This is a genomic window from Acinetobacter sp. YH12254 (assembly GCF_013417415.1).
In the GTDB taxonomy this organism is placed as follows: Bacteria; Pseudomonadota; Gammaproteobacteria; order Pseudomonadales; family Moraxellaceae; genus Acinetobacter; species Acinetobacter pseudolwoffii.
Genome location: NZ_VPEB01000007.1, coordinates 115344 through 173014, shown reverse-complemented (window position 1 = coordinate 173014; position 57671 = coordinate 115344). Strand labels below are relative to the sequence as shown.

Annotated in this window: 59 protein-coding genes, 2 tRNA genes and 1 pseudogene (1 of these 62 only partly in view); 29 read left to right on the top strand and 33 right to left on the bottom strand. The window is 42.8% G+C overall.

All coding sequences use genetic code 11. The annotated features are described in order from the left end of the window. Both FTV29_RS07525 and FTV29_RS07520 read right to left on the bottom strand, forming a co-directional pair. Nucleotides 1–262: the 5' end (the start) of a LysR family transcriptional regulator gene (locus tag FTV29_RS07525; RefSeq protein ID WP_005097509.1), read on the bottom strand. It extends 656 nt beyond the left edge of the window; the window shows 262 of its 918 coding nt (coding positions 1–262); its start codon is at nucleotides 260–262; its stop codon lies beyond the left edge, outside the window. Nucleotides 263–747: 485 nt separating this feature from the next. Next, nucleotides 748–823, bottom strand: a tRNA-Arg gene (locus FTV29_RS07520). A 178-nt stretch (nucleotides 824–1001) separates the two neighbouring features. On the opposite strand from FTV29_RS07520, the gene FTV29_RS07515 reads away from it, so the two are divergent. The 7 genes from FTV29_RS07515 (at nucleotide 1002) to FTV29_RS07485 (ending at nucleotide 7096) form a co-directional block, all read left to right on the top strand. Beyond that, a complete protein-coding gene (locus FTV29_RS07515; RefSeq protein WP_100357432.1) occupies nucleotides 1002–1937 on the top strand; it encodes an ABC transporter ATP-binding protein in 936 nt (311 codons plus the stop codon). After that, nucleotides 1934–2707: an ABC transporter permease gene (locus FTV29_RS07510; protein WP_005097525.1), complete on the top strand. Its 774-nt coding sequence runs from the start codon at nucleotides 1934–1936 to the stop codon at nucleotides 2705–2707. The genes FTV29_RS07515 and FTV29_RS07510 overlap by 4 nt, the downstream gene beginning before the upstream one ends. After that, on the top strand, nucleotides 2707–3522 hold the full coding sequence (queF, locus tag FTV29_RS07505) for an NADPH-dependent 7-cyano-7-deazaguanine reductase QueF (protein WP_180001202.1): 816 nt from the start codon (nucleotides 2707–2709) through the stop codon (nucleotides 3520–3522). Before FTV29_RS07510 ends, queF begins: the two co-directional genes overlap by 1 nt. Before the next feature lie 18 nt (nucleotides 3523–3540). Next, entirely contained in the window at nucleotides 3541–4194 is a 654-nt protein-coding gene (locus FTV29_RS07500) for a hypothetical protein (protein ID WP_074383325.1), read from the top strand. 294 nt (nucleotides 4195–4488) lie between these two features. Further along, nucleotides 4489–5490, top strand: coding sequence for a lytic murein transglycosylase B (gene mltB, locus FTV29_RS07495; protein WP_180075284.1), 1002 nt, complete (start codon nucleotides 4489–4491; stop codon nucleotides 5488–5490). A gap of 290 nt (nucleotides 5491–5780) precedes the next feature. After that, nucleotides 5781–6395, top strand: a complete 615-nt coding sequence (locus tag FTV29_RS07490) for a septal ring lytic transglycosylase RlpA family protein (RefSeq protein WP_005097531.1) — start codon at nucleotides 5781–5783, stop codon at nucleotides 6393–6395. 245 nt (nucleotides 6396–6640) lie between these two features. Then, entirely contained in the window at nucleotides 6641–7096 is a 456-nt protein-coding gene (locus FTV29_RS07485; RefSeq protein ID WP_005097532.1) for a DUF962 domain-containing protein, read from the top strand. Nucleotides 7097–7114: 18 nt separating this feature from the next. On the opposite strand, the gene FTV29_RS15290 is transcribed toward FTV29_RS07485, so the two are convergent. From FTV29_RS15290 to rpsB, 4 genes are all read right to left on the bottom strand, one after another. After that, nucleotides 7115–7258: a DUF3465 domain-containing protein gene (locus tag FTV29_RS15290; protein ID WP_347929744.1), complete on the bottom strand. Its 144-nt coding sequence runs from the start codon at nucleotides 7256–7258 to the stop codon at nucleotides 7115–7117. Beyond that, the gene (locus tag FTV29_RS15285) at nucleotides 7224–7364 is read right to left on the bottom strand and encodes a DUF3465 domain-containing protein (RefSeq protein WP_347929327.1); all 141 of its coding nucleotides are present in this window, start codon (nucleotides 7362–7364) and stop codon (nucleotides 7224–7226) included. Before FTV29_RS15285 ends, FTV29_RS15290 begins: the two co-directional genes overlap by 35 nt. 410 nt (nucleotides 7365–7774) lie before the next feature. Further along, entirely contained in the window at nucleotides 7775–8650 is an 876-nt protein-coding gene (gene tsf, locus FTV29_RS07475; protein ID WP_005097533.1) for a translation elongation factor Ts, read from the bottom strand. A 142-nt stretch (nucleotides 8651–8792) separates the two neighbouring features. Beyond that, nucleotides 8793–9539, bottom strand: a complete 747-nt coding sequence (gene rpsB / locus FTV29_RS07470) for a 30S ribosomal protein S2 (RefSeq protein WP_005097534.1) — start codon at nucleotides 9537–9539, stop codon at nucleotides 8793–8795. 471 nt (nucleotides 9540–10010) lie between these two features. On the opposite strand from rpsB, the gene map reads away from it, so the two are divergent. The 3 genes from map to FTV29_RS07455 all read left to right on the top strand — a co-directional run bounded on the left by map (nucleotide 10011) and on the right by FTV29_RS07455 (nucleotide 13126). After that, nucleotides 10011–10838 (top strand): type I methionyl aminopeptidase, encoded by an 828-nt coding sequence (gene map, locus FTV29_RS07465; protein ID WP_005097535.1) that lies wholly within the window; start codon nucleotides 10011–10013, stop codon nucleotides 10836–10838. Nucleotides 10839–11090: 252 nt separating this feature from the next. Then, nucleotides 11091–12326, top strand: coding sequence for a pyridoxal phosphate-dependent aminotransferase (locus tag FTV29_RS07460; protein ID WP_159516067.1), 1236 nt, complete (start codon nucleotides 11091–11093; stop codon nucleotides 12324–12326). A 362-nt stretch (nucleotides 12327–12688) separates the two neighbouring features. Continuing rightward, nucleotides 12689–13126, top strand: a complete 438-nt coding sequence (locus FTV29_RS07455) for a PaaI family thioesterase (RefSeq protein ID WP_005170148.1) — start codon at nucleotides 12689–12691, stop codon at nucleotides 13124–13126. 35 nt (nucleotides 13127–13161) lie between these two features. Here the strand turns inward: FTV29_RS07455 and FTV29_RS07450 are convergent, their stop codons facing one another. Then, complete coding sequence (locus FTV29_RS07450) at nucleotides 13162–13617, bottom strand: hypothetical protein (protein WP_180075283.1); 456 nt, start codon at nucleotides 13615–13617, stop codon at nucleotides 13162–13164. Nucleotides 13618–13853: 236 nt separating this feature from the next. Here FTV29_RS07450 and FTV29_RS07445 point away from each other — a divergent pair. Next, a tRNA-Asn gene (locus FTV29_RS07445) sits at nucleotides 13854–13929 on the top strand. Nucleotides 13930–14019: 90 nt separating this feature from the next. Here the strand turns inward: FTV29_RS07445 and FTV29_RS07440 are convergent. From FTV29_RS07440 to FTV29_RS07385, 12 genes are all read right to left on the bottom strand, one after another. Next, complete coding sequence (locus FTV29_RS07440) at nucleotides 14020–14853, bottom strand: DUF4198 domain-containing protein (RefSeq protein WP_100534825.1); 834 nt, start codon at nucleotides 14851–14853, stop codon at nucleotides 14020–14022. Between the two features lie 136 nt (nucleotides 14854–14989). After that, a complete protein-coding gene (locus FTV29_RS07435) occupies nucleotides 14990–15643 on the bottom strand; it encodes a tRNA-(ms[2]io[6]A)-hydroxylase (RefSeq protein WP_159138194.1) in 654 nt (217 codons plus the stop codon). Nucleotides 15644–15656: 13 nt separating this feature from the next. After that, the gene (gene pdxJ, locus FTV29_RS07430) at nucleotides 15657–16382 is read right to left on the bottom strand and encodes a pyridoxine 5'-phosphate synthase (RefSeq protein ID WP_159516068.1); all 726 of its coding nucleotides are present in this window, start codon (nucleotides 16380–16382) and stop codon (nucleotides 15657–15659) included. A gap of 13 nt (nucleotides 16383–16395) precedes the next feature. Beyond that, nucleotides 16396–17106: a DNA repair protein RecO gene (locus FTV29_RS07425; protein WP_074383331.1), complete on the bottom strand. Its 711-nt coding sequence runs from the start codon at nucleotides 17104–17106 to the stop codon at nucleotides 16396–16398. 11 nt (nucleotides 17107–17117) lie between these two features. Continuing rightward, entirely contained in the window at nucleotides 17118–17312 is a 195-nt protein-coding gene (locus FTV29_RS07420) for an NF038104 family lipoprotein (RefSeq protein WP_005097547.1), read from the bottom strand. 37 nt (nucleotides 17313–17349) lie between these two features. Then, complete coding sequence (gene era, locus FTV29_RS07415; RefSeq protein WP_005097549.1) at nucleotides 17350–18378, bottom strand: GTPase Era; 1029 nt, start codon at nucleotides 18376–18378, stop codon at nucleotides 17350–17352. Continuing rightward, nucleotides 18378–19076 carry a ribonuclease III gene (rnc, locus tag FTV29_RS07410; protein ID WP_159138197.1) on the bottom strand — a complete coding sequence of 233 codons (699 nt, stop codon included), beginning with the start codon at nucleotides 19074–19076 and terminating at the stop codon, nucleotides 18378–18380. Before rnc ends, era begins: the two co-directional genes overlap by 1 nt. After that, on the bottom strand, nucleotides 19048–19419 hold the full coding sequence (locus FTV29_RS07405) for a DUF4845 domain-containing protein (RefSeq protein ID WP_100329039.1): 372 nt from the start codon (nucleotides 19417–19419) through the stop codon (nucleotides 19048–19050). The genes rnc and FTV29_RS07405 overlap by 29 nt, the downstream gene beginning before the upstream one ends. 24 nt (nucleotides 19420–19443) lie before the next feature. Continuing rightward, entirely contained in the window at nucleotides 19444–20271 is an 828-nt protein-coding gene (gene lepB, locus FTV29_RS07400; protein WP_005097555.1) for a signal peptidase I, read from the bottom strand. A gap of 20 nt (nucleotides 20272–20291) precedes the next feature. After that, nucleotides 20292–22109: a translation elongation factor 4 gene (gene lepA, locus FTV29_RS07395; RefSeq protein ID WP_005097556.1), complete on the bottom strand. Its 1818-nt coding sequence runs from the start codon at nucleotides 22107–22109 to the stop codon at nucleotides 20292–20294. A 249-nt stretch (nucleotides 22110–22358) separates the two neighbouring features. After that, nucleotides 22359–22814, bottom strand: a complete 456-nt coding sequence (locus FTV29_RS07390) for a thioesterase family protein (RefSeq protein ID WP_100355707.1) — start codon at nucleotides 22812–22814, stop codon at nucleotides 22359–22361. Nucleotides 22815–22941: 127 nt separating this feature from the next. Then, nucleotides 22942–24324: a Do family serine endopeptidase gene (locus FTV29_RS07385; protein WP_005097559.1), complete on the bottom strand. Its 1383-nt coding sequence runs from the start codon at nucleotides 24322–24324 to the stop codon at nucleotides 22942–22944. A gap of 236 nt (nucleotides 24325–24560) precedes the next feature. Between FTV29_RS07385 and nadB the strand changes: the two genes are divergently transcribed. Then, a complete protein-coding gene (gene nadB / locus FTV29_RS07380; RefSeq protein WP_180075282.1) occupies nucleotides 24561–26189 on the top strand; it encodes an L-aspartate oxidase in 1629 nt (542 codons plus the stop codon). A 108-nt stretch (nucleotides 26190–26297) separates the two neighbouring features. Here the strand turns inward: nadB and FTV29_RS07375 are convergent, their stop codons facing one another. The 4 genes from FTV29_RS07375 to pabC all read right to left on the bottom strand — a co-directional run bounded on the left by FTV29_RS07375 (nucleotide 26298) and on the right by pabC (nucleotide 29285). After that, nucleotides 26298–26714, bottom strand: a complete 417-nt coding sequence (locus FTV29_RS07375; protein ID WP_005097561.1) for a PaaI family thioesterase — start codon at nucleotides 26712–26714, stop codon at nucleotides 26298–26300. 84 nt (nucleotides 26715–26798) lie between these two features. Next, entirely contained in the window at nucleotides 26799–27410 is a 612-nt protein-coding gene (gene tmk / locus FTV29_RS07370; RefSeq protein WP_005170111.1) for a dTMP kinase, read from the bottom strand. 2 nt (nucleotides 27411–27412) lie between these two features. Continuing rightward, the gene (gene mltG / locus FTV29_RS07365; protein ID WP_159138200.1) at nucleotides 27413–28471 is read right to left on the bottom strand and encodes an endolytic transglycosylase MltG; all 1059 of its coding nucleotides are present in this window, start codon (nucleotides 28469–28471) and stop codon (nucleotides 27413–27415) included. Nucleotide 28472: 1 nt separating this feature from the next. Then, entirely contained in the window at nucleotides 28473–29285 is an 813-nt protein-coding gene (pabC, locus tag FTV29_RS07360; RefSeq protein WP_005097565.1) for an aminodeoxychorismate lyase, read from the bottom strand. A gap of 159 nt (nucleotides 29286–29444) precedes the next feature. Between pabC and FTV29_RS07355 the strand changes: the two genes are divergently transcribed. From FTV29_RS07355 to FTV29_RS07320, 8 genes are all read left to right on the top strand, one after another. Then, complete coding sequence (locus FTV29_RS07355; protein WP_159138201.1) at nucleotides 29445–30452, top strand: sulfate ABC transporter substrate-binding protein; 1008 nt, start codon at nucleotides 29445–29447, stop codon at nucleotides 30450–30452. Between the two features lie 178 nt (nucleotides 30453–30630). After that, a complete protein-coding gene (locus FTV29_RS07350) occupies nucleotides 30631–31644 on the top strand; it encodes a sulfate ABC transporter substrate-binding protein (protein WP_180075281.1) in 1014 nt (337 codons plus the stop codon). A 29-nt stretch (nucleotides 31645–31673) separates the two neighbouring features. Then, on the top strand, nucleotides 31674–32279 hold the full coding sequence (locus FTV29_RS07345) for an alpha/beta hydrolase (protein WP_100534828.1): 606 nt from the start codon (nucleotides 31674–31676) through the stop codon (nucleotides 32277–32279). A gap of 87 nt (nucleotides 32280–32366) precedes the next feature. Then, a complete protein-coding gene (gene cysT / locus FTV29_RS07340; RefSeq protein ID WP_180075280.1) occupies nucleotides 32367–33200 on the top strand; it encodes a sulfate ABC transporter permease subunit CysT in 834 nt (277 codons plus the stop codon). Beyond that, nucleotides 33197–34090, top strand: coding sequence for a sulfate ABC transporter permease subunit CysW (gene cysW / locus FTV29_RS07335; RefSeq protein WP_100329042.1), 894 nt, complete (start codon nucleotides 33197–33199; stop codon nucleotides 34088–34090). The genes cysT and cysW overlap by 4 nt, the downstream gene beginning before the upstream one ends. 11 nt (nucleotides 34091–34101) lie before the next feature. Continuing rightward, the gene (locus FTV29_RS07330; protein WP_005097572.1) at nucleotides 34102–35163 is read left to right on the top strand and encodes a sulfate/molybdate ABC transporter ATP-binding protein; all 1062 of its coding nucleotides are present in this window, start codon (nucleotides 34102–34104) and stop codon (nucleotides 35161–35163) included. Nucleotides 35164–35217: 54 nt separating this feature from the next. Continuing rightward, nucleotides 35218–36141: a CysB family HTH-type transcriptional regulator gene (locus tag FTV29_RS07325; RefSeq protein WP_074383339.1), complete on the top strand. Its 924-nt coding sequence runs from the start codon at nucleotides 35218–35220 to the stop codon at nucleotides 36139–36141. A gap of 114 nt (nucleotides 36142–36255) precedes the next feature. Then, the gene (locus FTV29_RS07320) at nucleotides 36256–37458 is read left to right on the top strand and encodes an OmpP1/FadL family transporter (protein ID WP_218946053.1); all 1203 of its coding nucleotides are present in this window, start codon (nucleotides 36256–36258) and stop codon (nucleotides 37456–37458) included. Nucleotides 37459–37521: 63 nt separating this feature from the next. Here the strand turns inward: FTV29_RS07320 and carO are convergent, their stop codons facing one another. Beyond that, nucleotides 37522–38253, bottom strand: coding sequence for an ornithine uptake porin CarO (gene carO, locus FTV29_RS07315; RefSeq protein ID WP_180075279.1), 732 nt, complete (start codon nucleotides 38251–38253; stop codon nucleotides 37522–37524). Nucleotides 38254–38571: 318 nt separating this feature from the next. Between carO and dapD the strand changes: the two genes are divergently transcribed. From dapD to FTV29_RS07290, 5 genes are all read left to right on the top strand, one after another. Next, the gene (gene dapD / locus FTV29_RS07310; RefSeq protein ID WP_005097576.1) at nucleotides 38572–39393 is read left to right on the top strand and encodes a 2,3,4,5-tetrahydropyridine-2,6-dicarboxylate N-succinyltransferase; all 822 of its coding nucleotides are present in this window, start codon (nucleotides 38572–38574) and stop codon (nucleotides 39391–39393) included. 131 nt (nucleotides 39394–39524) lie between these two features. After that, entirely contained in the window at nucleotides 39525–40235 is a 711-nt protein-coding gene (gene queE, locus FTV29_RS07305; protein ID WP_005170091.1) for a 7-carboxy-7-deazaguanine synthase QueE, read from the top strand. 35 nt (nucleotides 40236–40270) lie between these two features. Continuing rightward, entirely contained in the window at nucleotides 40271–40939 is a 669-nt protein-coding gene (queC, locus tag FTV29_RS07300; protein WP_005170088.1) for a 7-cyano-7-deazaguanine synthase QueC, read from the top strand. A gap of 16 nt (nucleotides 40940–40955) precedes the next feature. Then, nucleotides 40956–41369, top strand: a complete 414-nt coding sequence (locus tag FTV29_RS07295) for a hypothetical protein (RefSeq protein WP_005170085.1) — start codon at nucleotides 40956–40958, stop codon at nucleotides 41367–41369. Between the two features lie 80 nt (nucleotides 41370–41449). After that, nucleotides 41450–41908, top strand: coding sequence for a peroxiredoxin (locus tag FTV29_RS07290; protein ID WP_005170083.1), 459 nt, complete (start codon nucleotides 41450–41452; stop codon nucleotides 41906–41908). A gap of 166 nt (nucleotides 41909–42074) precedes the next feature. Here the strand turns inward: FTV29_RS07290 and FTV29_RS07285 are convergent, their stop codons facing one another. Next, entirely contained in the window at nucleotides 42075–42638 is a 564-nt protein-coding gene (locus tag FTV29_RS07285) for a YceI family protein (RefSeq protein WP_180075278.1), read from the bottom strand. A gap of 453 nt (nucleotides 42639–43091) precedes the next feature. Further along, a complete protein-coding gene (locus tag FTV29_RS07280; RefSeq protein ID WP_159138204.1) occupies nucleotides 43092–43697 on the bottom strand; it encodes a LysE/ArgO family amino acid transporter in 606 nt (201 codons plus the stop codon). A 103-nt stretch (nucleotides 43698–43800) separates the two neighbouring features. Between FTV29_RS07280 and FTV29_RS07275 the strand changes: the two genes are divergently transcribed. Next, a complete protein-coding gene (locus FTV29_RS07275; RefSeq protein WP_100329049.1) occupies nucleotides 43801–44706 on the top strand; it encodes a LysR family transcriptional regulator ArgP in 906 nt (301 codons plus the stop codon). Nucleotides 44707–44711: 5 nt separating this feature from the next. Here FTV29_RS07275 and FTV29_RS07270 read toward each other — a convergent pair whose 3' ends face one another. Further along, nucleotides 44712–45281, bottom strand: coding sequence for a nicotinate-nicotinamide nucleotide adenylyltransferase (locus tag FTV29_RS07270; RefSeq protein WP_005097586.1), 570 nt, complete (start codon nucleotides 45279–45281; stop codon nucleotides 44712–44714). A gap of 101 nt (nucleotides 45282–45382) precedes the next feature. Between FTV29_RS07270 and FTV29_RS07265 the strand changes: the two genes are divergently transcribed. Next, nucleotides 45383–46183, top strand: coding sequence for an enoyl-CoA hydratase-related protein (locus tag FTV29_RS07265; protein ID WP_180075277.1), 801 nt, complete (start codon nucleotides 45383–45385; stop codon nucleotides 46181–46183). Between the two features lie 73 nt (nucleotides 46184–46256). Then, nucleotides 46257–47060 (top strand): nitroreductase family protein, encoded by an 804-nt coding sequence (locus FTV29_RS07260; protein WP_180075276.1) that lies wholly within the window; start codon nucleotides 46257–46259, stop codon nucleotides 47058–47060. A gap of 226 nt (nucleotides 47061–47286) precedes the next feature. On the opposite strand, the gene FTV29_RS07255 is transcribed toward FTV29_RS07260, so the two are convergent. From FTV29_RS07255 to FTV29_RS07245, 3 genes are all read right to left on the bottom strand, one after another. Beyond that, a complete protein-coding gene (locus tag FTV29_RS07255; protein ID WP_100357452.1) occupies nucleotides 47287–48756 on the bottom strand; it encodes a carotenoid oxygenase family protein in 1470 nt (489 codons plus the stop codon). Nucleotides 48757–48896: 140 nt separating this feature from the next. Then, on the bottom strand, nucleotides 48897–49214 hold the full coding sequence (locus tag FTV29_RS07250; RefSeq protein WP_005097590.1) for a hypothetical protein: 318 nt from the start codon (nucleotides 49212–49214) through the stop codon (nucleotides 48897–48899). Between the two features lie 29 nt (nucleotides 49215–49243). Beyond that, nucleotides 49244–50119 carry a LysR substrate-binding domain-containing protein gene (locus tag FTV29_RS07245; RefSeq protein WP_100329052.1) on the bottom strand — a complete coding sequence of 292 codons (876 nt, stop codon included), beginning with the start codon at nucleotides 50117–50119 and terminating at the stop codon, nucleotides 49244–49246. Nucleotides 50120–50290: 171 nt separating this feature from the next. Between FTV29_RS07245 and FTV29_RS07240 the strand changes: the two are divergent. Further along, nucleotides 50291–51989, top strand: a pseudogene (locus tag FTV29_RS07240) (FAD-dependent monooxygenase). A 209-nt stretch (nucleotides 51990–52198) separates the two neighbouring features. Here FTV29_RS07240 and FTV29_RS15125 read toward each other — a convergent pair. From FTV29_RS15125 to purL, 3 genes are all read right to left on the bottom strand, one after another. Continuing rightward, on the bottom strand, nucleotides 52199–52324 hold the full coding sequence (locus FTV29_RS15125; RefSeq protein WP_252146096.1) for a KGW motif small protein: 126 nt from the start codon (nucleotides 52322–52324) through the stop codon (nucleotides 52199–52201). Nucleotides 52325–52676: 352 nt separating this feature from the next. Beyond that, complete coding sequence (locus FTV29_RS07235) at nucleotides 52677–53123, bottom strand: hypothetical protein (protein ID WP_051064989.1); 447 nt, start codon at nucleotides 53121–53123, stop codon at nucleotides 52677–52679. Between the two features lie 526 nt (nucleotides 53124–53649). Further along, entirely contained in the window at nucleotides 53650–57483 is a 3834-nt protein-coding gene (gene purL, locus FTV29_RS07230) for a phosphoribosylformylglycinamidine synthase (protein WP_100329055.1), read from the bottom strand. Nucleotides 57484–57671 lie beyond the last annotated feature (188 nt).

Here is a 57671-nt window from a genome sequence, read left to right as displayed (position 1 = left end):
GCACAATACGTGTGATATCACTTTGCGCTATCTGTACTTGTGGTAGCACATCATCAGCCAGTTTCAACAAACGTAAACCTACATTAGAAAAACTCACAGGGCGACTACGGCGATTGACCACTTCAACCCCGAACCATTGATCGAGTTCGCGCAATTGGTGAGACAAAGCTGAAGGTGTTAAACAGAGATCTCCTGCTGCTGCAACCAGTGATCCATGTTCTCTTAGCGCTGTCAGTGTTTTTAAATGTCGTAGTTCTATCATATGGCTTACCCAAAAAAATACAGAAACCAGCTACTCAAGCTTGGTGAATAGCATAATCTATTTCAGAATAATCACTTCAATATTTTCACGTTTAAATTATTTTAATGAATTTTACTCAACAAATAATCTGTTCAAAAATGGGTTTATTAAAACATTTGAGTTATTTCATCCTCAAGATATTCAAGAGTCGTACTCTGCATTGCAATCAGCTCTCGTATTCAAAATATTCAAAGCCGTTGTGAATTAGCGTATCAAATCAAAATATAGAATCAGAATAAGTAAAAGAAAATGAGCATGTCATTTGTTTGTCTGAAAACTTTTAAGATTATTTTTGAGCAGTATCGAATAAAGTGAAAAGACAGAGTTTGAGATTCGATTTAAGCAATGCAATCTATATGGTGGCACTGAATAAAAAGTTTTATGAAAAGCGATCTGGTATAAAGATTTAATTTAAAGAGATTTTTATGTTGTAAGAAATAAGAAAATGGTGCGCTCAGCGGGACTCGAACCCACGCCACAGGCTTCGGAGACCTGTACTCTATCCAGTTGAGCTATGAGCGCGCGATGCACATCATAACAAAAAAAATCATAAGGTAAAGCAACTATCTATAACTTCGTCATTTTATGCTTAGACTTTATACAATGTTCCAAAACAGCAACACAGAATTCCATGTGAATCACTTGGCTTATTTTCCAAGATCACTCACAATATCTCAACTTTTCACCATTTGAGATATTCATGACTGATGCACTGATCTTAAGAGATGTGTCAAAGACCTATCGCAATGGCTTTCAGGCATTAAAAGGAATCAACTTAAATGTACCAGAAGGTGAGTTTTATGCACTTCTGGGGCCAAATGGCGCCGGAAAATCCACCACCATCGGTATTATCAGTTCATTAACAAAAAAAACCGCCGGCATAGTCGAAATTTTCGGTCACAACCTGGATACCCACCCCTCCCAAGCCAAACAGTGTTTAGGTGTGGTTCCTCAGGAATTTAACTTCGCCCAGTTTGAAAAAACTTTCGACATTCTGGTGACGCAAGCCGGCTATTACGGTATTCCTAAAAAAATTGCACAGCAACGGGCTGAACTCTATCTGACCAAGCTGGGCCTATGGGAAAAACGTGCAACGCAGGCGCGTATGCTGTCGGGCGGTATGAAACGTCGCTTGATGATTGCACGTGCCATGATGCATGAACCGAAACTTTTGATTCTGGATGAGCCAACTGCGGGTGTCGACATCGAATTACGTCGTTCAATGTGGGAGTTTTTGAACGAGATGAATGAGCAAGGGACATCCATCATTCTCACCACCCACTATTTAGAAGAAGCCGAAATGCTGTGTCGCCGCATTGCGATTATCGATCGTGGTGTGATTAAAGAAGACACCAGCATGAAGAGCTTCCTAAGTCAGCTGAATGAAGAATCCTTTATTTTTGATCTTGCAGCACCGATTGAACCTTTGCATCTGGAGATTATCGGGGTACGTTTTAATTTAATCGACCCGATGACCTTAGAAATTACCATGGACAAGGCACATAGCATGAATGATCTGTTCCAGCTATTGGAATCACAGAATATTCAGGTACGCAGTATGCGTAACAAATCCAATCGTCTGGAAGAGCTTTTTGTCAAAATGGTCGAAAAAAATCTGGATGGAGCTGCGCAATGAACATTAATCAACTCAGCGTAGCTTTATATACCATTGTATATAAAGAAGTCCGCCGTTTTATGCGGATCTGGCCGCAAACCTTGTTACCACCTGCCATCACCATGAGCTTGTATTTCGTGATTTTCGGCAATCTGATCGGTTCGCGGATTGGAGACATGGGCGGCTATAGCTATATGGAGTTCATTGTGCCCGGTCTGATCATGATGGCCGTGATTACCAACAGCTATGCCAACGTCTCTTCCAGTTTTTTCAGTTCAAAATTTCAAAAGAGTATTGAAGAGCTGGTCATGAGTCCGGTACCGATGCATGCCATTCTTTGGGGACATGTGCTGGGCGGTGTGATTCGTGGAGTACTGGTGGCGATTATTGTTAGTGCCGTGAGTTTGTTTTTTGCAGATCTATACATTACCAACTGGTTTGTGACGATTTATACCGTATTGATTACCTCCCTGCTGTTTTCTTTGGGTGGTTTTATCAATGCCGTCTATGCCAAATCTTTTGATGATATTTCGATTATCCCGACCTTTGTTTTAACGCCACTGACTTATTTAGGCGGTGTGTTTTATGCAATTTCTGCCTTAAGTCCATTCTGGCAAAATTTATCTTTGATCAACCCTGTGGTGTATATGGTCAATGCCTTCCGCTATGGCATTTTAGGACATAGCGATGTCAATGTAACTGTTTCACTTGCAGTGGTCACCTTATGTTGCGGCCTGCTCTATGCATTGGCCTATCATTTACTCTCCCGTGGTTCAGGAATGCGTGAATAATGAGTGTAGAACAATCTCTCCTTGGTAAAGACACCAATTACCCGACAGAATATCAGCCTGATGTTCTGTTTCCAATTTCGCGCGCGCCTGCCCGTGAACAATACGCACATGTTGAAGCGATTCAGCAAGGCACCGACTGGTGGCATGTTTTTGAAATTTCCTGGTTAAATTCAGCCGGTGTGCCGCAAGTCGCAATTGGACGGATCAGCCTGCCTGCTTCTTCGCCGAATCTGATTGAATCCAAATCACTCAAGCTCTACTTTAATAGTTTGAATTTTGCCAAATTTGAATCTCAAGCTGACTTTATCGCCACGGTGGAAAAAGATTTATCTGCTGCGGCTGGCGCAGAGATTACGTTAGATTTATTTCAGGTTGATGACTTGGAAGTTGCCAAGCCTGAAGGCATCTGCATTGATGAACTAATTCCGGAACGTCTGGAAAATCATCCTGATGCGAGTCTTTTGGCTCTGGATGCGAACCATACCGAAGAAGTTGAAATCCAGCTGTATTCACATTTATTAAGAAGTAACTGCCCAGTCACTGGACAACCGGATTGGGGTACAGTATTTATACGCTATCAGGGCAAAAAACCTTGTTATAAGAGTATTTTGGCTTATATTATTTCTTATCGTCAGCATAACGGTTTTCACGAACAATGCGTGGAGCAGATGTTTGCCGATCTCTGGCAACAACTGAAACCGGAAAAGCTGATGGTCTACGCAACCTATACACGCCGCGGTGGATTGGATATTAACCCTTGCCGTGTATCGGATTTAACATGGATGCCTCGCCCTATTCGATTAGCGCGACAATAAAAACATTGAGGTTTAACAATGCCATTTTTTGGTTTTATTCCTTCTGCAGAGCTTTTAAATACAATTCAGACTGCACAACAAAATAAAAATTCAAATGAGCCGCTTTACCCACTTCGTGATAAAACCGCATTGATGATTAATGATGAAATTATTGATGCGATTCTCACGGAACTGGTGCGTCGTTTTCCTGCAAGTGATAAGCGCGATACTGCGGAAAAACTGGCGGGCTATATCAAGTCAACTGTGGCGGTATTGCTGAAACAGTTATTGAGCAAAGCGCCGAATGATGTGGTGAAGCAATCTATTGCTTTCTCTGAACGTAGTCTGTTTAAAGACCCTGAAGGACAAATCCGTATTGGTGAGTCGCTGGATGCCAATCTGGTGACCAATTTAAAACATCATTATGCGGAACTAAGAGCCGGTCAGAGTATCGACAAACAAATGTTTAGCAACCTGTATAAGCAGTTTGGTGAAGCGACGGTACGTCACTTTATGGTCGATTTTAATAAAACCTTAGATCTCGGCATGATCAAACGCAAGGCAGCAGATATTGGTGCTTCTGCTGTGATTAAGGCCATCAATATGGCTGCAGATAAAATCATTCTCAATCTGAACAAGGATGAGCTTCGCGCCATGGCTGAATATCATGACACCTTGTTCTATACAGAATAGGTCTGCATAGAATCATCTAAGAGTGATTTTTTGAAATTAGCCTGACTTCGGTCAGGCTTTTTTATGTTCAATGAAATAGCTTGTTACAGATAAGCAGCTCCACAAGGCAAACTGACGCAAAAACAACCAGTCTTTCACTATTTTTGTATATGCATCTAGGTCTCTTAATCATCCGAATGTTATCTTTAATCTGGTTTTTACAGCCTCATGATTGAAAAAATTTCTCAATCTTTTTCATGGCATGATTCAAATAACATTGCCCGCAACTTATCAAAAATTGGAAATCGTACCAAGATGTTGAAATCGAATTTTTATAAAAAATTTAAACAGCTTTCAATCGCATTGACCGCATTAGGTCTCAGCAGTTTCAGTCTGGCCAACGATTTCCAATCTCATCCCTCTTATGCCAGTTTTAAACAGACTGCCATGCAAAATTATGGGCTGAGTGCCCAGCAAGTCGATTCAGCCATGAACGGGGCGCGTAACCTGCCCAATATCATCAATATTATGAATCGTCCAGGTGAAAGCAAGCCTTGGTATTCTTATAAAACCAACTTTCTGGCTGAGTCGACCATTCAACGCGGTGTGCGCTTTAAACAGCAATATGCGGAAACGCTGAATCGCGCTGAACAGCAGTTTGGTGTACCACAGTCAATCATTCTCGGGATTTTAGGGGTAGAAACCGGCTTTGGTACCAATAAGGGTTCTTTTGTCACCCGTGATGCGCTGGCCACCTTAGGTTTTGGTTATGAGCGTCGTGCCCAGTATTTTCAAGATGAACTGGCGGCATTAATTGCCTGGTCTTATAAAGATGGCGTTTCAGCTTCTTCTATCGTCGGCTCTTATGCAGGTGCGGTCGGTTATCCACAATTCATGCCAAGTAATATTCCAAAATTCGGCGTGGACTACGATGGTAACGGACATATTGACCTGCGTAATTCAGCAGTAGATGCGATTGGCTCGATTGCCAACTATTTAGCCCAGCATGGCTGGCAGCGTAATCAACCGATTGCTTTTCCGGCCCGTTATAGTGGCTCGAACCCGGATGCGGTAATTGCCAAAGATCTGACTCAACCTAGCCCATATGGTGTGTTAAAAACACAAGGGATTAGCCCAATGAATCCTATTGTTCAAATTGACGATCTAGACTTGGTCAATGTAATTCAATTACAAGAAAATTATGGGCATATTTACTATATTACTTATCCAAATTTTCAAGTGATTACTACTTATAATCGCAGCCGAATGTATGCCACTGCATTGTGGTTATTAGGTACAGAAATTACTAGCCGTTAACATGAGAATTTAATACAAATTATTAAAGTCAACATTTTTATGAGTGATTATGAGCAAATATTGATCAATTTTAATATTGTGTTACAATATTGATCATATTTTAATCACTCATTGTTTATTTTAAGTTCTTTTTTAAACTATTTTAATTAAATACTAGACAGGATATTGCAGGCATGAATATTATCCATTTCGTTAAATGTAGTTGCATAAGTTAAATATCAGGCGTGTTTACATGGTTTTTCAGTTACTTATGAACAAATCCATGCGATATGCTGTTAGGAGTTGATTCGATGCATTCTTCAATTTTGAAGTATTTTATGGCTATTGCCACGATAGTCACACTGACGCAATCGCAGGCAGATATGGTTCCGTCATCTTCGTTTAATCACGAAAATGACAATTCGCGCCTTGCAACGCGTGTATTAAATAAAGAAGCTCAAAGCTTCAATTCAAATTTCACCAATTTGAACAGCCTTTCAATCACTGAGCGTTCTGGCGATAAAGTTCGCCGTGAAACCATTGCAGCGAAAATTGAAATTCCTGCAGAAGAGCCTTCAGTGATTGAAAAACTGAATACCGTGGCTTCTAATACTGTACGCAAGTTCAGTCAGACAGGTACAGCCTCTTGGTATGGTCGCCAGTTCCACGGCCGTAAAACTGCAAGCGGTGAAACCTTTGACATGAATGCAATGACTGCTGCTCATCGTAGCCTGCCATTGAACTGTTATATTCGTGTGACCAATAGAAATAATGGTAAAAGCGTAGTGGTTAAAGTCAATGACCGCGGCCCATTCCATGGTAACCGTGTCGTCGATTTATCTTATGGCGCAGCGAAGAAACTCGGCATTACCAATGCCGGTGTTGGCAATGTCAGTATTGAGCGTGTCGCTGGTCCAAATTCTTAAGATTTAACTTGCAATACATTTAACCAAAAGCCACAGTAATGTGGCTTTTTTATTAACTTCAAGTTATAGAAAAATGACAATCAATCTATAGTTCCTCTTATCTCCGGCTACCTGTCCATTACAGCTTGAATGTTGCAAATTCGCCAAATAAAATTCACGTTCTGGCACGATTAACTTTTGACCAAACCTAGATTCTGCTTTATATTTTCAGGCAAGCACAACGTATTCATGGAATGGAGCGAATAATGAAAACAATATCTGAATGGCTGGATGAATATAGTGACAGTCATCAAAACAAAACCAATAAGCTGATTCACTGGGTCTGCGTACCGACTATCTATTTTTCGATTATTGGCATTATTGCGCACTTTAGTGCTTTACTGACCGCCCTTCTGCTAGCTCTGGCTTTTATTTTCTATGCCCGACTAGATATTGTTTTGGCAGTTGCAATGGCTGCTTTAACATTGATCATGGCCTGGTTAATCTGGATTCTGCCAGTCGGTGCCGGTTTTTATGTTGGCCTATTTGTTTTTGCCTGGATTGGTCAGTTTTATGGCCACAAAGTGGAAGGCAAAAAGCCATCTTTCTTTAAAGACCTTCAATTCCTTCTTATTGGCCCGATTTGGTGCATGGATGCTTATTTAGCTAAAGTAGCACCTTCCTGGAAAAGTCGCCAGATACGAGACATGAAGAGCATTTAGCAGCATTCTTCATTTTTTCTAATGAGAAGAACCTTCTTGATAGGTTCTTCCTTGATGTTTTAACCGGCCATACACATGTTTTCGGGCACAATCATGATGCATCCAGTGCGCCACATCCCCCTTCTCGCTATTTATATTCACTATAAAATTCGACAATATCATCTTTTTGAATCGAACCAATGCCGGGTGCGGAATCGATATTATATGTCACCAATACAATTTGATCATTCAAGCATGAACTCTTAATAGCGTGATCCTTTATGATCATCACCTAACGTTGCAATCATTGTTCGATAAGATCGAACCCCAATAGCACCCTGATGATGTTGAAAAGCAGTCTAAATTTTATTGAGATCATCTTGAGACATAGCTTCAAAATGAGTGTCGGTGTGGCGACTTGGCTGACTTTGTGTTAAGGAGCTCCACTCAAACTGGTTTTGCTAGGTATCAACACAGATATACAGCAATCAATAAGCAATCATCGCCCCAATACCCATGTCGGTTTTATATGCGCTATTAATGATTTTCAATTCTTTAAATTTCGTTGATTTTATCACGCGTACTTTCTAAGCAAACTCGCATTTTCCAAGAAAAACTACCGCTTTCGACTTATTGTATTTTTATGCAGATATAAAAAAAGCCCCACAAAGTGGAGCTTCTTTATAATTCGTTACCGAATTATTGAGCAGCAGCCTGAGCAGCAGCAACTTCTTCTGCGAAACTCATTTCAGCTTTCTTCTCGATACCTTCACCAACTTCGAAACGAACGAATTCAGCTACAGTAGTACCTGTTGCTTTAAGAACGTCAGCAACTTTCTTGTCGTTGTCGATTACGTACATTTGACGCTCAAGAACAACTTCGTTCAAGTATTTCTCAACAGAACCCACAACCATCTTCTCAACGATGTTTGCTGGCTTGCCAGATTCAAGTGCTTTCGCTTCAGCAATTTCTTTCTCTTTCGCGATAAGCTCAGCAGAAACGCCTTCAGCATTTACAGCGACTGGGTTGAACGCAGCAACGTGCATTGCCAAGCCTTTACCAGTTGCTTCATCACCAGTATAAGAAACAACAACACCGATACGAAGACCGTGTTTGTAAACTGCAAGGTTAGCACCTTCAACAATTTTCGCACGACGTACTTGGATGTTTTCACCGATTTTTTGAACAAGAGCGATACGCGCTTCTTCTACAGTTGCACCATCTTCTAGTTTCAATTCAGCGATTTGAGCAGGATCAGTTACGTTTGCAGCAAGTGCAGCAGCCGCAACTTTCGCAGAGAAACCAGCAAAGTTTTCATCTTTTGCAACGAAGTCAGTCTGGCAGTTTACTTCTAAAAGAAGTGCTTTGTTGCCTTCTTGAGCAATCGTGATCGCGCCATCAGCAGCGATGTTACCCGCTTTTTTAGCAGCTTTCGCTTGACCAGATTTACGTAGGTTATCGATCGCTAATTCAACGTCGCCGCCCGCCTCTGTCAAAGCTTTTTTACATTCCATCATTGCAAGACCAGTACGATCGCGCAATTCTTTAACCATGCTTGCTGTAACTGCAGTCATGTTTATCTCCTAAATTCGGTAGAAAATGAATTCTTTTTAGAACAGAAACGGCCCAGAGGAGTTCTCATGGGCCGCCTGCATACATAACGCTTACTTTGCCACCATCACATGTCGCAAAAATGACAAGCTTGCGTCAAACGCATTAAGCCTCAGAAGCTGGAGCTTCTTCTGCTTTAGCTTGTGCATTCGCTTGTGATTGAGCATATTCTTTACCAGCAAGAATCGCATCAGCCATAGCAGAAGCATACAGTGTTACTGCACGGATCGCATCATCGTTACCCGGAATAACGTAATCTACGTTGTCTGGGTTAGAGTTTGTATCAACGATACCGATTACAGGAATACCAAGGTTCTTTGCTTCTTTGATTGCAATTGCTTCGTGATCAACGTCGATTACGAATAATGCGTCAGGTAAACCACCCATGTTTTTCACGCCGCCAAGACCGCGTTCAAGTTTTTCCATCTCACGAGTACGTTCTAAAGCTTCACGTTTAGTTAGCTTAAGGAAAGTACCGTCTTGAGATTGAGTTTGAAGGTCTTTTAGACGGTTGATAGATTGGCGAAGTGTTTTCCAGTTCGTCAACATACCACCTAACCAGCGGTGATCAACATATGGTTGACCAGCACGTTGCGCTTGTTCACGGATGATTGCAGAAGCTGCGCGCTTAGTACCAACAAACAAAACTTTGTTCTTTTTGCTCGCCAAGTTGTTAGCAAAGTTCAAAGCATCATTTAACGCAGGAACAGTGTGCTCAAGGTTGATGATGTGAATTTTGTTACGCGCACCAAAGATGTAATCGCGCATTTTTGGGTTCCAAAAACGTGTTTGGTGACCAAAGTGTGCGCCTGCTTGTAGAAGGTCGCGCATGCCTACGTTGTAATCTGCCATTTTCTTTACCTTAAAGTTTGGGTTAGGCCTCCATATACCCGCATTCTCCACCCAAGGGATTGCTGTCATTTTATCAGTGGTTGCGACAGAGGACATTTTTTAGCGATACAAGGCATGAATAGTGAGATTTAACATTCTAAATAAACTATTCATAACGCAGTAGCGTCAAAAAACGTCCCTATCCCGAAGGGTTGTAGCTAAAATCCCCTCATACTTCGTTATGAAGCTCGATAAGGGAATACCATTACCATCGTTTCATGCCTCGCATGACGAAATTTTAGCTGACAACGCAACTCACATATAAAGTGACAACAATCCCTAGAAGCACCCAGAGTAATGTGTCGATATATGTGCGGATTTTTTGCCCCATCGCACAAAGCCCGTGAAATTTATTCACGAAAAAGCATTTGATAAAATGGGCGGCTATTTATACCATAGTCACACACAAATTTCCAAAAGTTTTTAGAGATCATGAACAACACTTACCAAGCGCCACGTCGACTTATCAAAACCCCTGACGAAATTGAAAAAATGCGTGTGGCAGGGCGACTGGCGGCAGAAGTATTGGATATGATCAAACCGCATATTGTTCCAGGTGTTACTACGCTAGAACTTGATACGATTTGTCATGACTATATTGTTAACCAACAACAAGCCATTCCAGCCTGCTTAGGTTATGGTGCAGCACCAGGTCGGCCTGCTTTCCAGCATGTGATTTGCACTTCTGTGAATCATGTGGTGTGTCACGGCATTCCATCGGATAGCAAAAAGTTGAAAAAAGGTGACATTCTGAATATCGATGTCACTGTGATTAAAGATGGCTATCATGGAGATACCAACATGATGTACATCGTCGGTGGTGAAACGTCTATTCTTGCTAACCGTCTATGTAAAGTAGCGCAAGAAGCCATGTACCGGGGTATTGAAACTGTAAAACCAGGGTCAACCATTGGCGATATTGGCCACGTGATTCAAAAATATGTCGAATCTGAACGTTTTGGTGTGGTACGTGAATATTGTGGTCATGGAATTGGCACGACTTTCCATGACGAACCGCAAGTATTGCATTACGGCCAGCCAGATACCGGGATGATTTTAGAAGAAGGCATGACTTTTACCATTGAGCCTATGGTGAATGGTGGCGACTGGAAAACCAAATTACTGGGTGATAAATGGACGGTGGTCACCAAAGACCATTCATTGTCAGCACAATATGAACATACCCTGCTCGTCACTAAAACAGGGGTTGAAATCTTAACCGCGCGTCCGGATGAAGATCTGTCACGCTTTAATAAATAAGTACCAAGACAACACCACAAAATGGTCACTATAAAGTGGCCATTTTTAGTTTATATTGACTGGCTTATGGGGGTTTACTGGATAACTCAAGCCTTTTAACTGTTGTCCCTTGGCATCGGAGTTCAAGATAAAGCTCTGCAAGTACACCATTTTTTCCTCAAAGTTTTCCAAATTCTTTTGCCCCATGCCTCGCATTTTAAGCTAAGATAATGTGCTTTTTATTTTTTAATCCCTATAAGAAGGAATACTGCCGTGGACGTACGTCTCTCTGATCGTGTAAATGCCATCAAACCGTCCCCAACGCTTGCTGTGACCAACAAAGCTGCTGAATTAAAAGCTGCAGGTCATAATGTTATTGGTTTGGGCGCAGGTGAGCCAGATTTTGATACACCGCAACACATCAAAGATGCAGCAATTGCAGCGATTAACAACGGTTTCACCAAATACACCGCTGTTGACGGTACGCCAGGTCTTAAAAAAGCCATTATTGCTAAATTGAAACGTGACAATAACCTAGACTACGCAGCAAACCAGATTCTGGTTTCTTGTGGTGGTAAACAATCATTCTTTAACCTGTCTTTGGCTTTGTTGAACAAAGGTGATGAAGTTATCATTCCTGCACCTTTCTGGGTCAGCTACCCGGATATGGTGATCATCGCTGAAGGCGTACCTGTGATTGTGAAATGTGGTGAAGAACAGCGTTTCAAAATCACACCTGAACAACTAGAAGCTGCGATCACTGACAAAACACGTTTAGTGGTATTGAACAGTCCCTCTAACCCGACTGGCATGATCTACACCAAAGAAGAACTTCTTGCTTTGGCTGAGGTACTGCGTAAATACCCTGAAGTATTCATCGCGTCTGATGACATGTATGAACCGATTCGTTGGGAAGATGAGTTCTATAACATCGCCACTGTTGCACCAGACCTGTATGACCGCACAATCGTGTTAAACGGTGTATCTAAAGCCTATGCAATGACTGGCTGGCGTATTGGCTATGCAGCGGGCCCTGCTAAACTGATCGGTGCGATGAAAAAAATCCAGTCACAATCCACTTCAAATCCAACTTCAATTTCACAAGTTGCTGCCGAAGCTGCATTGAATGGTCCTCAAGATGTTCTTGAGCCAATGATTGAAGCATTCAAACGTCGTCATGACCTGGTTGTGAAAGGCTTGAATGACATCAATGGTATTTCTTGCTTACCTGCGGATGGTGCATTCTATGCATACGCAAACATCAAGCCGTTGATTCGTGCCAAAGGTTTGAAATCTTGCACAGAATTCTCTGCTTGGTTACTGGAAGAAACTGGCGTTGCCGTTGTTCCTGGCGATGCATTCGGTCTGGGCGGTTTCATGCGTATTTCTTATGCAACTGCAGATGAAGTGTTGGTTGATGCACTTGCGCGCATCAAGAAAGCTGCTGATTCAATCGAAGGCGTTGACGCCGCAATTGCTTCAATCGAAGCTGAAAAAGCTGCACAATAATCAATTCGCTTGATTTAAAAACCCGCGTTGATCGCGGGTTTTTTTATGCCATTCCAAGCTGCTTTTGATAACGTATTTTAAGCAGATCAAACAAATGATCGCAGCCAAAGTGTATGCCACACATAGCATTGATCGAAATTCCTGAATATCTAAAGTATCTCTATTTCCGGTAGAAATAGCACTCTCCTGCTATCTGCAATAGCATTTAAAAAATAAATATTTTAACCACAATAACTTTTAACCCTCCAAGATAACAATTACCTTCGGCAACATCTCATTAAAAAATATGTCACTTGCTATTATTGATGTTTCACTTTTAAATAAAATCGAAACAGCTAAAGAATAATCACAGGAAAAGCAGAATGAATCCAAAAGAAATGAACGGTTTGGCCTTATTACAAGCGATGCGAGATGGGAAAATTCCCGCTCCAAGCATTAGCGAAACCATGTCGATGCAACCTGCCGTTATCCAAAGCGGATACGTAGAATTTAAAGTCAAAGCCGATCACCGGCATTTAAATCCGCTTGGTGGCGTGCATGGTGGTTTTGCAGCAACTGTTTTAGACACGGTGACAGGCTGTGCGATTCATACTTTACTCGAAGCAGGGGTCGGTTATGGCACGATTGATCTGAATGTTAAAATGTGCCGACCGATTCCTCAAGACCAGCAGCTTAAAGCGACCGGACAATCAATTAACCTCAGTAAAAATCTGGGTATTGCTGAAGGTCGGATTCTGGATGAAGAAGGCCGTTTATATGCCCATGCCACTGCGACCTGTATGATTATTCGCCCTGAATAACCAGGAGAACCTATGGCCAGCATTCAATCGATGACCTAAGCAATATTGCCCTTCGTCTGTCCGGCTTGAACACAGGTGATCTGTGGTCGGCTTAAGCCCTGAAACTCAAAATAATGCTTGGACACATTGGCCAGCTCTACATCTTGTATTTGCGCTGTCGATGCCTGCCAAGCTTTGGATTGATTGGTACCGGTCAAAAGATTACCTGAAATGGCATAGATATATAATTCTTTGCTTTGCTCTTTCAGATAATCGGCATTCAAAAACACTTCAAAGCTAAATTGACGTTCAGTTTCTACCAACCATTTTTCTGCAAACCATAATTGCAGCAAATCACCTAGATACAAGGGCTGTTGCGCCAAGGGCCATAGCTTGATATGAGCATCTGTAACAGGAATATAATACTGTGCTGGATCTGCAATAATCTGCAGATAGTTTTCTTGATAATAAGTGAGTTGAGAGAAAATTTGAGGGATGCTGAGCGTATTCATTCGCTGTCTCCGGTTTAGCCATTTTTGTGCTGGCAAGTAGGTTTAAATCCACACTGTTTGACCATTTGGTCAAACGACTTTATGGTTTTAATCTAGCAAGTGAAATTTATTCTGACAAGTATTTTTCGTAAAATTTATGCAATTGTCTAAATTAAAAACAGACAGGCTGAATTTGTTATAAATATGACAGTTTTTGCTTGACCCCTGTCAAAATCCCTCTATAATCGCTTTCAGATTCTCCAATAGCTCAGTCGGTAGAGCGACGGACTGTTAATCCGCAGGTCCCTGGTTCGAGCCCAGGTTGGAGAGCCAAATACTAAAAAGCCCACTCATAACGAAGTGGGCTTTTTTTCGTTTAATATTTTATAAAACAAGCCTGAATGATTTCAGGCTCGTTTTGGCTTAATCCATTACATTAAAAGCCAAGGTATATTTATAACGCTTTAAATCATTCTTTTTTATTTCGAAAGGCTGCTGATAATCAATTTTCATTAAGTACTGGCCTTTTTCCTGCATATTAAAGTTGAGTAACCCTTGCGCATCTGTTGTGAGCGCTTTATAGATTTTTTTATCACGACTAAAATCTGTCGTTTGTGCCAAAATCTCAACGTTTAAATTCGCAACTCCTTTTTTATCATCCAGTACTTTCAATTGAATCGCTTGAGATTTTTTAAATGCATTTGGATGCGTGATAAATTGAACATCAAAGCCAGCATGGATATGCTGAATGACCTGATTCGACGTCACACGCCGTGAGACAAAGGTTTCAATAATATCGATAGTCTGCACAGTTTTCTGTGGCATGTTTTTCTTCAGCGCTTGCTGATAAATCACATTTTGATTGGCGGCTTGATTGGCTTTTGGAACAGCACTTAGAACCATTTTCCATTTTTGAGCAACCTGTGCATACTTTAGGCTATTCCCCTGTTTCTCGCCACGAATCCGATAGGTACCCTCTTGTTTATTTTCCAGACTATAACTACTTAGGGTTTGTGTTTTGGTCCATGCATCATCTGCAAGATAAATCTTTTGGCCTGTAGGCGTATGATAATGAAACTTAAAGTTTTTAATCGCCACTTCCGAGGCAAATGGATTGTCATAAAAGCCAGATACAATCGCAGTGTGATTGTTAAAAGTTTGATAACTTAGTGGGGCAACATAAGGATAGTGTGCAAAGGCTGTACTGCTGATCACTCCAAAGATCAAAAAAGGCATGACTTTTACCAGCTTATTCATTATTTCATCATCGTTATTAAGAAATCTGCTGTATTTTATGGATTAAGTCTGTAGATGTAAATAATTCTCATTTATATATTTGCTCTGGATATAAAAAATCCCCCATGAACGGAGGATTTTTAAATGTTCACTGCAATTAAGCCGCTTGAGCCGGAACACCGCTATGGAAACGGAAAGTGTCATCTGGTGTCAGAATCAGCTGCTTTTCAACGTTACGAATATGATCAATCCGGCTTTGAATATCCTCTTGCGGATTTTTCAATTTTGCCGTGGTCGCCACATCCATCGCCAAAGCCAGATAGTCCTCAAAGTGACGAGATTCAGACTTAAGCAAGTAACGGTAATAACGTGCCAACTCATCATCCACACGCGAAGCCAGCGCGTAGAAACGCTCACAAGAGCGTGCTTCCACAAAAGCACCAATCACCAAGACATCAATCAAGGCTTCAGGTTCAAAAGTCCGGATTTCTTTGCGCAAGCCACCGGCATAACGCCCTGCACTCAAATTCTGCCAGGCCTGACCGCGCTTGTTCATCAGTTCAAGCACTTGTTCATAATGCAGCATTTCTTCACGCACTAACTGCGCAAGCTTCACCTGTAAATCGACAAAGTAACTATAGCGAAACATCAGGTTCATGGCCGTGCTGGCTGCTTTTTTCTCACAATTAGCATGATCTTGCATCAAGATTTCAAGATTTTCGACTGCCACATTCAGCCATGCCTTGGGCGTTTCACACCCCAGGAAAGCAATCACCGGCTGCATCAGTTCATCATAATTAATATTTGACATAACGATTCTGATCTTAACGTGCTGACTTAATCACAGCTTTCATTTGCTGAACAGCTTGTGCCAGACCTACAAATACAGCATCTGCAATTAATGAGTGGCCAATATTAAGTTCATGAATTTGTGGAATCGCCGCAATTGGCGTTACATTATCGAGGTTTAAACCATGACCGGCATTCACTACCAGACCTTTCGATGCGGCATATTCAGCGCCTTTAATAATGCGCTCAAGCTCAGTCTGCTGGGCTTCAGGCGTTTCTGCATCGGCATAAGCCCCAGTATGAATCTCGATGGTCGGTGCACCACAAGCAACTGCTGCATCAATTTGGGCAAAGTCGGCATCAATAAACAAAGACACATCACAACCAATCGCCGCCAGTTCTTGCGTAGCTGCTTTGACTGATTCGAAATGGGTCACCACATCCAGACCACCTTCAGTGGTGACTTCCTGACGTTTTTCAGGGACAAAACAGACATGATGCGGTTTAATTTCCTTGGCAAAAGCGACCATCTCATCTGTTACCGCCAGCTCGAGGTTCATACGGGTTTTCAGTGCAGGACGCATACGACGAACATCTTCATCCTGAATGTGACGACGGTCTTCACGCAAGTGCAAGGTAATGCCCTCTGCCCCGGCCTGCTCACAGATCAATGCAGCATTGACTGGGTCTGGGTACGTTGTACCACGTGCTTGTCTTAATGTTGCGACATGGTCAATATTGACACCAAGTAATGCAGCCATAATCTTTTCCTAACTACGTTTGAGATTGAGAGTTTTGAATCCAGAGTTGCCGACTTTTTAATGGCCGATCACCCAATAAGGCCGTGATCACCTGTCGATACAGTTTCGTCAACAATTGTAACTGTTCCGGATTAAAATCCCCACCATTTTCATGATCTAGCATACTTAAAATCTGCTGACCTGACATGGTAGAGCGTAATGCTTTGGCCGATGGCATAAAACCGGCATTGAGCTGAAAATAATAGTGTTGTAACGGATCGATTTGTACCTGATGAGCATCTAGGGAAAAATCCAGACCATAACCGAGTTCTTCCAGCAAGATATGTTCAAATTGCCGCAAAATCTGTTTTAAGTATAAATTGGGATTAGATTGTTCTGATAATTGCTGCAATGCAGTTAATGTCTCTGCATATTTGGCAAAGGTTTGCGGCATTTCCACTTCTAGGGGGCACAAACGCAACAGGACTTCATTCAGATAAAAGCCTGAAAAAAAGGCATCGCCAAAAAAGAAAATCGGCTGATTGACAATTTCCAGTTTGGTAAAGTTTTTGAGTTCTGATTTTCCGGTGGCTTGCAAACTGATGGGCTGATATTGCGGCGGCGGTGTTTGCCGGAGAATGCCATCCATACGACCGTATTCCTGGGTAAATAAATGCACAATATGGCTGCGCTCACGGTACTTACGATGATGAATCAGATAACCATGCAGTACTTCGTTACGCATAAGCGGACACTTTAATCCTTATCTTTTTTTGATTTTTTATCATCGTCGTCATCTCCATCCGGGATGACTGCGCCCACAACAGCCGCAGTGCCTTTGACTGCGACTTTTGTGGTTTTATAAGCCACCTTGACAGGAACCGTGACCACTTTATGGATACAGCCTTGCAAGAATAAAACACATGCAAGCACTGCCAACACTTTCATCATCACGAAATTCCTTAAAGGGGCTTATTAATTTTATAACTTAGATATCGCTATAACCTAAGCTTTTCAATGCACGTTCATCATCAGACCAGCCGCCTTTGACTTTCACCCAAAGGGTCAGCATGATTTTCTGTTCGAACATTTTTTCCATGTCGAGACGTGCATCCATACCGATTTTTTTCAGCTTAACGCCTTTCTCACCAATCACAATGGCTTTCTGGCTCGGACGATCGACAAAAATCGTAGCATCAATATAGGTACAGGCCGGCTTCATACGACCAGTCTTTTCATTCATCACTGGCTGTTCAGTTTTGAATGATTCAATCTGCACGGTTAAATCATATGGCAGTTCTTCACCCAGCTGACGCATGATCTTTTCACGAATAATTTCAGAAGCCAGGAAACGCTCTGAACGGTCAGTTAGTTGATCCAGGGAGTACAATGGCGGCTGGAACGGCAGATACTTGGCAATCGTGTCACGTAAATGCTCAAGATTGGCACCACGAAGTGCAGAAACAGGTACGATTTCCGCAAAGTTCATCAGCTTTTCGCGCTCACGAATCAGTGGTAAAGCTTCGTTCTTGTTCTCAAAAGTATCTAATTTGTTGATCACCAGAATCACCGGCATTTCAGCATTTTTCAGCTTTTCCAGTACCAGATCATCATTCGGCGTCCACTTCTGTGCATCCACCACAAACAAAACCAGATTCACATCACGTAAAGCCGAATGGGCAGCACGGTTCATCATTTTATTGATGGCACGTACTTCCTTTTTATGCATCCCCGGCGTATCCACGAATACCGCCTGAGACTTTTCACGCGAATCAATCCCGACAATTTTATGCCGTGTGGTTTGCGGTTTACGTGAGGTAATTGAGAGTTTCTGACCCAAAATATGGTTCATTAAGGTAGATTTACCCACATTCGGGCGACCTACAATAGCGACAAAACCACTGCGATAATCCGACGGAATTTCGGTGCCTTGTGCGCTAAAAAATTGATTTACCAGGTCGTGACTGTCGCTTTGCGACTCGTGATCAGCATCAATGTGATCGGAATGAGTAGTCATTAAGACTTATGCTCCAAAAGTTTTAAAATATCTGCCGCAACGGCTTGTTCAGCAAAACGTCGGCTGGCGCCTTCACCTTGCATGGTCGGTAATCCCTCAATCTCACATTCCACTTTAAAATGCTGATTAGGGGCATCACCTTGAATATCTACAACCTCGTAAACTGGGAGAGGTTTCTTACGTGCTTGTAGATACTCTTGTAAACGTGATTTAGGGTCTTTAAGCTGATCGGTCGGCTCAATATGATCCAAATACGGTTCATACCATTTTAACACAATCGGTTCTAACACAGTGAGATCAGCGCAATCCACATAGATTGCGCCAATAATGGCTTCTACAGTATCTGCCAGTATAGACTCGCGATGATGACCGCCAGATTTCAATTCACCGGTACTGAGAATTAAATTCTGACTGAGTTTTAAATCATTGGCGATTTTCCCCAATGCTTCCTGTCGAACCAAGGTGGCACGCATACGCGTCAGCCGGCCTTCGTTTTCGCTTGGGTAGGCAGTGAAGAGATAATTCGCAATGATCATCCCTAAAAGAGAATCGCCTAGAAATTCTAGGCGTTCATAGTTTTGTTTATGACTGACTGAACGATGGGTCAGTGCCAGCTTGAGCAGTTCAGCTTGTTTAAACTGATAACCGATCCGTCTGGCAAGACGTTCATCATTGAGTTTTGACTGCGCTTTGATCAAAATTTTTCTCAAACTTCATCACTAAATCGATATTCATTATGAAATTTTTACGAATTTCATAATTCTTGTGTACCTGCAAACCATCGGTATGGGTAACTTTGGCAATTTCATCAAACTTCAGATCGCGAATATTATTCATTGATAAACGCTGATTCATCTGCTGACGGAATTTTTCTGGTGTTATATTGGCTGGCGCACTTTTTAACAGCGCCTCAATCTCACCATCGACCATACGATCATCAAAGTAGGGTCCCCACACTGCAATCGCTACTTTGGCTAGAAATGCAAACCCCACGATTGCAAATAAAATCCCAATATACGAAGCACCTTGTTGATGTCTCATTTTTTATTTTCCTGATTGAAACAATTAATCGATTGTCCCGTTGCGACCAAACGATGGCAATTTAAAGCCAGGTTCTTTATGCATCCAGATATAGAATGCACGACCTGTTAAGTTTTCTTCCGGAACAAGCCCCCAGAAACGGCTGTCAGCACTCTGATCGCGATTATCCCCCATCGCAAAGTAATGACCTTCTGGCACCTTTACTTCCCAATATAAACCATTTTCACTTGAATATTTACCATTTTCCACAAAGTTAATATAAGGCGCCTGACGTGCGACATTAACCCCTTCCAGCTCACGCATGGTAAAGCTATGCTGACCTAAAGTTTCTTTATGATAAATGGCATTTGGTGTATCCAGACGATCTTTTTCACGGCTAAATTCCACTGGAACTTTCGCTACTTGTTCACCATTGATGCTCAACTGACCATGATCATAGACAATATGATCACCGGGTAAACCAATAATACGCTTGATATAGCTGATGGTCGGTTGTGGTGGATAACGGAATACTGCCACATCGCCACGCTCTGGACTGCCAGTATCAATAATTTTAGTGTTGACCATAGGCAGTTTCACGCCATAGTCAAATTTATTCACCAGAATAAAGTCCCCAGTTTCCAGGGTTGGCACCATTGAATCCGATGGAATATTAAACGGTTCAAACAAGAACGAACGCAGCACCAGTACAATCGTCAGTACTGGCCAAAAGTCATAAGCCCAGGTAATGATAAAATTTTCATTGCCCTTGCCGCGAGTTTGTCTTTGTTTCAGGACAAACTTGTCAAGCAACCACAGTGCGACAAAAAACAGCGTCGCAGGAACAAGAATCAAATTAAAATCAAAATCCATGGGCTTATATCCTTATTCTTCTAGCGTTCGACTTTTAACACAGCGAGGAACGCTTCTTGAGGGATTTCGACACTACCCACCTGCTTCATGCGTTTCTTACCTTCTTTCTGTTTAGACAGAAGTTTTTTCTTACGTGACACGTCACCACCATAACATTTGGCCAATACGTTTTTACGCATGGCTTTTACAGTAGAACGTGCAATGATTTGCGCACCAATTGCCGCCTGAATTGCGACATCAAACATTTGACGTGGAATCAGGTCTTTCATTTTTTCCACCAGCGCAATGCCACGATGACGCGCGTCATTACGGTGACAGATCATTGCCAGAGCATCGACTTTTTCCCCATTGATCAGCACATCCACTTTTACCAATGAAGAGCTTTCGAAACGGACAAAGTTATAGTCGAGGGATGCAAAACCACGTGAACAAGACTTCAATTTATCGAAGAAATCCATGACCACTTCTGCCATTGGAATTTCAAAAGTAATCGATACCTGATTACCGAGGAATTTCATGTCTTTTTGTATGCCACGGCGCTCGATACACAAGGTCATGACATTACCCAGATATTCTTGCGGTACTAAAATATGACATTCGGCAATCGGTTCACGTAAATCTTCTACGGTTGAACCATCCGGCATTTTAGACGGGCTGTCGATATAAATCGTCTGGCCATTTTTCATCACTGCTTCGTAAATTACGGTTGGCGCAGAAGAAATCAGATCAAGATCATACTCGCGTTCTAAACGCTCTTGTACAATCTCCATGTGTAGCATGCCCAAGAAGCCACAGCGGAAACCAAAACCGAGTGCATCCGAACTTTCCGGTTCAAAGAACAAGGCCGAGTCATTAATTTGCAGTTTATGTAAAGCTTCACGAAACGGTTCAAAGTCACTGGCATCAATCGGGAATAAACCGGCATAAACCTGCGGTTTTACTTTTTTAAAGCCCGGTAGCGTTGCAACTTCAGGTGTGGTTGCCAAGGTAATGGTATCACCCACCGGCGCACCGAAAATATCTTTAATACCGGCAATCACGAAGCCGACTTCGCCTGCTTCCAACATGCCTGTTTCAGTATGTTTCGGATTAAAGATCCCAACAGAAGTAATGATGTGCGTTTGACCTGTTGATTTCATCAACATCTTGTCGCCTTTACGCACACGACCCTGCTTTACACGTACCAGAGAAACTACCCCAAGGTAGTTGTCAAACCATGAATCTACAATCAGGGCTTGCAACGGCGCTTCGCGATCACCGACCGGTGCCGGAATCACATTCACCAGGGTTTCTAAAACATTTTCAATGCCCAGACCGGTTTTGGCTGAACATGTCGGTGCTTCTGTCGCTTCAATGCCGATAATTTCTTCAATCTCGTGAATCACACGCTCAGGTTCAGCTTGCGGCAAATCGATCTTGTTCAGTACGGGCAGTACTTCCAGACCTTGCTCAATCGCGGTATAGCAGTTGGCGACAGACTGTGCTTCCACACCTTGCGCCGCATCAACGACTAATAAAGCACCTTCACAGGCTGCGAGCGAGCGCGACACTTCATACGAGAAGTCAACGTGTCCCGGCGTATCAATAAAGTTCAGCTGATAAACTTCACCATTTGGATGGGTATAGTTTAGCGTCACCGAAGTGGCTTTAATGGTAATCCCACGTTCGCGCTCAAGCTCCATAGAATCGAGGACTTGAGCCTGCATTTCACGATCTTGCAAACCGCCACAGGTCTGAATAAAGCGATCTGCGAGGGTCGATTTACCGTGGTCAATATGCGCAATAATCGAGAAGTTACGAATGTTTTTAATATCAACAGATTTTTTAGCTTGCGCCATGGGTTACCTTGAGAAAAAACGCGCTATGTAATTTAAAAATATTACATAACAAAAGCCGAATAGAAATTGCGAAGGATTATAGCAGAATGGTGATCTAGAAAAAGAATTATATTTTTAGCTTTGTCCACTCTGCCAAAATACCTGTCCAGCGATCTCAAGCTCAATCACTGCAATGAAAATTTGAAAATCACACCATGTTTTTGCTAAACCTGATTGAAATATCTAACTCTGTGCCAAAGAAGTGAGCGCTTATTGATCTAGATACACTATTGAAAAATCATAAGGATTGATCTGATCAGAAAGAGGTTGATAGGCTTGGGTAAAGGTAGGCGACATGCGTTTAGGACGCCCAGTGGCCATTTCAATACAGGCCCACTGCGTACTACCTGTAAATAACAGGTTTTGATCCTGTGGTCGATAAAATGCATATTGGCGAAATGAATACAGTGCATTGATATCGTTCAACCAGGTTCGCAAAATAATTTCATCGCCCTCGAAAGCAGCCTTGCGATATTGCACCTGATGCTCAACTGCCACCATGGCATGTTTCAGTTCCACATATTCCTTTAACCCCAATCCCAATTTTTCAATATGGGCTGTGGCGACCTCCTGCATCCACTGTACATAGACCACATTATTGACATGGCCCAAGCCATCGATATGTTCAGCTTGCACCTTTAACGCAAGATCAAAAATAGCTGTCACTTTTCTCTTATCCTTTCCATTATTTTCAACTGAATAGAGTCTACCGAATTTATAGGCTGGGTAAATTGCAAATAATAAAAAACCGCCCATCAAAAGCGGTTTTTTATATTTAAAAATCTGAATAGAATTAGATACGCATTCCGACAATCGCACGCTGCCCTTGGCGCATGAGCGTAACGCGTGCCACATTGCCCTTCTTCAACTCAGAAACTTCTTGTACAAATTGCTCTGCGTTCAATACTGCCTTGTTATTAATATGCGTCACCACATCGTTTGGCATGATACGCGCCTGTGCGGCAATGCCACCTGAACGAACATCCTGAATCATGACCCCGCCTTTGATCTCCAGTCGATCCTTTTCTAGCGAACTTAAATCACGAATAGCCACACCAATTACAGGTCCTTTGCTCGGCTGCGCCTGTGCTCCGGCTTTTGCAGGGGTATCATCCGGTGCGGTACTTAAGGTTGCTGAAATATTACGGCGCTTATCATCACGTAAAACCTCCAGCTGTACCTGTTGCTGAGGTGCAGTACGGTTGAGATAGTTTAATAATTCACTGGTGCGTGAAATCGCAGTGCCGTTATATTTTAAAATCACGTCACTGACACGTAGACCGGCACGTGCGGCGGGTGAATTTGGTGCAACCTGAGTAATTAAGGAGCCTTCAGGCTTAGAAAGGTTGTAAGACTCTGCCAGATTACGGTCGATATCCTGCAAGCTGACCCCCAGATAGGAACGGGTCACTTTACCATTCTTTTTCAGCTGCTCTGCCACTTCCATGGCCACATCAATCGGAATCGAGAAGGAGAGCCCCATATAACCGCCGGTTCCACTGAAGATCCGCGAGTTCACCCCGACTACTTCACCATGCTGGTTAAATAAAGGCCCACCAGAGTTACCCGGGTTGAGGGCCACGTCTGTCTGGATAAAAGGCACTGCTGTTTCACCCATCATGTTGCGCATTTTGGCACTGACGATTCCGGCAGAGGCCGAATAATCAAAACCAAATGGCGAACCAATCGCGAGCACAGGCTCACCGACACGTAAGCGGCCTACATCCCCGGTACGTAATTCTGGAAAATTCGAACCTGTGACCTTAAGTAAAGCTACGTCGGTACGTGCATCACTTCCCACCACAGTGGCATCAATTTCACGGCGATCATTCAGGGTAATGGTGACTTTAGATGCATCCTCAACCACATGATGGTTGGTCAGCAGATAGCCATCTTTACTGATAAAAAATGCACTGCCATAGCCGGTTTTTTCCTGTGGCATGCGCTGCTGCGGGATAATCACCTGATTGCCAAAGAAGCGACGCAGAATTTCCGGAACTTGTTGTTGTAAGAGTTCTTCTTCGCTCATTTTTTTCACGACATTGACACTGACCACGGCAGGACTGACCTGCTCGACCAGATTTGAAAAATCAACCGGTGTGACAGCCTGCAACTGTGCAGCACTCATGGTCAGGGTCGCTGCAAATAATCCTTTTTTTAAGTCTAGAATTTTCATATAAATTATTCACTCAAATTGTTGATAAATTTATGTAAATAGGTTTTATCACAAACATTGTAAAGTTTAAGTAATAATATGTTTCAATGCTTCACGCTGGACAATATCTCATCATTAAAACACTAAGTTAAGGCTTTGATTAATTTTTTTCATTAATAAATGAGCATTTCAACGCTTGCCTTTTGCACAAAAAAGCGCTGTTATTACCAAACTTTTTTTAAAATTAGCTGATGGACATGTCTAATTCATCCCTTACCCATCAATTTGACGTCATTATTGTGGGCAGTGGCGGTGCCGGTTTAAGTTTAGCCTTATCGCTCCCGGACCATTTTAATATTGCAGTTTTAGCGAAATCCACCCTGACAGATGCCAGCACCTTTTATGCGCAAGGCGGTGTTGCTGCAGTACTCGATGAAATGGATTCGATTGAACAGCATATTGATGACACCATGATTGCAGGCGCACAGCTATGTGAAATGGACGCAGTCAAACAGACGGTAGAAGGGGGCAAACCATCAGTTGACTTTCTGCTAAAACACGGTGTGCAATTTACCCTGGATGAACAGGAACAGTTGCATCTCACCCGTGAAGGCGGCCATTCACAGCGCCGGATTATTCATGCTGCCGATGCCACAGGTCGTGCAATTTCGACTACTTTGGTACAACGCGCCCAAGAAAAATCAAATATCACTATTTTTGAAAATTATATTGCGATTGATCTGATCTGTTCACATAAACTTGGCCTAGACGGTGAAAACCGCGCGCTAGGTTTATATGTGCTGGATGAAAAAAATGAAAAAGTACATACTTTTTTAGCGCCCTTTACCGCCCTTGCCTGTGGCGGTGCAATGAAAGCCTATCTTTATACGTCAAATCCGGATATTGCCACAGGTGACGGCATTGCCATGGCCTATCGTGCCGGCTGCCGGGTGGCTAACATGGAATTTAACCAGTTCCATCCGACCTGCCTCTATCATCCACAAGCGCGCTCCTTCCTGATCACTGAAGCAATGCGCGGCGAAGGGGCTTATCTGCGTCTGCCCGATGGCGAACGCTTTATGCTGCGTTTTGACGAGCGCGCCGAACTTGCACCACGCGATATTGTCGCACGCGCAATCGACTATGAAATTAAGCGCTTGGGTATTCGGCATGTCTGGCTGGATATTACCCATAAGGATGAAAGCTTTGTTAGAGAACATTTTCCTACGCTTTATGCCCGCCTGCTGGAACTGGGTATTGATATCACCAAAGATATGATTCCAGTGGTACCTGCAGCCCATTACACCTGTGGTGGCGTTGTGGTCGATGAACATAGCCAGACTGATATCGCAGGTCTATATGCAATTGGGGAAACCTCTTATACTGGTCTGCACGGTGCTAACCGAATGGCCAGCAACTCACTTTTAGAATGCTTTGTGTATGGTATGAGTGCAGCCAAGCATATCGAATCTCATTTCAATGCTGACTATACCTTTCCGCCCGTACCCATCTGGGATGACTCACAGGTAACCAATCCGGATGAAGATGTGGTGATTCTGCAAAACTGGGATGAGCTACGTCAGACCATGTGGAACTATGTCGGTATTGTGCGCAGCACCAAACGTCTGGAACGCGCCTTGCATCGTATTGAAATGCTGAAAAAAGAAATCACCGAGTATTACCAAGATTATCAGGTCAGCAAAAACCTGATCGAGCTTCGCAATCTGGTGCTGGTCTCAGAAATGATTGTGCGCTGTGCCATGCAGCGTAAAGAATCTCGCGGCCTGCATTTCACGCTGGACTATCCGGAATTATTGCCTGAATTACGCAAGACCATTCTAAATCCGGTGAATTTTGAAGTAGAAACACCCTTGGTCAATATTTAGATTATTGGGGAGATATGATTTTTAAATCATATCTCCCTGTCTTTTAGCGCTCACCTACTTAATTAAGCTTAGGCTATTTATATCACTGAACTTTTATTCTTCAGGTGTTTAGTGTTGAGGTGGAATGGCATAAGTCGCAGTAACATGCGCCACTGGCTCATCAAGGTCTACTGAATAAATCCAGACTTCCCCGACAATCAGAACTTTACCGACTTTAATAAGCTTGCACTCTCCTCGCAAATCCGTGCCACCTGAAGGTTTACGGAGAAAATTGATATTCAGATTGGTGGTGACAGCCAAACCCACCAGGCCAATTTCGCCCAGAATAGCGACATATAAGGCAAGATCGGCCAAGGTCATCATGGTTGGGCCAGAAACAGTACCACCCGGACGCAACTCTTGTGCGCTAACCTGATACAGCAAAGTTGCGCCGCGTGGAACAACGGCTTCGATCCTACATTTTTCTAGGCTTTGTGGAAATTCTTGTTGTAAAAATTGTTGGATTTCGGTTTTGGTCGTTTTCATCTTATTAAAAAAATCTTCTATATTGCCTTCAATATAGAAGATTTTTCACACATTCACCTAGTGAAAATTAAAATAAACAGGATTTCAATTTAAACCAGATTTCAAATAACTTAAAGCCTGCTCGAATACCTGCTCCGGTGTGCGGGTTGCATCCAGACGTTTGATCCGTTCCGGATAACGCTGCCACAACGTTTCATAGCCGACTCTTACTTTCTCAAAGAAAGTGACTTTCTCTTGTTCAAAGCGATCCAGTGCGCCACGCGCACGTGCCCGGTTCATTCCCAGTTCAATCGGTGCTTCTAACCAGAAGGTGATGTCTGGCATACGTGCCACAAAGTGATCATTTAATAACTGCAGCTTTGTTTCCCTGAGTCCACGACCTGCACATTGATAGGCAAAGCTGGCATCAGTAAAACGGTCACAGAGTACAATTTTTCCGGCTGCTAAGGCTGGCAGAATGACTTGTGCCAAATGCTGGGCACGCGCCGCATACATCAATAGTAATTCGGTATCATGCGCCATCGTTTCTTCATGATTCACAGCCAGAAGTAGTGCACGGATCTGCTCGGCCATCGGCGTACCACCCGGCTCGCGCGTAAGCACCACATCTTTACCTTGCGCCATAAAATCGTCATAGATCGAACGAATGAGTGTGGTTTTACCTACACCTTCTGTGCCTTCAAAGCTAATAAACATACTCATTCCTTATTCTTCGAGCGTAAAATGGTCAGATACTCCTGCACTGCTTTATTGTGATCATTCAGATTGGTCGTAAACGTATGTCCGCCATTGCCCGTGGCGACAAAATAAAGGTTGTCAGAATTATCCGGATGCATGGCTGCTTCAATGGCTTTCTTACTTGGCAGTGCAATTGGCGTTGGCGGCAAACCAGACATGGTATAGGTGTTATACGGCGTCGGCGTACGTAAATCCTTGCGGGTAATATTGCCATTATAGGCATCGCCCATTCCATAAATCACGGTAGGATCGGTCTGTAAACGCATGCCAATTTTTAAACGGCGCACGAACACTCCAGAAACCTGTTCTAGCTCACTATCCACACTGGTTTCTTTTTCAATGATCGACGCCATGATCAGCGCTTCATATTTATTCTGATAGGGCAGATCAGTCACGCGTTTTTCCCAGGCCTGATCCAGTGCCTTCATCTGGCGCTGATACAGATTGGTTAAAATTTTACGGTCAGTTTCACCTTTAGCAAAGAAGTATGTATCCGGTGCAAACAGACCTTCAGGATGTGAAAATGGAATATTGAGCTCTTTAAGGAGTTGTGCCGTTGGCAAATGTGACACTTCTTTGGTCACCAGATCATCTTTCTTCAAAGCATCAATCAGCTGTTTGAATGTGGTTCCTTCAATCACCAAAATCCGGTTCATCTGGGCATTTTCAGCATTGGAGATCATATCCAGAACCTGACGAATGCTCATGCCCTGGCGCACTTCATATACGCCAGCTTTCATGGTGTCATGAATCAGGATGCGCTGATAAAGCTTGAGAATAATCGGGAAACTGACCTGCTTTTCTTTGGCCAGACGGTCAATAAAACCAGAATAGGTTTCCCCTGACCCAATCGCCAGCAGCTGTTTTTGTCCGTCTACAGGATAGTCTTTCCACAAACTGCTTTTTAAGACCAGTGCCAAAATCAAGGCAAGTCCAATCAGGACGAAGGCAATTCCTTTGAAAAGTGACGAAAATTTGGCTGTATTGTTCTTTTTGGCTTTAGACTTGGAAGCTGACATATTAAGACATCTGATTTAATCGAAGACGGTTAAAAAGTTCAATACAAGCATCGCCATCCAGAGATCGCTGCTCAAATTGAGTGACAATTTTCATCGGGTTTAGCGCATTACAAAAAAACAGACTCTGAATATGGGCTATTTCCTCCATATCGATGTAACGTTGCTGACAGGCAATTCCCTGATCTTGCATCCGTTGTAGAATTTCTGCACGCATCACCCCAAAGACGCCATTATAACGAAGTTCCGGCGTAATCCATGTATTGTTTATACAAATGAAACAATTACTGCTCACCCCTTCGACAACCCCGCCCTGTACATCTGTCACCAGTGCCTCAGACCAACCGCGCTGATCCGCCTCCTGCTTGAGCAAAACCTGCTCCAGGCGATTCAAGGTTTTTAGTCCGACCAGACCCGGCATGGTCAATCCCAGTGCCTGCTGTAATACCCCACTTTGGATCTGTTCATACTTTAAATCATGTAGGGCTTGAGGATAATAAAATACCCACAGATCCGCCGGATGCTCTGGCAAACTATAGCCCCGCTCGCCGACTCCACGACTCAGCACGATCTTTAATGTTCCATTCAGCTGACTTTCTGATTCACGTAAAAGTTCTAAACTTTCTGCAATCAGAGCTAAATCAGCATGCAAACTTAATTTTTGATTACTGAGCTGCAAACGTGCCAGATGACGATCATATAATTCCACCCGGTCCTGTCGAATCCGGGCCGTGCTAAAACAGCCATCACCATAATGAAAGGCCCGATCGAGTACTTCTATCTCACTGACATGTTTCGCATTTTTCAAACAGAGCATATTTTATTGCCTCTCAAATCAACAATTGAGTACTGAGAGATAAGCTCCATCGATTTATCTCTTTTACTCACATCAAATGCATTTTTAATTATTTTTTATGCAAAATATCTCCAGCTATTCTTGCCTTATCCAACAAAAGCTAAAAAAATTGAGGCAAAAATGAATATTGGTAAATTAAAAATTGGGGTATTGGCTGCACTGGTTTCAGCCACTGCTTTCAGTGTGTCTGCAAAAGATTTCCTGAACGTGTCTTATGACCCAACTCGCGAATTATATGACAATTTTAATAAGGAATTCAGCGCATACTGGAAAAAAACCACGGGGCAAGACGTGAACTATAAACAGTCGCATGGCGGTTCAGGTAAACAGGCCCGTGCTGTGATTGATGGTCTGGATGCAGACGTCGTGACCCTGGCGCTGGCGGCCGACATTGATGAAATTGCAGCGAGAGGTCTGCTGCCTAAAGACTGGCAGAAAAAATTCCCGCAAAACTCAACCCCCTATACTTCCACCATCGTCTTTCTGGTCAAAAAAGGCAATCCAAAAGGGATTAAAGATTGGGGCGATCTGGTGAAGCCTGGAGTAGAGATCATTACGCCAAACCCGAAAACTTCTGGCGGTGCACGCTGGAACTATCTGGCGGCATGGGCATGGGCCAAACATCAACCTGGTGGCAATGACAGCAAAGCACAAGATTTTGTGCGTCAAATCTATAAACAGACCAAAGTTCTGGACTCAGGCGCACGTGGAGCCACCACCACTTTTGCTGAGCGCGGGATCGGTGATGTATTACTAGCTTGGGAAAATGAAGCCCATCTCGCTACTCGTGAACAGCCGGGTAAATTTGAAATCATCACGCCAAGTCTGTCAATTTTGGCCGAGCCACCGGTGGCAATTGTAGAGAAAAACGCCAAGAAAGATGGCAATGAAAACCTGGCCAAAGCTTATTTGAATTATCTGTATTCTCCTGCGGGGCAAACTGTGGCTGCGAAGAATTTCTATCGTCCACGTAATAGCGAAGTATTAAAGAAATATAGCAGCGTATTTAAACCTTTAAAGTTAGTCACCATCGACAAAGAATTTGGTGGCTGGACCAAGGTACAAAAAGCACATTTCGATAATGGCGGGATCTTTGATCAAATTGTAAAGGCAAATCATACGAAATAATGAGGCAGTCCAGCAGAAACAATGGCCTTTATTGATAAGGCCATTCTCATTTCAATAACTTCAGCTCTGTCTTATCTTTTTTTTTCATATAAAATTCGTTTTTATTTATTTTTTACGCATAAAGAATAGGTTTATTCTGCAGCTATGTTACAAAACGTGTAAGAAATTGAGGTTTCTAATGAGTATTTCAAAAACAATAAAACTTGGGGTTCTGGCTGCTGTGATTTCGGCAACCTCATTGGGTGCTTCAGCACGTGATTTTTTGAATGTTTCCTACGATCCGACACGTGAATTGTATGAAGATGTCAACAAGAGTTTTGGCAAATATTGGGAAAGCCGTACGGGTCAAAAAATTAACTTCAAGCAATCCCATGGTGGTTCTGGTAAACAGGCCCGCTCTGTTATTGATGGCTTGAATGCAGATGTGGTGACTTTGGCCCTCGCAGCCGATATTGATGTGCTTGCAGAAAAAGCCAAATTATTGCCAGCAGACTGGCAAAAGAAACTGCCACAAAACTCGACACCGTATACCTCAACAATCGTATTTTTGGTGCGTAAAGGCAACCCCAAAGGGATTAAAGACTGGGGCGATCTGGTGAAACCGGGTGTCGGCATTATTACCCCGAATCCGAAAACATCAGGTGGCGCGCGCTGGAACTATCTGGCGGCATGGGCATGGGCCAAACATCAGCCCGGTGGCAATGACACAACTGCACAAGAATTTGTTCGCCAAATTTATAAAAACACCAAAGTCCTGGATTCAGGTGCGCGTGGTGCAACCACCACCTTTGCCGAGCGCGGGATCGGTGATGTCTTGTTGGCCTGGGAAAATGAAGCGTACTTAGCGATTCGTGAGCAACCAGGTAAGTTTGAAATTATCACGCCAAGTCTGTCTATTCTGGCTGAACCGCCAGTGGCGATTGTAGAAAAAAATGCAGCGAAAAAAGGCAATAAGCATCTGGCTCAAGGTTATTTAAACTTCCTGTACTCGCCATTGGGTCAAGACCTGGCAGGCAAACATTATTATCGTCCACGCAGTGAAGTAGCTTTAAAGAAATATAATCATGTGTTCAAACCACTCAAACTGGTGACGATTGATCAGGAATTTGGCGGCTGGGCAAAAGTGCAAAAAGCGCATTTTGAGAATGGCGGTATTTTCGACCAGATTGTGAAGGCAAACAGCGCGAAGTAATTCGCAGCTGATCTGACAGGAGCATCGACATGATACATACGCTTATTGTTCCAGGTGTAGGTGGTAGCGAATACAATCACTGGCAAACATGCTTACAACATCAGCTCAGTCGATGCTCTCGTGTGCAACAAAAAGATTGGAATCATCCCGTTTTGCAGGAATGGATCACTGAATTTGTCAAAGCCCTGCAAGATATTCAAGATGATGTACAGGTTGTAGCGCATAGCTTTGGCTGTTTAACCTCGGTCGCGGCACTGGCACAACATCCAGAATTGACTGCTAAAGTTAAAAAGCTGATTCTGGTCGCACCGGCCAATCCGGCACGTTTTGGGGAAAATGGTTTTGCACCTAACAGCCAGACCGATTACAGCCATTATTTTCAGCAAGTGCAGATTCAGGTTCCGGCCACGTTATTAATCAGTGAAAATGATCCCTGGTTAAGCTATGCAGACGCCCAGTTTCTGGCCAAAGCGTGGAAACTCAAGCCGATTAATCTCGGACAGGTGGGGCATGTCAATGTCGCCTCAGGATTTGGCCCTTTTCCTGAACTTGCCCAGTATTTGATTTCAGAAAAGACTATGCAACATATCAGCAATACTGATGACAGCAAGTATTATTTCAAATTTGCATTTTAGTCGTTGCAAATTATGCTTGTGTCCAATTTCTTTTTTTAATTTTCGCTGGTTAGTTTTAACCAGCTTTCTCTCTTTTGAGGAGTCATCATGTCGCAGCGATCCCGAGTGCTGCCAGGATTTGGTCTTTCTCTAGGCTTTACCCTAGCGTATTTATCATTAATCGTTTTAATCCCGCTGTCTGCTGTTTTTATTAAATCACTGGGCATTGGCTGGGAAGGCTTGTGGGAAATCCTGAGCTCTGAACGTATTCAAAAATCCCTACAACTCAGTTTCAGTGCAGCCATTATTGCTGCGCTGGTGAATGTGGTGTTTGGCCTGTTATTGGCCTGGTGTCTGGTACGTTATAGCTTCCCGGGCAAACGTATTGTCGATGCCTTGGTCGATTTGCCTTTTGCGCTGCCAACAGCGGTGGCCGGTATTGCCTTGACCTCTTTATATGCGCCGACTGGCTGGATTGGTCAGTATCTTGAACCGATTGGTATTCAGGTTGCTTATACCCCGATTGGTATTAAGCTGGCTCTCATCTTTATTGGCCTGCCTTTTGTGGTTCGTACCGTACAGCCGGTACTCAGTGATCTGGAAACTGAACTGGAAGAAGCTGCATCTGCACTCGGGGCAAATCGCTTGCAAATTGTGACCAAGGTAATTTTCCCGATTTTACTTCCTGCGCTTATCACTGGCTTTGCGTTAGCTTTCGCTCGCGGTGTTGGTGAATATGGTTCGGTGATCTTCATTGCCGGGAATCAGCCTTTTGAAACAGAAATTGCCCCACTGATGATTATTTCCCGTTTAGAAGAATATGATTATGCCGGTGCAACCACAATTGCGGTGGTGATGTTGCTGATTTCATTTGTCCTGCTGTTCCTGATTAACTTACTGCAAGCTTGGGCCAGCCGCCGTACCGGGAGAACTGCACGATGAGTTTGAATACCAACAGCAATGCACTGGCTGAAAAACTGCAATCCCGTGATGCAACCCGTGAGCCAACCTGGGTACGTTATATCCTGATCACTATTGCACTGATTTTTTTCTTGAGCTGCCTGATCCTGCCTTTGATTCTGGTTTTTGTGGAAGCCTTTAAACAGGGAATTGGTGTCTATACACAGGCATTGGTGCATCCGGATACTTTATCTGCGGTCAAACTTACACTTTTGACTGCTGCAATCGCCGTACCGCTGAACGTGGTATTTGGTGTAGCTGCAGCATGGTCAGTGGCGAAGTTTAACTTTCGGGGTAAATCCTTCCTGACCACCTTGATTGATATGCCATTTTCGGTCTCTCCCGTGATTGCCGGTTTAATGCTGGTACTGATTTTCGGTACGCAAGGCTGGATGGGGTCCTGGCTAATGGACAATGACATCAAGATCCTTTATGCAGTGCCTGCCATTGTCCTGGCGACCATCTTTATTACTGTACCTTTCGTGGCTCGTGAGTTAATTCCATTAATGGAAGCACAAGGCACGGAAGAAGAAGAAGCTGCGATTGTGCTCGGTGCATCTGGCTGGCAAACTTTCTGGAAAGTGACCCTGCCAAATATCAAATGGGGTCTGATTTACGGCGTGATTCTGTGTAATGCACGGGCCATGGGTGAGTTTGGTGCAGTATCGGTTGTATCCGGTCATATCCGCGGTGAAACCAATACTTTACCGCTACACGTCGAAATTCTTTATAACGAATATACCTTTAGTGCTGCGTTTGCCGTGTCTTCGCTTCTGGCTCTCCTCGCAATTGTCACCCTGATTTTAAAAACATGGGTGGAACTGCGCCAGGAAAAACAGGACAAGCGTAATCAAGATTCTACAGTTTCTTAAGGAATGCCAACATGAGTATTCAAGTACAAAATATTGAAAAACACTTTGGTGCATTCCATGCACTTAAAAATATCTCGCTGGATTTTCCAGATGGTCAACTGGTGGCCCTGCTCGGCCCATCAGGTTGCGGCAAAACCACGCTGCTACGGATTATTGCAGGTCTAGAATCTGCAGATGGCGGTCAGGTCATTCTGGAAGGTCAGGATGCGACCAATGTTCATGTACGTGAACGTGAAGTCGGCTTCGTGTTTCAACATTATGCCCTGTTTCGTCATATGACGGTATTTGACAATATTGCTTTTGGTCTGCGTGTTCGCCCACGTAAAACCCGTCCATCTGAAGCGGAAATTAAAAAACGTGTTACGCGTTTACTTGATTTGGTTCAGCTGGGTTTTCTGGCTGACCGTTACCCTGCTCAGCTTTCAGGTGGCCAGCGTCAGCGTATTGCATTGGCACGTGCCTTAGCCGTTGAACCGCGTGTGCTGTTGCTAGATGAACCTTTCGGTGCACTGGATGCCAAAGTCCGTAAGGAATTACGTCGCTGGTTACGTACCTTGCATGATGAGTTGCACATCACCTCGATCTTTGTGACCCACGATCAGGAAGAAGCACTGGAAGTGGCCGATCAGATTGTGGTGATGAACAAAGGTAATGTCGAACAGATCGGTTCGCCACGTGAGGTCTATGAAACGCCGGCAACCCCATTTGTGTTTGATTTCTTGGGTCAAGCCAATCGTTTTGAAGGCCAGAACAACGGCGGCATTATTCAACTCGGTCAAGATCGCATTCACTTTGATGGCGCAAAAAATGCTGCTCAAGGTGAAGTGATTTTATTCGCACGTCCTGATGAGCTGCGCATTCATGCACAGCCACAAGACAATGCCATTCAGGCCACCTTCATTCGTGAATTATGGATTGCGGGTAAAGTCGTTGCAGAACTGAATGACCGTCAGGGTAACTTGATTGAAATCTTACTGACACCTGATGAAGCAAGAGCACACCAATTCCGCCCCAATCAAACCGTGTGGTTAAGTGCGGTGAACTTGCATTTATTTGAAAATCAGGTCGCTTAAGACCAAAAGATGGGGCTTCGAAATGCCCCATCCTCTTCTAAGGTAAAGAGAATTATGAATTTCCAACAATTAAGAATTATACGAGAAACGGTTAGACAGAACTTTAATTTAACTGAAGCCTCAGCTGCACTTTATACTTCGCAGTCTGGAGTAAGTAAGCATATTAAAGATCTGGAAGATGAGCTTGGCGTGCAGCTGTTTATCCGTAAGGGTAAGCGTCTACTGGGTTTAACCGAGCCGGGACAGGCTCTTTTAGGAATTGTAGAACGCATGCTGGTCGATGCCGATAATATTAAGCGACTGGCTGATGATTTTAATAAAGTTGATGAAGGCACATTGACCATTGCCACCACGCATACCCAGGCGCGCTATGTGCTACCGCCGATTGTCAGCCAATTTAAAAAAGAATTTCCTAAAGTGCATTTGATTCTGCAACAGGCCAGCCCGGTAGAAATCACGGAAATGCTGCTGCAAGGTCAAGCCGATATCGGTATTGCAACCGAAGCACTGACGACTGAAGACAATCTGGCCAGCGTACCTTATTATAACTGGCAACATAGTATTATTACGCCGCAAAATCATCCACTTGCAATTAAAGATCAGATCCGGATCGAAGATCTGGCCCATTACCCGATTATTACCTATCATGGTGGTTTTACCGGTCGCTCCAAGATTGATACTGCCTTTGAAGAAGCCGGCTTTGATGTCGATATCGTGATGTCCGCACTCGATGCCGATGTCATCAAAACCTATGTGGAAATGAATATGGGCGTCGGCATTGTCAACGATGTCGCTTATGACCCGGAGCGTGATTACCGTTTAAAGCAGATTAAAACGGATATTTTTGGCATGAATACCACCTGGATTGCGGTACGTAAAGGACATTTACTACGTGGTTATGGCTATGAGTTTATTTCCCTGTGCTCGCCGGATGCCGATATTAAAGCGCTTAAAAAAGTCGCCTATCCAGACGAATAAAAATATATAAGTTTTCAATCAAAGAGGCCAGCGAGCCTCTTTATTATTTTCAAGTGGATAATCTGTATAAATATCAAGCATAATCACATTAATAATAAATTGAATTATACCAATATGATCGACAGCAAATTTGCTCTTTTCTGTATGGGCTGCGCTTTTTCTGGGTCAGGTTATAGCGCTGCTTTTGAACAGTCCAATCAAAGCATCCAATCGTTTTTTGAAAAAAATCATTATGCTGAAGTTTCACTGGCCTGGGTTCGCCCTGATATCAGCGGTCAGGTACAACATACCGAAGAGCTGCAACAGTTAGGCATCACCGATTTTTCTACAGGAAATCTTGCCCATAGCCAATTTATTTCAAATGTCGCATTAAAATTCCAGTTGCATCCTCAAGTGTCGTGGGGACTGATTTACGATCAGCCTTATTCTCTAGATATCGCTTATCATTATGATCCTGTTTTTGCAGGTGCAGCACTTCCGATTGAGGCGGCTACCATTCGGTTTGAGAGCCATAATTTGACCTCATTAATTGGCTTTCAACCAGATAATCACTGGAATTTTTATACTGGCTTAAATTATCAGAGCTTGGAAGGAAATTTATATTTAGCTGGACAGACATTTTATGTATTCAATGGTTATCGGGCCACATTTGAACGAGATCCCGCTTGGGGCTGGCTTGCAGGAATTAGTTATCAGATTCCAGAATATTTTTTTAGAACCGCACTGACCTATCGTTCTGCAATCACTCATCACAATAAAACCACTGAATCGATTGTTGTAGGTACGACTCCAGCACCTTATACAGAAATTCAAACTCCTCAGTCAGTAAATCTGGATTTTCAGACAGCTTTAACTGATCAAAATGCGCTCTATGGCACACTGCGTTGGTTAAACTGGCAAAATTTTGTCATTCAGCCGCCTAAATTCGGTGCAGTGATTGACTATGCGGCCTTAGAATTTCCAGAATTAAAATCATTCAGGATGATTGATTATCGGGAGGATCAATGGTCTGCCAAAATTGGTCTGGCACATCAATGGCCCTCCTTTGGCATAAATTCTATCGAACTTTTATGGGATTCCGGTACAGGAAATCCGGCTTCGACATTAAATCCGAGTGATGGATATTGGGGTATTGGACTAGGTCATCTTTACAAGATTCAAGATACTTGGGATATTGCCACAGGATTCTATTATTTAAAATTTCAAAAACCTGAGGTCTCAACATCTGAGTCACTTATGCCTCAGATTGCAGGCTTATCCGCTGTTTCTGATAATAGTGCTTGGATCATGGGCTTAAAACTGGGTTATCACTTTTAAAACTTTCATTACAACGCATAAAAAAAACGAGCCGAAGCTCGTTTTTTATAAATAGACTGACTATTAGAAGCGGAAGCTTACACCCAGTTTCGCAACTGGCAACCATTCGTATTCATTATCATTACGAATATTGTCTTCTTCAAGTCCAACTTGCTGTGCAAAGTCAGCAGTAACTCCTTCAGTATTAGCAGTAGCTGAGCCACTTGGAGTCAAATTAACTGTTGGATTACCATTATAGTAGGCACCAATTTCACCAAACACGCCCCAACGGTTAGTAATCGCTGGAGAGAAACCAATCCCTACATACGGTGCAAGATTGTTTTTATATGATAAGTCACCATTAATACGCGCCTCTCCATTAGCACGGAATTCAACACCATTTACAGAGAAGGTTTCACCATCACGAACACGGCGATCGATTTCATAATCATTGTCAACATATCCCACACCAGCAGCTACATAGAACCAGTTCGCCCAAGGACGAATCTCAGCATTTAAATAGGTCAGGTTATTGTCCATATCTAGATCATATTTCGAGCCATTAATTGACAAGTCATCAGACCAGGAAATGTCACCACCATTATAACCTAAAGTCACGCCGACATATGGGTTCACATTCCATGAAAGTGCACCACCGTAACCGGTAGTACCGACTTCAGCACGAACAGCTGCGGGTTTAAAGAAAGAAAAAGATGCCACACCTTCATCTGTTACGATTGTTTCATCAGCAGCCATAGCAGAGCCAGCTGCTGCAGCCAAAATGGAAACTGCTAAAATTTTATGTAAAGACTTCATTATTTCTCTCCTCAAAAGAACTTATTTTGATCATTAGTTATTCGTGATGGGTTCAATATAAAGGACTTAAAAAATATTTTTTATTCATGTTTTGCTGATCTTTTGTTATTTTTTGATACAAATTAGTTTTTCTTGTTGATAACCTGGCTTTTTCTAACACTTCTACTACATTTTAAAATAATGAAAAATAACACTTATCACGTTCATTATTTCAAACTTCCCACACTTTTGGCTATTTTTCATCTATTTTCAGTCTGCTCAACTATTTTTAATGCAATATAGTGTAAAATCTAGAAAATTTTTTCTGGAAGGAAGATCATGTCGCAGCTTTCAACAATCATTGAAAAAGCGTTTGAAGATCGTGCGAATTTCACAGCTGCAGATTGCCCTGCTGAAATCCGTCAAGCAGTTGAGGACGTAATTGCTGGTCTAGACAATGGTACTTTACGTGTTGCTGAAAAAATCGATGGTGAATGGATTGTTCATCAATGGATTAAGAAAGCGGTATTGTTATCATTTAAATTAAACGACAACAAACCAATGCAAGCTTGTGATCTTCGTTTCTATGACAAAGTAGATACTAAATTCTCAGACTGGACTGAAGAACAATTCAAAGCGGCTGGCGTACGTGTAGTTCCTCCTGCGGTGGCGCGTAAAGGTTCGTTCCAGGCCAAAGGCGTGATCTTGATGCCTTCTTATGTCAACATCGGTGCCTATGTAGATGAAGGTACGATGGTGGACACATGGGCAACTGTGGGTTCATGTGCACAGATTGGTAAAAATGTTCACTTGTCTGGTGGTGTTGGTATTGGTGGTGTACTTGAACCACTTCAAGCCAACCCAACCATTATCGAAGACAACTGCTTTATCGGTGCACGTTCTGAAATCGTTGAAGGCGTGATCGTTGAAGAAGGTTCTGTAATTTCAATGGGCGTATTCATTGGTCAATCGACCAAGATTTATGATCGTGCCACTGGTGAAATTCACTATGGTCGCGTACCAGCAGGTTCAGTCGTTGTTGCAGGTAGTCTGCCTTCTAAATGTGGTACTTACAGCCTTTATGCTGCAATTATCGTGAAAAAAGTAGATGCGCAAACTCGTTCTAAAACCAGCCTGAACGATCTATTACGCGAAGACTAATATGTCTTAACTTAGAGGGCACATTGGTGTTCCTCGGAGCTTCAAGCGCTCCCCGTCTCTACGATCAGTCATGATCGTAGGGATTTTTATTTTTATACCCGGTTATTTATTTCTCAGTGGTTAGTTTTGTTATGAATACGCTTCGTTCTTCCGCAATTCCAGTTTCTGATCCGTCTGCGGGTTTACGCATTACGGAGATCTTCTATTCATTACAAGGTGAAGCCAATGCTGCGGGCTTGCCAACGGTTTTTATCCGCTTAACCGGCTGCCCGTTACGTTGTAGCTACTGTGATACCACCTATTCCTTTGAAGGTGGTGAGCGTCAATCTCTGGATGAAATTATTCAGACCACGCTCGATTTTAAAACACCCTTTGTCTGTGTGACCGGTGGTGAACCACTGGCTCAACCGAATGCCTTGCCTTTAATGCAGCGCCTTGCCGATTTAGGTTGTGAGGTTTCTTTAGAGACCAGTGGCGCTTTAGATGTTGCTAAAGTAGATCCGCGCGTTTCCAAAGTTCTAGATTTAAAAACCCCAACTTCAGGTGAAGTTGCACGAAATTTGTTATCCAATCTGGATCATTTAACGCCACATGATCAAATCAAGTTTGTGATCTGCAACCGTGAAGACTATGAATGGTCAAAGCAGCAGCTTGAACAGTATCAGCTCCAAGAGAAAGTCAGTACAGTCTGGTTCTCGCCTGCATTTGCGGTTGAAAAAGGCGCGGTTCGTTTACCGCAACTGGCGCGTGATTTGGCTCAGTGGATTTTAGAAGACCATCTCCCTGTTCGTTTCCAGTTACAGCTGCACAAGTTGTTATGGAATGATGAAACTGGTCGTTAATTTTTTGTAAAGTTACTTTTTTGGAGAATCAGCTTATGCGCCCTCGTGCCATTGTTCTGTTATCTGGCGGATTAGACTCAACTACATGTCTGGCTTGGGCACAGGCACGCTACGAATGTATCGCGATCAGTTTTAAGTATGGTCAGCGTTCAACCACAGAGCTGGATGCAGCCAAAGCACTGACTCAAGCTGCCGGTGTGGAACATCGTGTGATTAATATTGATCTGGGCAATCTGGGTGGCTCAGCCCTTACCGATCATAGCATTGAGGTGCCTGATCATGAACAAGCCGGTATCCCGATTACCTATGTTCCGGCACGTAATACCATCTTCCTGTCTTATGCTTTAGCCGCTGCGGAAGTATTTAAAGCCGAAGCAATTGTGATCGGAATTAATGCGGTTGATTACTCGGGCTATCCGGATTGCCGACCGGAATTTATTGACGCATTTGCCAACATGGCACGCCTTGCGACCAAGGTTGGCGTAGAGGGTCAGGCGCTCAAATTTGAAACACCTTTGTTACATTTATCCAAAGCAAATATTATTCGCTTAGGTATTGAACATGGCGTAGACTACAGTCAAACGGTGTCATGCTATCAAGCAGATGACCAAGGACGTGCCTGTGGCAAATGTGACAGTTGCCGTTTACGTAAACAGGGTTTTGCGGACGCAGGTGTTGAAGACCCGACACGTTATATACCGTAATAACAAGGTAGAGTTTATGAAGAATTTAAAATCAAGCATCGTGCTTTCAGCAATTGTTTCAGCTGCTGCTATGTTCGCAACAACGGCTCAGGCAGCTGATGACAAATTACAACAAGCTTATAAAAGCACCAATGTAAAATCTGCATTGATCAATGTTTGTAAAGATGAAACTGGCAAAGGTAAAAAACTGACCGCTGCTGAAGTCAGTAAATATTGTACTTGCGCTGTTGAAGCAGATGGTAAACTAACCAATGCACAAAAATGGGAAATCCAAAGCACCATTAATCAGAAGAAAAGTCCTGGAACTTTAGCTTTTGTACAGAAGCAGAATAAAGACCTGCAAGCATGTTTTGGTCCACAGTTAACAGGCAAACTGAAAACTTTGACTGAAGAAGCAATGAAATCAGCTCAAGCTGCGCCGAAGAAATAATATCTCATTATTCTTTGATGAAATAAGCCACTATAATGTGGCTTATTTTTTTGAAAAATTTAAATAAAACAGGAGTTAATATGACTGCCATCAGTTTGCTTGACCAGAGTTTCCCTGCAACGACAGCTGAAATCAATTTAACCCAGCTGGATACAGAATGGCTGGTGATTTATTTTTATCCTAAAGATTCTACTCCGGGTTGTACCACTCAAGCCGTCGGATTTTCTTGTTTAAAAGATCAGTTTGATGCTTTAAATACCACCATTATTGGCGTATCTCGTGATTCGGTCAAAGCCCATCAAAACTTTACTGAAAAGCAGAATCTGAGTATTAATCTGATCAGTGATAAAGAAGAAATCCTGTGTAATCACTTTGATGTGATTAAAGAAAAAAACATGTATGGCAAACAAGTCATGGGGATCGAGCGTTCGACTTTTATTTTCCATAACGGCGAACTGGTCAAAGAATATCGTAAAGTCAAAGCCGCAGGTCATGCCGAACAAGTCCTGGAAGATTTAAAAGCTCTGCAAAGTGCTTAATTGACTATTTCCTGCAAGGATAAAAGCTCGAAAAAATCGGGCTTTTTTTGTGATTACTTTGATGTAATACAAGCATTTTATATGTCTTCTATGCTTCAATTTTTAAAGCTAAGCAATAGACATGCAGCAGTCTATTAATCTGAAAAAAGACTGTATTCAAACACCCTTAATTAACTTCACAATGACCCGAGAGATGCAGATTCACTTTCTCCCCTACGCCTGCGATCCCCTTTCTCATGCCGAAATCACTGCGGTTAATCACTGCAAATGCCTGGACTTCGAGCAAGTTGTCATTAGACAGACTCGACTTAAAGGTTGTTTCAAAAATCACCGGTTTGGTCACACCACGCAAAGTCAAATTGCCTAAAACATTGTATTTACCATTGCCCAGGTCTTTAAACTGGATACTTTTAAAACTTACCGTTTTGTATTTTTCAACATAAAAAAGGTCTTCACCCAAAATCATATGTTTCAATAACGGTTTATTAAAACTCAAACTCTCGACATCCATGACCAGATGCGTTGAAGCATTTTGCGGTGCTTTGGCATCAAACTGCATGCTGGATTGCACCTGATTAAACTTGGCTTTGACCACAGTCAGTCCCATTGACTTGATCTCAAAGCCGACATCACTTTTAGGAGTGAGCGTCCATGATTTTGCAAAAGTCTGACTGCTGAAAAATAAACAGATTGCCAGGCCAATCAGTCCAGTTTTTACTGTTGTTTTCAATTTTAAATCCACCTTGTTTAATTTCTTATTGATCGGATTTAGATACACGCTTCAAGCTGAAATTAAATTTTCTTTTCAGTTTTAGAATTTTTGTTTTCGTTATTTTTATACCAGTTAACTGAAGTTTTTGTAAAACCCTTAGTGACTAATGGAAAAAATAATCGTTAGTATTTATTTTTAAGAAATGGCTTAATCGAAGTATACTCATCGAATGGAGACTGTTAATAGTTTGATTTTAAAATTCATCTCCTAAATATGATCATATATTCCAACAAAATCTGAAGTAAAATTTGCTTACACAGCGAGCACTGCAAACTCCATTTTCTATTGTGATTCTCTTTGAAAAATGTTTAAACAGAATGTTTAGACAAATATCAATTACAGACCTTACTCGCATTCTCTTGTTCAAAATATAAAAATCCTCAATTGAGGATTTTTATATTACCAGTTGAATTAAATGCTTAGAATTAATGACCCTGCGACGATCCACATGGTACAAGCAATGAGAGCATCCAGAACCTTCCAGGCATGGCGATGCTGAAACCAGGGTGTCAATATCTTTGCCCCATAGCCCAAGCTAAAAAAGAAAAACCAGGATGCACACACAGCACCAAGCGCAAACCACCATTTTCCTAGGCTATATTGCGTTGAAATTGAACCAATCAGGATGACGGTTTCTAAATAAACATGCGGGTTTAACCAAGTAAATGCCAGACAGATCATCAACACTTGTAAAAAATGTGCTGTAACTTGATCACTTGGAGCCAAAACTTCTGTTGATTTAAATGCACTGATTGCATGTTGCAGACCATAATAAAACAGGAATCCTGCGCCAATATATTTAGAAAACATAACCGCATTTGGATAATGTTCAATGATGTGAGCAAAACCAAAAACACCTAATAATATCAAAATAGTATCAGACAAGGCACACGTCAAACAGACCAAGAAGATATGCTGCTGTTTTAAACCCTGTTTTAGTACAAAGGCATTCTGCGCCCCGATACTGACAATCAGGCTCATACCTACAGCAAAGCCACTGACCATATAACTGAACATCACATTCCCCTTTTTTGAATACATGAATTATTCAACAAAAAGGAAGCTATTCATTAAAACTAAGTTAATATCAATTTAACTAAATTTTTCTTAGATTGTAGCGATGCTGAATGCGAAACAATGTGATGCTTTTTACGCAGTTGCAAAAACTGGAAGTTTTGATCTGGCGGCAGAACAACTCAATATTACTGCCTCAGCAGTGACCCTTCGTGTTCAGAGTCTGGAAAAACAATTGGGACACTTGCTGCTGGTGAGAGACCGGCCTTGTCGCGTGACTCAATCTGGACAAACTTTATTGCATTATTTACAGCATCAGCGTTTGCTAGAACAGAATTTGATGCAGGATTTGGGCGGACAGGTACAACAGGAAGGTTTTTACTGTCTGAATATTGCCACCAATGCCGATTCACTTGCGACCTGGTTATTGCCGACCTTACAAGCCCAACTGATCCAGCATAAAATTGTGCTGCATTTTCAACTGGATGACCAATCACAAACCCATCATTTACTGGAAGCCGGACTGGTCAATGCCTGTTTGAGCACTGAAGCCAAAGCCATGAAAGGCTGTCTGGCCGAGCGGATTGGACAAATGCACTACCGTCTGGTTGCCACGCCTGAATTTGCCCGGAACTGGTTTCAACAAGGAATACATCGTGATGCCTTACGCCACGCACCGGCGATTCTGTTTAATGAAAAAGACCAGTTGCATACCCAGTATATCCAGCAAGAATTTGGCCTGAGTCCGGCACAATATCCTCACTTTTTTATTCCATCGACGCATGCATTTTTTGATGCCATTGTCATGGGCTTGGGTTATGGCTGGTTGCCGGATTATCAAACCCGGCATTTGCTGGAATCAGGACAATTGATTGAACTTTCCGGTGAAATGCGAATTGAAGTCCCCTTGTATTGGCATCACTGGAAACAGCAGTCTCCTGCTCTGGCGATTCTGGGTGAATGTTTAAAACAGCATGCTCAGACCACCATGAATCAGCCTCTAGCCATCTGATCGAGTCAGGCCAGATTGCTTTTATCCTTCTGGACAAATTTTTGACTGAGTTGCTGATAGGTTTCGGTATGCTGGAATTGCTCTAGAAACTCAATCGTGCCTTGTGGAAATTTATCCCGTTGAATTTCACCGCGATAATAAGCTTCACGCATCGGCGTAGCGGATAAAGCACCTTCTAGGCTTTCCAGTTCGACCATTTCCCATTCCGGGAAAAATTTTAAATAATATGAAGAATCATCTTTAAAATGTCCAATCAGTCCGACTTTGGCATTCGGTTCTATGGCCTGATTTATCAGCGATTTCACCAGTTTTTGCCATTTTTCATCATTATAAACATCAATGACTTCTACAAATTGAATCCGCGCCTGATCTTCCGGACTAAAATTTGCAAGGATCATGGCTTCACGTTCCGAAGCCAGAAATGGATTTTTGATATTGCGCTCATTCTGCGCAGAACCAAGGGCCAAAATCACATTTTGACTGTGTTCCAAAGCAATCTGAATGGTTTGCATATGCGCCAGATGAAAAGGCTGAAAACGGCCAATGAAAACCAGATAATCAAATGTATAGTTCATAACAGATCATTTTTATGACTCATGAGTTGTGCCGCCCCAATAAATATGCGACATAATCAATCTCATAAAATCAAATTAAGTTTTAAAGCAAGGATAGTACGATGACACTGAGCTGTATTCAACAACCTCATGAGCATTTGCATGCGAATTTAGAACATGGCGTACTCACTTTAGCCATCAATCGCCCGGAAGCGAAAAATGCCTTATACAGCGAGCTGTATTTATGGATTGCTCAAGCGCTCGATGAAGCAGATCAGGACAATCAGGTGCGTGTGGTGGTGTTACGCGGTCAGGACACGGACTTTAGCGCGGGCAATGATATGCAGGATTTCATGAAATCTGCTGTGAAAAAAGGTCAGGCCCCTGCGGCTGAAGGCCCGCCCTTTATTTTACTCAAAGCGGCTGCCAAGTTTTCCAAGCCTTTAATTGCAGCGGTACGTGGCGTTGCAATCGGGATTGGGGTAACCATCTTATTGCATTGTGACTTGGTCTATAGTGACAATACTGCCCTGTTCCAGATTCCATTTGTCAGTCTGGGCCTATCGCCTGAAGGCGCTTCAAGCAAATTGCTGATTCAGCAGGCGGGCTATCATAAAGCGGCTGAATTATTGCTGACTGCACAAAAATTCAATAGCGAAAAAGCACTCGGTGCCGGTCTGGTGAATAGTATTGAAGAAGATGCCTATGCGGCTGCACAAAAACAGGCGCAGACTTTAGCAGCATTACCTTTGGCGTCTTTGAAGCAAACCAAAGCCTTGATGAAACATAATCTGGATGAAATTGTGGCCTGCATCGACCATGAAGCAGAAATTTTCATGCAGCGCGTTGGCTCTCCGGAAATGCTGGAAGCCGTACAAGCTTTTATGCAAAAACGTAAACCTGATTTCACACAATTCAACTAATTTTCAAACTTAGGATCTCAATGAGCTGGTTTAGACTGCCTCATTGATTCCTTTACCTGTAAGAATAAAGAATATGTCTACTGAAAATTCATCCATTATTGCCCAGTCTCCTGAAACCATTGATAGCGCCAATCCTGATAAAAAACGTTATTATGAACCTGCTCCACAGGATATTGATGTCGATAATTTCCGTAAAGTGATCGAAAGTCGTCGTTCAGTGCGTAAATTTACCAAAACACCAATTCCAGAAGATGTACTTGATGCTTGTCTGGATCTGGCGTTGCTGGCTCCCAATTCGTCAAACTTGCAGCCCTGGACATTTTATGTGGTACAAAACCCGGCGAAGAAAAAGCGACTGGTCAAAGCCTGCATGAGCCAACTGGCAGCAAAAACGGCTTCTGAGCTGATTATCTGTGTGGCACGTACCGACCGTATTGATGAAATGGCCAAACGGAATGTCAATGAATTTCCATATCCGGAAGCACCAGCTGCCATCAAAAAATACTATAAATACATTCCATATAACTATAAAACCGGTTATTTAAATGTCTTTGGCAACTTTAAAAAAGTGGCTTTCAAAGTTGCCCGCACTTTAGATAAACAGATGCCTGTTTCTGCCTTTAGTCCAAGTGATGCCAAACTTTGGGCAACCAAAACAACGGCACTGGCTTGCGAAAATCTGGTCTTGGCCTTACGTGCTTATGGTTTTGACAGCTGCATGATGGAAGGTTTTGATGAACCGATGGTACGCGATATCTTGAGCTTAAATGATCAGCAATATCCAGTCATGGTGATTGGTGCAGGTGAACGCGCCAAAGACGGCGTGTTCTTCCCGCAATACCGTTTTGATCGTGAGTTGTTTATCCAGAAAGTTTAACAGCAGCAATAAAAGAATAAATCCTTGATTTGATATTCTTGGCGATATGAATACCACTCTTAGGCAGAGATTCAGAAATGAATTTTCTGCCTAACCGGGGATCTCGGTTAATTTAGACATACCCTTCTTATCCTTCAAAGTAACATCAACCTATTAAATAAAGATTTAAATCTTCACGCGATATGAGACTGTGCCAGCACCCAAAGTGCTTATGCATCATCAAAATCTAAGAATAGTAAGTTCTCAATTTCCGGTCATCCATCCAGTTACAATGAAATCCGACGGGTACACGAACCGGTAAATGAATCGTGGCAATAGGCCCCTTCTGAATATATTGCGCATCTAAAATCACCACTTTCGATGGACTGCCATCCAAGGCGTGTAGATAAGACATCAGCCAGCCATCATTTTCTGTTTGAGCACCTTCTCGGGCGACAAAAACTGCCTCACCTGTAACCCAGTTTGCTCCAAAGGAATAGCTTGCTGTACTGCCGGTTTCCAGATCATGGTACAAGAGTGTATTACTGCTAACATGATAAGGATCATCAAAGCCGGCAAAGGAAACACTATAGGCATAGCGATAAGGTCGCCCTGTATAGGCTTCATTGATCCGCGGAAATTCCTGCTTGATATTGGATAATACAGTTCGAGTGACTTTTCCTGTTTGCTGCTCGAAGATCAATCTTTCCAGCCGAATCTCCTGATCTTCTATTGGTCCCTGAATGGAACTGACCAGTGCCTGGGAATGTACCACTGCATCCATCACTACATCACCTGTGTTCAGGTCATAAGCATTGACCGTATGGAAAATAAAACAGGGATCAATCTCATACCAGCGGATGTCTGCCGCACTGCCACCAAAAGGCAGCATACCTATACGAGCCTGATGTTTAGGATTCCATTGATAGGGCAGTAATGAGCCTTTTAAGGCACTACGCATAGAAAAGTTGACATTCAAATCCAGAATCAGCACCTGAGATTGAGTAATGGCACAGTCATGCACCATCGGGCCATGTTTGACTGGAATTTCGACATGATGTTGCAATTTGCCTTGAGCATCAATATGTAAATAAAAAACCTGATGATGATTCAAGGCATCATAACAAACCGCATGAATATCTCCTGTTTCCGGGTCGATATGCGGATGAGCCGTAAACGGTAAATCCTGATCATTTTCAAAAAGTTGATGCCGTTTTGATTCCAGTTCACGATTTACTTCGATCGGATAAGCCCCCGCTTCGACCAGTGCCCAGATTTTCCCGGCAAAGTGGATGATATTGGTATTGACCGCATCCGCGATTCCACGCGTTTTCCCTGAAATCTGTGGTCTATGCAATTTTTTCTGCACACTGGCCGATCCGACATAAGCACTTTTATAGCAATGTGCTTCACCAGCTTTGAGTTTCAGCGCGTGAATCATGCCATCACCGGTGAACCAGTGATAATTTCGTGGGTTCTTTACCGTGATCGGATTCGGGCCAATCCGCATCAGCGCACCTTCCAGTTCTACAGGAATTTGCCCTTCTACCATCAATTGAGTAGCAAAATGCTCCTGTCGTTGTGGCGCAAATATCCCATCCAGATAGGGATTGTCATGAGAATAGGGAATGCGGCTATGCAGGATTCCCGCACCATGTTTGATAGTTTTACTGAGCGTATTCTTGAGGATATTGCCGAGCTGTTTTGACCACTGCATTATTATTTTCCTGTTTTATTTTTATGATGATGACTGATTTTATACTCATAAAAGGAGGTTAATCATTTTAAACAGATAAGCTGATGGTACGCTAAAACACGATGCGCACCATTACTTCTAGCAGCAATAAGGTTGCACGTTTAGACTTTAATATCCAGGAGCTGAATAAACTCAAAAGCAGGCTCTTCATAAGGATGGCTTGCTTTCAGAGCTTTGGCGACCTCGACCGCCTTTTCATCAGCAACCAGCATTTCTACTCGCCACTCTTCAACCTGCTCTAATTCCCCGACTTCACCAATATAAGGATCTGCACCTTGCTGCGCTTTAAACTGTCCTGTTCCCAGTACCTGCCAGGCACAGTGGGTATAATCACCGATGCCGCCTGCACCCGCTTTAAACAAGGCTTCCTTAGTCACTTCAAGATGTTCATCTGGTACATAATAAATGAGTTTTAGCATGTTTCCCTTCAACATTTTCAATGGCTTATTTAAGATCTATTGTCCAGTGCCTGGGTAATAATATTCAATGCAGAATTATGAGAATTCTTGTTAAATGTTGCATAAAGTCCTAATTGTGGCAGGACTTGATCTGTTTGCACGATTTTCACATGCTCATTTAAAAAACGCAGCAGATATTCCGGGACGAAGCTAAAACCCATGCCCATATTGATCAGGTTAATATGTTGCAACACATTGGTAACCCACAGTATTTGGTCATGCTGCAATTGTTCAAAAGACATCAGGTGATTCAACTGCGCATAAAAGACTGGCGAGGCATTTTGCTCACACATAATCAACTGATGATTTTTCAGTTCTTGTAACTTCAATGGCCGATCTGTGGGATGTAAATACTCGGCTGCCACCAGATAAATCTGTTCATTCATTAAATGAATATTGTCAAAATCGGGATGTTGCAGACAATAGCGGGTAAAGCTCAAATCCAGCTCGGCATTTTTCAGGCGTTGAATCTGCTCCATACAGGTCAGACTATGCAGATGAATTTTTAAATCAGGAATATTCTGCTTCAGTTTGGCCAGAATATTTGGCATCACTTTCAGTTCTGCAACATTTAAAAAGCCAATATGGATCTGGTTATTTTTCTGCTGCGCCACCTGACGCGCCGCGGCAACTGCCAGTTTGGCACTTTCAAGCGCCTGTTCAGCATGAATCAAAAAAGCTTGCCCTTCATCGGTCAGTTTGATTTGCCGGGATGAACGATCAAACAGCATTACACCGACTTCCTGCTCCAGATCCTTAATCTGCTGACTTAAAGAAGGCTGCGCCGTGAACAGCTTATCTGCTGCTTTGGTAAAACTCTGTTCCTGAGCTACTGTTAAAAAAGCACGTAAATGTCGAAGTTCCATAAACTCAGCCGCATATTCTCAGGCATTTTAAGCTGCCAAACGAGAAAGTAGTAAGAATCTCAATAGACCTATAGTTTATATGAATACTCCTATTGTATTGCCTGAATTTCACTACACTGGATTGTAAATATATTCAAATCTTGTTCTTCAGACAGACACATGGAGTCATGTATGACACAGCATTACGATACTGACGTATTGGTAATTGGCACAGGACCTGCAGGATCGACCTTAGGTTTAGCACTGGCAAACTATGGAATTAAAGTTCAACTCTTCACACAGTTTAACTGGCTGGCCAATAGTCCACGTGCACATATTACCAATCAGCGTGCTATGGAAGTATTACGTGATTTAGGCATTGAAGAACAAGTCAAAGAAATTGCGACACCGTGGGAACACATGGGCGAAAGCCTGATTACCACCAGTCTGGTCGGTGAAGAAATTGCCCGTTTAAGCGCTTGGGGCACAGGTGATGAACGTCATGGCGACTATATCAAAGGCAGTCCATGTCCATTGGTGGATTTGATTCAGCCGAAAATGGAAGCCTTACTGGTCAAGAATGCCGGTGAGCGCGGTGCAATCTATAACTTCAATACTGAATATTTATCGCATGTTCAGGATGAAAATGGTGTCACCGCTACTTTCCTGAACCGGATTACCAACACAGAATTTAGTTTAAGAGCCAAATATCTGATTGGTATGGATGGCGCACGCTCAACGTGCGGGTACAGTCTATGTGACTTTTAAAGCCGATCTAAGCAAATATGTTCAGCACCGCCCTGCGATTCTGCAATGGATCGTCAATCCTGAAGCCAGCTTTGGTGATCTCGGCATGGGCTTGCTACGTGCCATTACGCCTTGGAATGAATGGATTATGGGCTGGGGCTTTGATATTTCCAAAGGCGAGCCACAAGTGACTGACGAGCAGGTTCGATCGCGTCTGAATACATTTGTTGGCGCTGAAGTGGAAGATGTCGAAATCCAAAAACTGTCCTACTGGTATGTAAACCAGACTTGGGCAACTGAATACTCTAAAGGCCGCGTGTTCTGTGGTGGTGATGCTGTACACCGTCACCCGCCTTCAAGCGGTTTAGGTTCAAATACCTGTATGCAGGATGCGTTTAACCTTGGCTGGAAACTCACCTATGCAATCAAAGGTTGGGCCGCACCTTCCCTCCTCGATTCATATACGTCTGAACGTGCGCCTGTAGGCAAGCAGATTGTCGCACGTGCCAACCAGTCCCGTTTTGACTATAAGCATTTAAAAGAAGTCTTTGGTTTTGACCAAGGCATCACTACGCAAAAACAAATGCTGGAACGTATTTTTGCTGAAGATGAGCAAGGTGCCAAAATTCGTAAAAAGTTATTTGAAGCACTTGAAATTAAGCATTTTGAATTTAATGCCCAAGGTGTTGAACTGAATCAGCGCTATAGCTCAAATGCGGTAATGAATGAAGCTGAGCCCGAGATCTTTGACAAAGATGAACAGCTTTATCTGCAAGCCACGACTCGTCCGGGTGCCAAAGTTCCACATACCTGGCTAATCAATAGCAAAGGCCAAAAGCAATCCACTTTGGATATTAGCGGTAAAGGCCGTTTTACCTTACTGACAGGTTTATCAGGTAAAGGCTGGAGATTGGCTGCCGAGACTCTAGATTTACCTTATTTAGATGTAATTCAGATTGGTTCACGTGAGTATCGTGATGTCTATGGTACTTGGAATGCCAAGTCTGAAGTTCATGAATCAGGTGCGGTGCTGGTTCGTCCAGATGGTTATGTGGCTTGGCGTTATCAGGACAGTACCAATGCATCTTTTGATTATGAAAATACGTTAAAGGCGGTATTGAAGCAGGTTCAACTCATAATCTAACTATTCCATCAATCATATTTAATTGACCATCGACATGGATGTCACCTGTCAGCCTGTGGGATATAGTCATTCTATCAGTCTGACGAAGGATTTTGGTTACCTTACGGAATATATCCCTCATCCTTCAAAGTAACGAATATTCTTATAAAAAAGTAAGTCTAACAATTTATGAAAAAACCACCTCAACGGTGGTTTTTTAAATCAGATAATTAAGAGCCTTGAAGTAAATAACTGCCCACAACAAACAATATTTGTAGTCCTACGACAATAGCAAACAACATCCAACCTTTCTGACGCATTGCCGCCTTATCCATTATTCTAAGTGTTTTAGCCATGTCATCACCTCATACTTGAGAATTGATACTGAACTGATCTATTCCATCTTTCTTTTATAGTGCAATAAAGTTGTGCATAAAACATACCATAGCACTTTATATACAATATGAAAGCAAAATCTAAACCAAGTTCAGTGGGAGAAGTTAAATTAAAAAATCAGAATGCTTAAAAAGCAAAAATCCACCCCAAGGTGGATACGAATTAAGTAATTATAGATATTTTTAAATTATTTTTCCATAAAGTATAATTAAGTTAATATTTTTAAATGTTATTTATTGAAAATTAAGAAAATTAATGATTAGTAATTTTCTGATATTTCCACATGAGAAGTGACTTTGCTGTAAGCCTGAATTATTCATTACATAAGTTCTCATTTGGAAGTGTGATACTTTTACCATCCATCGCTTTACTAAAAGCTAAATACGCCTTAAAGCGCTGTTTTGTGTTTGTGGTGACTGCAATGACATGCTGAACGACATTGGATGGTTTGTACAAAGTATCTTGAGAAAAACGCTCGTAAATGCAGCCTATCGCGCGCGATTTTTCAAATGCAATTTTTCGTAGCGGGTATTGCTGAGAAGTATCGAGTAATAAGCTCTCTTGCAGAACCATAGCCAATTGTTTTACTGCCTGTCTTTGTTCCATATTTATAAAATTCTTTTCAATATAGAGATCAATATCATCACGAATTCCGTTTTGATTCACATCAGGGCCTTCGATATCACGATCACGATTGAGTTTCGGCAAATAACCACTTTGTTTTATTTCATCTAAATGCTTGATATTAGCTCGCCACATGTATGTATCACACCCCGCCAATGTGAATAGTGAAATAAGTAAAATGCACCTTGAGAATCTGATAAATATTCTTGGCATGAGGTACCTCTTTATTTTATATGCATCATCATTGTCAAAAAGCTCAACATCTATCCTGAATCTCAATATATTTTCATGATTTAGTAGATCTGTAGTGTTTACGATATTTCATATAAAAGATCGCAACAGCGATCAAATGCAAAGCTAAACACAAGATGATTTTTAAATGTGGACTATACAGCTCATCCGACATTTTTTCGAAGAGAGTCAAATAAACCAGACTATAGGAAACGAGTCCTAAAATGGTTATTGCCGTTATTTCTATTTTTAAATATGCACCATCTGCAAAGTTATAATCTGCACTAAAACACAATAATGCAAAGATAAAATATGTAAATATTTTCATGATTTAAACTGGTTACTTATTTGAATTATTTAAACGATGTTAACTCCGAAACATACATAAAAAAAGGGCTGCTGACGCAACCCTTTTTTAATCTAAAACCGATTAACCAATGAACTTACGTGCATTACGGAACATACGTAACCAAGCACCATCTTGATCCCAGTCTTCTGGTTTCCAAGAATGCTGAATCGCACGGAAGTTACGTTCAGGGTGCGGCATCATAATTGTTGCACGACCGTCTTGAGAGGTTACACCGGTAATACCTTCCGGTGAGCCGTTCGGGTTCAATGGATAATGTTGTGTTGCATTCCCCAAGCTATCTACATAACGCAGAACCACCTGATTCGATGCGTTGAGCGCAGCAAAGTTTTCCGCAGTTGCAACCGCACGACCTTCACCATGTGCTACAGCGATCGGCAGAATCGAACCTTCCATGCCCTGAAGCAATACAGAGTTTGATTTTTCCACACGAACATTCACCGCACGTGCTTCAAACACTTCAGAAGTATTGCGGTGGAAACGTGGCCAAGCATCAGCACCCGGAATCAGCGGAGCCAACTGAGACAACATTTGACAGCCGTTACAGATACCCAGCGAGAAGGTTTCCTGACGGTTAAAGAATTTCTCAAACTGGTCACGCAATTTAGTATTGAACAATACTGATTTTGCCCAGCCGCCACCAGCGCCCATCACGTCACCGTAAGAGAAGCCACCACAAGTCACTAAGCCTTCAAAATCATCCAGGCTGATACGACCTGCCAGCAAGTCACTCATATGTACGTCAACGGTATTGAAGCCGACTTTATCAAATGCTGCTGCCATTTCGATATGACCATTGACACCCTGCTCACGCAGAATCGCCATGTTCGGACGACGTGAATTAATGTACGGCGCTTCAATCGCTTCATTCAAATCAAATGTCGGTTTCGCAATGATACCTGCATGAGATTTGTCAGTGATAAGAGCAAATTCCTGATCCGCAGTTTGTACGTTGTCACGTAGGCGCTGGATTTGGTGGGATACTTCCGTCCATGCCACTTGCAGGTCAGCCCGTTCAAGTACTAGACCGTTTACAGATAACTGATCCGTGTTATTTACCGTACCCACCACCTGAATGGCATCTTTCAGGGTAGATGCTGCAACTTCAGCTTGTAGCGCTTCCCAGTCTGCTTTGGCAATTTGAAGGACTGCACCAATTTCTTCAGCGAATAAGCTTGCAATTGATTGATCTTCTAGTGCTACACCCAAACGTGATGCGAACATCATTTCTGCAACAGTCGCCAATAAACCACCATCACCGATGTCATGATATGCCTTGATCAGACCACGGTTGTTCCAGTCTTGAACCAAAGCGAAAAATGCTTTGAAGTCATCGAAGCTGTCGACATCAGGCGTCACAGAACCGATTGCTTTATACACCTGAGACAGAATCGAACCACCTAGACGGAACTGACCTTTAGACAAGTCAATACGAACCAGTACCGACTCTTCATTTTTCAATTCAGGGGTCAATGTTTTACGAACATCGGTCACAGGTGCAAATGCAGTAATCACGCCTGACATTGGAGAAGTGACAGACTTGTCTTCGCCTTCGTCATTCCAGGTGGTACGCATTGACAATGAGTCTTTACCGACTGGAATTGCGATACCCAGTGCTGGACACATTTCCATACCGATGGCTTTTACACCTTCGAATAGCGCTTGATCTTCGCCCGGTTGACCTGCAGCAGCCATCCAGTTTGCAGACAATTTAATGTCGCTGATTTTTTCAATCTTTGCAGACATGATGTTCGAGATTGATTCAGCCACTGATAAACGTGCCGATGCAGCAGGATTGAGCAATGCGACTGGTGGACGTTCACCCATCGCCATCGCTTCACCGGTGTAGCCTACTAGGCTTGTCGTTGTTACCGCAGCATCCGCCACCGGAACCTGCCAGCGACCGACCATTTGATCACGTGCCACCATACCAGTAATCGAACGGTCACCAATACTGATCAGGAATGATTTAGAAGCCACTGTCGGGTTTTTCAAAACACGATAAATCGCATCTTTCAGATCTGTGACTTTAGCCGCGTCGAAATCATCGCCTTTGCGTTCAATGGTTTCATATGAACGGCTCATACGCGGTGTACCACCAAGCATTACCTGCATTGGCATATCCACTGGCTTGTTGCCAAATAACGGATCTTCAACGGTTAAGTGACGCGCTTCAGTTGCTTCACCGAGTACCGCAAACGGACAACGTTCACGCGCACAGATCGATTCAAATAATTCTAAAGAAGATGGACGAATCGCCAGTACATAACGCTCTTGCGCTTCATTTGACCAGATCTCCATAGGCGACATGCCCGGCTCAAGCGATGGAATCTTACGCAGATCCAGCACCGCACCGAGTTCATGGTCATTCACCAGTTCAGGCATGGCATTCGATACACCACCTGCACCCACATCATGTACAGACACGATCGGGTTCTGGTCTTCCATGCGCCAGCAAGTATCAATCACTTCCTGACAACGGCGTTCCATTTCCGGGTTTTCACGTTGTACCGAAGCGAAATCCAGGTTTTCGCCGAGTTTACCGCTGTCTACAGAAGATGCTGCACCACCGCCGAGACCGATCAGCATGGCAGGGCCACCGAGCACGATCAATAAATCGCCCGGCAAGATTGGATCTTTTTCAACGTGATCTGGACGGATGTTGCCATAACCACCGGCAATCATGATTGGCTTATGGAAACCTTTAACATCGCCATTGATGTTTTGTTCAAAGGTACGGAAGTAACCATTTAAGGCAGGACGACCAAATTCGTTGTTAAACGCAGCGCCACCCAATGGGCCTTCAATCATGATTTGTAGCGGCGATGCCATACGCGATGGCTTGCCATAGTTTTCTTCCCAAGGCTGTTCAAAGCCCGGAATGTTCAGGTTAGATACTGTAAAGCCGGTTAAACCTGCTTTAGGCTTACCACCACGACCGGTCGCACCTTCATCACGGATTTCACCGCCCGAACCTGTCGCAGCACCGGCAAATGGTGCAATCGCTGTCGGATGGTTGTGAGTTTCCACTTTCATCAAGATATGCGCGGCTTGACTCTTATATTTATAAACCTGCTGGCCATTGTCTTCTTTGGTTGGATAAAAACGCTGGGTATCCGAACCGACAATCACCGAAGCATTGTCTTTATAAGCCGACAATACATCTGTAGGTGATTCTTTATAAGTATTCTTGATCATCTGAAACAATGACAATGGCTGAACTTCACCATCAATCGTCCATTCAGAACCGAAGATTTTATGACGGCAATGCTCAGAGTTTGCCTGTGCAAACATCATCAGTTCGATGTCATTTGGATTACGACCCAGCTTGATAAACGCTTCAGTCAGGTAATCAATTTCTTCCATCGACAATGCAAAACCAAATTCGTTGTTGGCCTTAACCAGTGCCTCTTTACCTTCACCCAGAATATCAATCGAGTTCAGTGGTTTTGGTGCTGTTTCAACAAACAGTACCGCAGCCTCTTCAATCGCATTGAATACGCTTTCAGTCATACGGTCATGCAAAATCTGTTGAACTTCATTTGATACGTGTTTTAGACCCTTCAACGTAAATAAAACGCCGCGCTCAAGACGATGCACCGGCGTATTACAGTTTTTGAAAATGTCTGTAGCTTTAGAAGACCAAGGCGAGATGGTGCCGACACGCGGTGTCACTAAAATTTGGATTTCATCACTTGCAGCCTGGTGCAATTCAAAAGATTGCCCATCGTTGAGAAGCTGTAAAGCTGATTGCTGTTGTTGCTCGCTGAGCGCTTGGTCAAAGAGGTAGACCCATTGACTTTCAATTGATTGAACAGAACTAATTGACGTCAAACGCGATAATAGTTGAGTTTTCTTAAAAGAAGAATGTGCGGGTGCACCGGCAACGATAAACATGCTGATTTTGGCTCCACGGGATGGTCTGAACAACCATGCCACAATGTGACTTGAGAGAGCGCATATTCTACTGTGAAATAAGGAAATCGGCTAGATGGCAAATACGAAAACTACGGCTGAAATATTCTGTATTTTTAAAATATTGTGTTTATTTTCAGGCAGGAAAATTGAATGTAGTCGCGTAGATT

Excerpts from the sequence above, each read along its gene's own strand:
- FTV29_RS07345 (WP_100534828.1), top strand. The coding sequence starts at position 31,674 with ATGATACATACGCTTATTGTTCCAGGTGTAGGTGGTAGCGAATACAAT.
- FTV29_RS07435 (WP_159138194.1), bottom strand. The coding sequence starts at position 15,643 with ATGTCAAATATTAATTATGATGAACTGATGCAGCCGGTGATTGCTTTC.
- mltB (WP_180075284.1), top strand. The coding sequence starts at position 4,489 with ATGTTGAAATCGAATTTTTATAAAAAATTTAAACAGCTTTCAATCGCA.
- FTV29_RS07500 (WP_074383325.1), top strand. The coding sequence starts at position 3,541 with ATGCCATTTTTTGGTTTTATTCCTTCTGCAGAGCTTTTAAATACAATT.
- FTV29_RS07245 (WP_100329052.1), bottom strand. The coding sequence starts at position 50,119 with ATGGAACTTCGACATTTACGTGCTTTTTTAACAGTAGCTCAGGAACAG.
- FTV29_RS07290 (WP_005170083.1), top strand. The coding sequence starts at position 41,450 with ATGACTGCCATCAGTTTGCTTGACCAGAGTTTCCCTGCAACGACAGCT.
- cysT (WP_180075280.1), top strand. The coding sequence starts at position 32,367 with ATGTCGCAGCGATCCCGAGTGCTGCCAGGATTTGGTCTTTCTCTAGGC.
- FTV29_RS07255 (WP_100357452.1), bottom strand. The coding sequence starts at position 48,756 with ATGCAGTGGTCAAAACAGCTCGGCAATATCCTCAAGAATACGCTCAGT.
- FTV29_RS07490 (WP_005097531.1), top strand. The coding sequence starts at position 5,781 with ATGCATTCTTCAATTTTGAAGTATTTTATGGCTATTGCCACGATAGTC.
- FTV29_RS07405 (WP_100329039.1), bottom strand. The coding sequence starts at position 19,419 with ATGAGACATCAACAAGGTGCTTCGTATATTGGGATTTTATTTGCAATC.
- FTV29_RS07330 (WP_005097572.1), top strand. The coding sequence starts at position 34,102 with ATGAGTATTCAAGTACAAAATATTGAAAAACACTTTGGTGCATTCCAT.
- era (WP_005097549.1), bottom strand. The coding sequence starts at position 18,378 with ATGACTACTCATTCCGATCACATTGATGCTGATCACGAGTCGCAAAGC.
- FTV29_RS07320 (WP_218946053.1), top strand. The coding sequence starts at position 36,256 with ATGATCGACAGCAAATTTGCTCTTTTCTGTATGGGCTGCGCTTTTTCT.
- FTV29_RS07250 (WP_005097590.1), bottom strand. The coding sequence starts at position 49,214 with ATGCTAAAACTCATTTATTATGTACCAGATGAACATCTTGAAGTGACT.
- rpsB (WP_005097534.1), bottom strand. The coding sequence starts at position 9,539 with ATGGCAGATTACAACGTAGGCATGCGCGACCTTCTACAAGCAGGCGCA.
- FTV29_RS07350 (WP_180075281.1), top strand. The coding sequence starts at position 30,631 with ATGAGTATTTCAAAAACAATAAAACTTGGGGTTCTGGCTGCTGTGATT.
- FTV29_RS15290 (WP_347929744.1), bottom strand. The coding sequence starts at position 7,258 with ATGATATTGTCGAATTTTATAGTGAATATAAATAGCGAGAAGGGGGAT.
- FTV29_RS07455 (WP_005170148.1), top strand. The coding sequence starts at position 12,689 with ATGAATCCAAAAGAAATGAACGGTTTGGCCTTATTACAAGCGATGCGA.
- FTV29_RS15285 (WP_347929327.1), bottom strand. The coding sequence starts at position 7,364 with ATGATCATAAAGGATCACGCTATTAAGAGTTCATGCTTGAATGATCAA.
- FTV29_RS07385 (WP_005097559.1), bottom strand. The coding sequence starts at position 24,324 with ATGAAAATTCTAGACTTAAAAAAAGGATTATTTGCAGCGACCCTGACC.
- queF (WP_180001202.1), top strand. The coding sequence starts at position 2,707 with ATGAGTGTAGAACAATCTCTCCTTGGTAAAGACACCAATTACCCGACA.
- FTV29_RS07420 (WP_005097547.1), bottom strand. The coding sequence starts at position 17,312 with ATGATGAAAGTGTTGGCAGTGCTTGCATGTGTTTTATTCTTGCAAGGC.
- lepA (WP_005097556.1), bottom strand. The coding sequence starts at position 22,109 with ATGGCGCAAGCTAAAAAATCTGTTGATATTAAAAACATTCGTAACTTC.
- cysW (WP_100329042.1), top strand. The coding sequence starts at position 33,197 with ATGAGTTTGAATACCAACAGCAATGCACTGGCTGAAAAACTGCAATCC.
- FTV29_RS07280 (WP_159138204.1), bottom strand. The coding sequence starts at position 43,697 with ATGTTCAGTTATATGGTCAGTGGCTTTGCTGTAGGTATGAGCCTGATT.
- FTV29_RS07265 (WP_180075277.1), top strand. The coding sequence starts at position 45,383 with ATGACACTGAGCTGTATTCAACAACCTCATGAGCATTTGCATGCGAAT.
- FTV29_RS07425 (WP_074383331.1), bottom strand. The coding sequence starts at position 17,106 with ATGCGTAACGAAGTACTGCATGGTTATCTGATTCATCATCGTAAGTAC.
- tsf (WP_005097533.1), bottom strand. The coding sequence starts at position 8,650 with ATGACTGCAGTTACAGCAAGCATGGTTAAAGAATTGCGCGATCGTACT.
- FTV29_RS07275 (WP_100329049.1), top strand. The coding sequence starts at position 43,801 with ATGCTGAATGCGAAACAATGTGATGCTTTTTACGCAGTTGCAAAAACT.
- queE (WP_005170091.1), top strand. The coding sequence starts at position 39,525 with ATGAATACGCTTCGTTCTTCCGCAATTCCAGTTTCTGATCCGTCTGCG.
- FTV29_RS07325 (WP_074383339.1), top strand. The coding sequence starts at position 35,218 with ATGAATTTCCAACAATTAAGAATTATACGAGAAACGGTTAGACAGAAC.
- FTV29_RS07450 (WP_180075283.1), bottom strand. The coding sequence starts at position 13,617 with ATGAATACGCTCAGCATCCCTCAAATTTTCTCTCAACTCACTTATTAT.
- FTV29_RS15125 (WP_252146096.1), bottom strand. The coding sequence starts at position 52,324 with ATGGCTAAAACACTTAGAATAATGGATAAGGCGGCAATGCGTCAGAAA.
- FTV29_RS07235 (WP_051064989.1), bottom strand. The coding sequence starts at position 53,123 with ATGTGGCGAGCTAATATCAAGCATTTAGATGAAATAAAACAAAGTGGT.
- tmk (WP_005170111.1), bottom strand. The coding sequence starts at position 27,410 with ATGTTTATTAGCTTTGAAGGCACAGAAGGTGTAGGTAAAACCACACTC.
- nadB (WP_180075282.1), top strand. The coding sequence starts at position 24,561 with ATGTCTAATTCATCCCTTACCCATCAATTTGACGTCATTATTGTGGGC.
- purL (WP_100329055.1), bottom strand. The coding sequence starts at position 57,483 with ATGTTTATCGTTGCCGGTGCACCCGCACATTCTTCTTTTAAGAAAACT.
- carO (WP_180075279.1), bottom strand. The coding sequence starts at position 38,253 with ATGAAGTCTTTACATAAAATTTTAGCAGTTTCCATTTTGGCTGCAGCA.
- FTV29_RS07515 (WP_100357432.1), top strand. The coding sequence starts at position 1,002 with ATGACTGATGCACTGATCTTAAGAGATGTGTCAAAGACCTATCGCAAT.
- dapD (WP_005097576.1), top strand. The coding sequence starts at position 38,572 with ATGTCGCAGCTTTCAACAATCATTGAAAAAGCGTTTGAAGATCGTGCG.
- FTV29_RS07440 (WP_100534825.1), bottom strand. The coding sequence starts at position 14,853 with ATGAATAAGCTGGTAAAAGTCATGCCTTTTTTGATCTTTGGAGTGATC.
- queC (WP_005170088.1), top strand. The coding sequence starts at position 40,271 with ATGCGCCCTCGTGCCATTGTTCTGTTATCTGGCGGATTAGACTCAACT.
- FTV29_RS07260 (WP_180075276.1), top strand. The coding sequence starts at position 46,257 with ATGTCTACTGAAAATTCATCCATTATTGCCCAGTCTCCTGAAACCATT.
- pdxJ (WP_159516068.1), bottom strand. The coding sequence starts at position 16,382 with ATGGCTGCATTACTTGGTGTCAATATTGACCATGTCGCAACATTAAGA.
- FTV29_RS07295 (WP_005170085.1), top strand. The coding sequence starts at position 40,956 with ATGAAGAATTTAAAATCAAGCATCGTGCTTTCAGCAATTGTTTCAGCT.
- FTV29_RS07270 (WP_005097586.1), bottom strand. The coding sequence starts at position 45,281 with ATGAACTATACATTTGATTATCTGGTTTTCATTGGCCGTTTTCAGCCT.
- FTV29_RS07485 (WP_005097532.1), top strand. The coding sequence starts at position 6,641 with ATGAAAACAATATCTGAATGGCTGGATGAATATAGTGACAGTCATCAA.
- FTV29_RS07375 (WP_005097561.1), bottom strand. The coding sequence starts at position 26,714 with ATGAAAACGACCAAAACCGAAATCCAACAATTTTTACAACAAGAATTT.
- lepB (WP_005097555.1), bottom strand. The coding sequence starts at position 20,271 with ATGGATTTTGATTTTAATTTGATTCTTGTTCCTGCGACGCTGTTTTTT.
- mltG (WP_159138200.1), bottom strand. The coding sequence starts at position 28,471 with ATGTCAGCTTCCAAGTCTAAAGCCAAAAAGAACAATACAGCCAAATTT.
- pabC (WP_005097565.1), bottom strand. The coding sequence starts at position 29,285 with ATGCTCTGTTTGAAAAATGCGAAACATGTCAGTGAGATAGAAGTACTC.
- map (WP_005097535.1), top strand. The coding sequence starts at position 10,011 with ATGAACAACACTTACCAAGCGCCACGTCGACTTATCAAAACCCCTGAC.
- FTV29_RS07510 (WP_005097525.1), top strand. The coding sequence starts at position 1,934 with ATGAACATTAATCAACTCAGCGTAGCTTTATATACCATTGTATATAAA.
- FTV29_RS07355 (WP_159138201.1), top strand. The coding sequence starts at position 29,445 with ATGAATATTGGTAAATTAAAAATTGGGGTATTGGCTGCACTGGTTTCA.